Origin of the sequence: Micromonospora sp. NPDC047762 (assembly GCF_043204655.1) — a bacterium.
Classification (GTDB): domain Bacteria; phylum Actinomycetota; class Actinomycetes; order Mycobacteriales; family Micromonosporaceae; genus Micromonospora.
Window position 1 is genome coordinate 454,455 of sequence record NZ_JBIDCQ010000003.1, and the last position, 47,725, is coordinate 502,179.

A 47,725-nucleotide genomic window follows, 5' to 3' on the forward strand; every position below is an offset into this window, starting at 1 on the left:
GACGCGACGATCGCCGCGCTCGGGAAGCTCAGCGAGGCGCTGGAGTGTGTGGAGCGGGCCCGGGGGCATCTCTACTCGATGCACCAGTTGATCGGTCATGCCGACCTGATGCTCGACGACGCCGTGGAACAGTTCCAGGCCGCCGGGCATCCGCGCCTCGCCGACCGGATCGCCACCGAGCTGCGCGGCCGCAACGTCATCGCCGGACGGTGGACGTTTCAGATCGTCGAGGACTTCGACGACGGCTACCACGCGCTGTTCCGGGAGCTGGACAAGCAGGCCCGCGACGAGTTGGTGGGTGGGCGGCGCCATCTCTACGAGGCGGAGATGAAGGAACACCGCCGTAGCCGGGGCCGGCCGGGCCACGAGGCCAGGCCGGACGGCGGAGGCTAGTCGCTTGTCGCGTTTGCCGGGCGACGCCGTGCCGCGTCGTCGGCGATGATCACGGTGGCCACCATCAGCGCGACGCACAGGCTGAACAGCCACGACTCGTCGGCGACGAGCCAGGCGGAAACGGGTGCCTGGAGCGCGGCAAGCAGGAAGCCGAGCCAGGCGAGTTTGCGCTGACGCGTGGAGAGGATTCCGGAGCCTTGATGCATCCCGAAATTCTTACGCGAACCGGCCGGCTTGCCGTCCTCCGATCGGCCGATTCTGGATGAGCTGTCCGTTTTCTCGACCGTACGGACACGACTTCTTTGCGCCGCGAGCGATCGGGTGCCGGCGGCGCTAGGGTGCCCCTGCGGCAGGATGGTTTCTCGTGTCCACCACGCCCGCGCGTCCCCGCGCCGCACTGCTCCTGCTGTCCTACCTCGCGTTCGTCAGTCTCGGCCTGCCCGACGGCCTGCTCGGCGTCGCCTGGCCCTCGATCCGAGGCGACTTCGACGTGCCGACCGAGGCTGTCGGGTGGGTGCTCACCGCCGGCACCGTCGGCTACCTCACCTCCAGCGTGCTGGCCGGCTTCACGCTGGCCCGGGTCGGCGTGGGCGCCCTGCTCGCCGGTAGCACCCTGCTGGCCAGCCTGGCGTTGACCGGCTACTCGGTGAGCCCCGTGCTGGCGGCGCTGGTGGGCTGTGCGCTGCTGCTGGGGCTCGGCTCCGGCGCTGTCGACTCCGGGCTCAACGCGTACGCCGCCGGGGCCTTCGGGCCCCGCCACATGAACTGGTTGCACGCCTTCTTCGGTCTCGGCGTGGCCATCGGCCCACTGATCATGACCGCGGTGCTGAGCGCCGGGCTCGCCTGGCGCTGGGGGTACGGCATCGTGGCCGCCGCCCAGCTCGTCCTCGCCGCCGCGTTCGCGCTCACCGTGCGGGCCTGGCGGCGTGACGCGCCGGCCGGCACCGAGGCGGGTGCCCCGACGGGCACGGCTGCCCAGGGCGTGCCCGCCGCCGAGGATGCCGGGCCGGCGTCCACCGTCCAGGTCCCGGTGAGGGACACGCTGCGGCTGCCGGCGGTCTGGTCGGGGACGCTCGCCTTCGTGCTGTACGTGGCGATCGAGGTGTCCGCGGGGCTGTGGGCGTTCCTGCTGCTGACCGAGGGGCGTGGGCTCAGCGCGGCGGTGGCCGGCGGCTGCGTCTCCGCGTACTGGGGCAGTCTCTTCGTGGGCCGGGTCGTGCAGGGTCTGGTGGCCGAGCGCCTGGGGGCGGGGTTGGTGTTGCGCGCCAGCCTGGCCGGGATGGCCGTCGGCGCGGCGCTGATCGCCGTTCCCGGGCCGGCCGTCCTTGCGGTGCTCGGCCTGGTCGTTGTCGGGTTCGCCGCCGCGCCGGTGTTTCCGCTGCTCACCCTCACCACCGCCGAACGGGTCGGCGCGGCGCACGCGGACCGCGCCATCGGCCTCCAGATCGGCGCGGCTGGCATTGGTGCGGCGCTCGTCCCGGCCGGGCTGGGCGTGCTGATCGGCAGAACCTCGGTGGAGGTGCTGGGATCGACCCTTCTGGTGCTCGCGTTGGCGCTGATCGCGCTCTACGAGTGGGGCGCGCGCCGACCGGCTGCGGGACGTCCCGTGCCGGTGGTGCCCGCCCAGCCCGGAAGCGATCCTCAGACGTCCGGCCCGGTACGGCCGGTCGTGGACGGGCGGTAGGCGCGCTGCGGGTCGGTGGCCTCGCGGCTGTTGCCCTGGGCCTGTCCGTCGCGGTCCGACGCGGCCGGCCCGTGCCCGAACGCGGCCTCCTCGCCGGCGTCGTTTCCCGTCACGTCGTCGGCCTGCCCGTCGAGGCTGGAGCCCGACACGGCGCGCTCCAACTCCTCCAACGGAAGCCGCTCCTCGTCCCGCCACACCCTGATGTTGTCGTCGGTCATACCTTCAGCCGTACCCGGGCACGATGATCGCAAACGGTGCCCGCCGAGCAGGCTCGGACACGGCGATGGCCGCCGGGATACCGGCGGCCATCTCAGGTCACTGCTGCCCGGGGTCACGGCTGCGGACGGTCCACCTGCCCGCGCCACGCGCCGGTCTCCTGACCACGCCGCTCGATGTAGGTCTTGAACCGCTCCAGGTCGCCCTTGGCCCGTCGGTCGACGATGCCGAGCTTGTCGCCGGCCTGCTCGACCACGCCGTGCGGCTCGAACTCGAGCTGCAGGGTGACCCTGGTCTTGTCCTGGTCCAGTCGGTGGAAGGTCACCACGCCGGCCTGCTGCGTGCCGTCGGTCGAGCGCCAGGCGACCCGCTCGTCGGGGAGCTGTTCGGTGATCTCCGCGTCGAACTCGCGCTTCACCCCGGCGATGTCCACAGTCCAGTGGGTCATCGTGTCGGAGAGCTGCCGGACCTCCTGCACACCCTCCATGAACTGGGGGAACTCCTCGAACTGCGTCCATTGGTCGTACGCGGTGCGTACGGGTACGGACACGTCCACATGTTCGGTAACGCCACTCATCGGGGAACCTCCTTCAGTCGCCGGTGGATTGCCGGATCGGGGGCGATCCTGGTCACCAGCGAGTTGTCTCGTTCTTGTTGCCCAGCGCCGCCCACACCTCGGAGACCGTCTGGTAGGTGGTGCCCTCGGGCAGCCGTTCCAGCGCCGCCACGATGTCGTCCGGCGCCTCGTTCTCGCGGGCGCTGGCAATGAGCACCAGACGGTCGCCCGGCAGCGCGCTCATCGAGATGAACCGGCCGAGCCGGCTGCGCTGCTCGACGTCCGTAGAGCTCATGCCCTGCGGCGTGCCGGTGCGCAGGTCGCCGGCCGGGGCGGTGGTCGTCTCCGGCTGGTCCTCGCCAGCCGGTTCCGGCACCCGCGACTCGTCGACTCGAGAGCCACCGGTCCCCGGCCCCTGTACGAGGCCGCTGACCTCCTGACTCATCTGTTCGTCGATCCTCGGTCCGTGCTTGCTGTTGCCACGCTCCATGCCTTCTGCGCTACCCGGCACCCCACCCGATAAACCGGCACCGGGCCACGAACCGGCCCTCGGCCCGACGGCGAAACGGACACCGGGCCGGACGGGGGCTCACTCGTCGGCGGGTTTGCGGGGCGGCAGCACCGGCTCGTCCGGGTCCGGGTCGCCGGCCTGCAACTGCCGCCCGCGCTGCACCTCGGAGTTGATCTGCACGCCCAGCATCAGTGCCGAATTGGACAGGTAGAGCCAGACCAGGAACGCGATGGCCGCCCCGAGGCTGCCGTAGGTGGTGTTGTACGAGCCGAAGTTGGCCACGTAGAGGCCGAAGCCGAAGGACGCCGCCGCCCAGGAGATCAGGGCCACCGCGCCACCCGGGGTGAGCCAGCGGAACCGGGGCTGGCGCACGTTCGGCGCGATCCAGAACAGCAGGGACAGCAGCACCATCATGATCATGGCGAGGGCCGGCCACTTCGCCACGCTCCACGTCGTGCGGGCCAGGCCGCCGGCGTTGACCAGGTCGCCGACCGCATCGGTGACCGGCCCACTGACGATCAGGGCGAGGGCGACCACCGCGAGCAGCACCAACGTGATCGCCGCCAGACCGATCTGCAGCGGCCGGAGCTTCCAGACCGGGCGGCCCTCGGTCACCCCGTAGACGGCATTGGAGGCGCGGGTGAACGCGCCGATGAAGCCGGACGCGGACCAGAGCGCGCCGAGCAGACCGAAGCTGAGCAGGAGCTTCGGGTTGCTCTGCTCCAGCACCACGGAACGGATCACCTTCAGCACGCCGCCCTCGTCGTCGCTGAGCACGGCCCCGGCACCGACCTGGTTGGCCAGGTCGACCACGGTGTCCAGGGTCCGCTCCCCGTCGGAGACCAGGCCGACCAGCGCCACCACCACGATGGCGGACGGGAAGAGCGCCAGGACCCCGTAGTAGGTCAGCGCGGCGGCCCAGTCGGAGCAGTTGTCGTTGACGAAGTTCTGCACGCTGCGGACCAGCACTCCCCGCCAGGTCCGCCAGCTCAGCTGCCGCATCCGTCGGGGCACCCGGGTGTGCGGTGTGCCGTCGAGCGTCGTACCCGGCTCCGTGGTCGTCATGCCCGCTCCCTGCGCCCCGGCCGCCGGATGACCGGTCGTCCGGTCTGGCCTGGCCCGCCGGTACCCGGTTGGTGAAATCGACAAACCCGCCCGGTGTCCGACCGCCGCCGCTATGGTTTGCCGCCCGGTCACCGGGGAACGGTCACAGTGACCCTGTCGACACGGAGGAGGACGAGATGCCCGGGCGCGAAGACCTGCCCAGCACGCTGCGACGCTCCCCGGAGAAGGCGCAGCGCACCTGGGAGAAGACGCACGACTCGGCGGTGGAGACCTACGGCGAGGGGGAGCGGTCGCACCGCACCGCCTTCGCCGCGGTGAAGCATCAGTTCGAGAAGGTGGGCGACCACTGGGAGCCGAAGGGCCGCAAGGGCCCCAGCGACCAGCAGGCCGCCGGTGGCGGGCCGGAACGACGGGCACCCACCGCCGGTGGCGTCGATGCCAACGCCACCAAGGACCACCTGATGTCGGTGGCCCGCAAACTCGACGTGCCCGGGCGGTCCAGCATGACCAAACCGGAGCTGGTCACGGCCATCGAGAAGGCCAACGACCGCGCCACCCGCAAGGCCCGCGGCGACTGATCGCCGCCGCACCCGAGCACAACCGACGCGGTACGGGCGGACGCTCCACCCCTGCGTCCGCCCGTGCTGTTCTCACCAGTGCCCGCCCCCCGGCGCCTCAATGTGCACCGCCTTCGTCGCGGTGAACTCGTCCAGCAGCTCCGGGCCGTACCCGAAGCCCTGCCCGCTGGCCCGGCGCGGATGCGCGGCACCTCCCGGCGCACCCCCGAACACCGCGTTGACCTTGACCGTGCCCACCGGCAGCTCCCGCCACGCCCGCTGCGCGTGACTCATCGACGGGGTCAACACCGTGGCGGCCAGCCCGTACGGGGAGTCCGCGGCGCAGCGCAGCGCCTCGTCGAACGAGTCGACCACCACCACCGGTGCGACCGGCCCGAAGGTCTCCTCCCGGACCAGCGGCATGTCGTGGCGACAGTCGGTGACAACGGTGGCCGGGTAGAACGCCCCCGGTCCGTCCGGCACCTCACCGCCCACCCGCACCCGTGCGCCGTCCGCCAGCGCCGCAGCCACCTGACCGTGCACGTGGTCCCGGTGCCGCCGGTCGACCAGCGGCCCCAGCTCGGTGCCCGGGTCCCGGCCCGGCCCGACCCGCAGCGCTGCGGCGCGTCGGACCAGCGCGGCCACGAAGTCGTCGGCCACCTCCCGGTGCACGTAGAGGCGCTCCACCGCCACGCAGATCTGCCCGGCGTTGGCGAACGCGCCGAGCGCGGCCTGCTCCGCCGCCCACTCCGGGTCGACGCCCGCGTCCACGATCAGCGGGTCGCTGCCGCCGTTCTCCAGGAGCACCTTCGCCCCGGTACGGGCCGCCGCGGCGGCGATCGCCCGCCCGGTCGCTGTGGAACCCACGTGGGCGACCACGTCGACGTCCTGCGCCGCCAGCGCCGCACCCACCTCCGGACCGCCGGTGAGCAGTGACAACACGCCGGCCGGCAGTGCCTCATCCAGTGCTCGGGCCAGCAACCAACCGGTCGCCGGTGTGCGTTCGCTCGGCTTGTAGAGCACCACGTTCCCGGTCACCAGGGCCGCTCCGAGCAGTCCACAGGAGACCGCAACCGGGTCGTTCCAGGGGGTGATCGCCGCGACCACCCCGCGTGGCTGCGGGGTCAGGAAGTCCAGCGCGGCGGTCTCGCCGTTCAGCGTGCGCCCGCCGCGCAGCGGCGCCAGTTCCGCATACTGTCGCAGGGTGCCGATCCCCGCCTCGACGCCGCCGCGGGCGTCCGCCAACGGCTTGCCCATCTCCGCGGTGACCGCCGCCGCCAACTCATCGATGACCGCCTCCACCGCGTCCGCTGCCCGGTGCAGCGCCGCCGCCCGTTCCGCCGGGGCGGTCGCCGCCCACTGGGCCGCCGCGTTGCGGGCCGCCTGGGTCGCCTTGCCCACCTCGTCGGCGGTGGCCACCGGCACCGTGCTCACCGGCGTGTCGTCCGCCGGATCACGCACCACCAGTTCGCCGCCGTCGCCGCCCGCACCCCACACCCCGCCCACCAGCTGCGCAACCGTGTACATGCGGCGCTGGATGCCCCGGCCTCGACGAGGCAAACGCGTTTCGCCCGGTTGCGCGCCGGGTAGGCGGATCCGATGACAACCACCACCGCGCCGAGCGCGGACGCCGTCATCGTCGGGGCCGGGCACAACGGCCTGGTGGCGGCCAACCTGCTGGCCGACGCCGGTTGGGACGTGGTGGTGCTGGAGGCGACAGCGGTGCCCGGCGGCGCGGTCCGCTCGGCCGAGGTCACCGCGCCCGGCTACCTCAGCGACCTCTACAGCTCGTTCTACCCCCTCGGATACGCCTCGCCGGTGCTGGGCGGCCTGGACCTGGGTCGACACGGGCTGTCCTGGCGGCACTCGCCGGACGTGCTGGCGCACCTGCTGCCCGACGGTCGAGCCGCGGTGATCAATCGGGATCCGGATGTCACCGCCGCGTCGCTGGAGCAGTTCGCCCCCGGGGACGGTAAGCGCTGGCTCAACGCGTACACCGACTGGCTCGACGTGGCCGAGCCGATGCTGGAGGCGATCACCTCGCCGTTCCCGCCGGTACGCGGCGGGCTGGGCCTCCTGCGTCGGCTGCGCGTCGCCGGCGCGCTGCGACTTGCGCGCCGGCTCGTCGTACCGGTCCGCAAACTTGGCAGCGAACTCTTCGACGGTCCTGGCGGGCCGGCCCTGCTGGCCGGCTGTGCCCTGCACACCGACCTGTCCCCGGAGGAGGCCGGCTCCGGGGTGTACGGCTGGCTGCTGGCCATGCTCGGCCAGCAGATTGGCTGGCCGGTGCCCGACGGCGGCGCGCAGCAGATCACCAACGCGCTGGTGGATCGGCTACAGGCGCGTGGCGGGGCGATCCTCTACGGCGCTCCGGTCGACCGGGTGCTCACCGCCCGAGGCCGGGCGATGGGGGTCCGCACCGTCGGCGGCGCGCTGTGGCGGGCCCGGCGGGCCGTGCTCGCCGACGTGCCGGCGCCGGCGCTCTACCTCGACCTGGTCGGTGCCGCGGCGCTGCCGTCCCGGCTGGTGGAGGACCTGGCGCACTTCCGGTGGGACGGCTCCACCCTGAAGGTGGACTGGGCGCTCTCCGCGCCGGTGCCCTGGACGAACCGGCAGGTGGCCGGCGCCGGCACCGTTCACCTCGGCGCGGACCTGAACGGGCTCACCCACTACGCCAGCGAGTTGGCCCGTGGCGAGCTGCCCCGCGACCCGTTCCTGCTGGTCGGGCAGATGTCGGTGGCGGACCCGAGCCACTCCCCGCCGGGCACCGAGTCGCTGTGGTCGTACACCCACCTGCCGTTCCGGCGGAACTGGCGGGCCGAGGAGGTCGCCGGGCACGTGCAGCGGATGGAGGACGTGCTGGAGGCGGCGGCCCCGGGTTTCCGCAGCCTGATCGTGGGCCGACACGTGGCCGGGCCGGCCGATCTGGAGAAGGGCAACCCGAGCCTGGTCGGTGGCACGCTCGGCGGCGGGACCGCCGCCGCGTACCAGCAGCTCTTCCTGCGCCCGATCCCTGGCCTGGGCCGGGCGGACACCCCGGTGGACCGGCTCTTCCTGGCCAGCGCGTCGGCGCACCCCGGCGGCGGTGTGCACGGCGCGCCCGGCGCGAACGCCGCCCGGGCGGCCCTGGCCCGCGACCGAGCGCTCACCGGCCGCGCGTACGCCGCAGCCATCACCACCGCCCACCGCGCCATCTACCCCACCTAAACCACCGTCCCCCCGGAACCGCCCGCCGCCGTCGATCATGGAGTTGTGGTGGGTGACAAAGCACCTGCCCGGGTTCTAAACGGGCACCACAACTCCATGATCGACCGGGGCTGGGGGTTGGGGTGGGGCGGGGGTTTTAGCGGGTTATGTTGCGGTGTTTGCTGCGGAGGCGGAAGGGCATCAGGGCGCTCTCCACCTTGGTCGCGGTGGTCATCTTGGAGACGCCGTCGCGCCGCTCCTCGAAGCGGATCGGCACCTCCAGGATGGTGTGCCCCAGCTTGGTGGCGAGGTAGTGCATCTCCACCTGGAAGCTGTAGCCGTTGGACTGCACCCGCTCCAGGTCGATGTCGCGCAGGGCTTCGGCCCGCCAGATCTTGAACCCGGCGGTGAGGTCCCGGATGCGTACCCGCAGCAGGGTGTGCACGTAGAGGTTGGCCCAGCCGCTGAGCGCCCTGCGGTAGAGCGGCCAGTTCTCGTCCAGCTCGCCGCCGGGCACGTAGCGGGAACCGATCACCACGCTGGCCTGGGTGGAGAGCAACGCGCCGAGCATCCCCGGCAGCGCCTCGGGCGGGTGCGAGAGGTCGGCGTCCATCTGCGCCACGTACTCGGCGCCGCCCTCGATCGCGCGGGTCATCCCGTCCACGTACGCCCGGCCGAGGCCCTCCTTGCCGGCGCGGTGCACGACCTCGATCCGGTCGGGGTTCTCGATGGCCAACTTGTCGGCCACCTCCCCGGTGCCGTCGGGGGAGTTGTCGTCGGCGACGAGGATGCGCAGCCCTGGCAGCGGCAGCGCGAGCAGTCGCTCGACCAGCGTCGGAAGGTTGCCCGCCTCGTTGTATGTGGGCACGACGACGGTCAGGCGTGCGTCCCGCCACGGCGACGGCAACTGCACCGGCTTGATCATGTCGGTCATCCTCGGTTTGCGGACAAGGGTCATGGAAAGGGTATCTAGTTCCCGCATTCGGTCGGAGGGAGGCACCCCTTCCGGGTGTTGCGGGCTCTCGCCGCCCAGCGTGCGTGGGCGTCTAACACCTGGTCAGAGGCTTGTGGTGGTCAGCGCCGACGGCGAGCGACAGCGCTGAGTGCGAGCGCCGCGACGGCGAGCGCGACACCGGAGAGCGCCGGTTTGTGCGTGCCGACCCAGAGCGCCGCGGAGCGGTCTCGCGCCTGTTCGCGGAACACGCCCGCCGTGCCCCGGTCCGTGTCCGCATCGCCTGGGTGATCCAGATTGTCCCGCCAGGTCGCCGGATCGATCTTCTCACCGGTCTGCTGGCTGTCGTAGCCGTCGCGGGCCAGCTTCCGGTCCAGCAGGCCGGGGAACAGGGCGTCGGCCACCCGCACCTGCCAGGTCGGGCCACCCACGTTCAGCTCCCTGGTGCCGCGGTCGGCGGCCCAGACGATGGCGCGGGCGGCCAACTCCGGAGTGAAGATCGGCGGCACCGGCTGCGGATGCCGGGGCAGCCGGGTGCGGACCCAGGAGAACTGCGGCGTGTTGACCGCGGGTAGCTGCACCATCGACAACTTCACCCCCGGGCAGTCGTGCAGCAGCTCGGCGCGCAGCGAGTCGTTGAACCCCTGGACGGCGTGCTTGCTGGCGCAGTACGCCGCCTGGAGCGGGATCCCCCGGTAGGCCAACGCCGATCCCACCTGGACGATCGTGCCCCGCCCGTGCGCCCGCATGTGCCGCAGCGCGGCGAGGGTGCCGTGCACGGTGCCCAGGTAGGTGACCTCGGTGACCCGACGGAACTCGCGCGCCGGAATCTCCCAGGCCGGCGCGAACACCGACGCCATCGCGTTGTTGACCCACACGTCGATGCCGCCCCGGTGGTGCACCACGTCGTCGGCGGCCTGCTGCACCGCGCCCGCGTCGGCCACGTCGACCCGGTACACGCGCACGTCTGTCGCGCCGCGCAGTCGGCACTCCCGCTCGGCGGCGACCAGACCCGCCTCGCCCCGAGCCAGCAGCGCCAGCCGGGCGCCGCGTGCCGCGTACGCGTGGGCCACGGCCCGGCCGACGCCGGCGCTCGCGCCGGTCACCACCACGGTCCGTGTCACTGTCACCTCTTCTGTCGGGTGGCGATGTCGGAGAGTCGGGCCAGGGTCTCCCGGTTACGCCGGTGCAGGACGAGATCGTTGATCTTGTTGTGGATCCAGCGGAGCGGTCCGGCCGCGAAATCCTCCCCGAGACGCACCCGGGTGGCGCCGTCGCCGACCGGTTCCAGGGTGAAGGCCACGATCGCCTCGCCCGCCGGCCAGAGACCGGCCTTGAGCACGAGCCGGTGCGGCGGTTCGCAGACCAGCACCGTCGACGCGTCCTGCAACGAGACCGGCCATGGCCCGGCCCGGTGATGCAGTTGGCTGCCCACCCGGGGCCAGGCGTCGTCCACGTCCCGCATGTGTGCGGTGCCCACCACCCAGTCGCTGTACGTCCACCCGTCGGCGAGCACGTCGAACACCTGCTGCGGGGGAGCGTCGATCACTTTCTCCACAATCGCCACTGGGCTTTCATACCCACGCCACGTACGGGCTAACGACCGGCGGGGTTAGCTTCTCCGGGGCGGCGGGTAAGGCCTTCCCGGGGCATCGCCGGCGGCGCTGGCCCACCCCCTTGACGGCGACGTTTACTCCTCGGGGCGCAGGGAACCCGCCGGCTGTGCGACAGGACCAGGATGATCCGTATCAGCGCAGGTCAGCACAGGTGTACGCCGCCGCTGACCGCGCCGGTTCCGGATCTGTCGCAAGCCCCCGAGCGGTGCTCTACGACGCGGTGCTGCTGGACCGCGACGGCACCCTGATCGAGGACGTGCCGTACAACGGCGACCCGGAGAAGGTCCGGCCGGTGCCGGGCGCGCGGGCGGCGCTGGACCGGCTGCGCGCGTCCGGGCTGCGGCTGGCGGTCGTCACGAACCAGTCGGGCCTGGCCCGGGGCTACTTCACCGCCGAGCAGATGCGGGCGGTGCACGCCCGCGTCGAGGAGCTGCTGGGCCGGTTCGACGCGTGGTTGGTCTGCCCACATGACGACGCCGACGGCTGTGACTGCCGCAAGCCGGCGCCGGGCCTGGTGTACGCCGCCGCCCGCGAGCTGGGCACGACGCCGTCCCGCTGCGTACTCGTTGGCGACATCGGTCGGGACATCGGCGCCGCCATGGCCGCCGGAGCCGCTGGGGTGCTGGTGCCGACCCCGGTGACCCGGCCGGAGGAGGTCGCCGCCGCCGGGTGGGTGGCCAACGACCTGCCTGCTGCGGTGGCGGAGATCCTGCGCCGCCAACAGGCCGTGCAGCCCGCGACCCCGCCCAGCGAACCGGTACGGACGGCGCTGGTGGTCCGCTCGGATTCGGCCGGTGACGTGCTGGTCACCGGCCCGGCGATCCGCGCCGTCGCGGCCGGAGCGCAGCGGGTGGTGCTGCTGTGCGGCCCGCGCGGTCGGGCCGCCGCCAACCTTCTGCCCGGCGTCGACGAGATCATCGAACATCCGCTGCCGTGGATCGACCCCACGCCGGGGCGTGTCGACCCGGAGGCCATGCGGAGCCTGACCGCGCGGTTGGGCGCGGTCGGCGCGGACCAGGCGGTGGTGTTCACCTCGTTCCACCAGTCCGCCCTGCCGCTGGCGCTGCTGTTGCGGATGGCGGGGATCAACCGGATCGCGGCGATCAGCGACGACTATCCGGGCTCGCTGCTGGACATCCGGCACCGGGTGCCGGTGGGCGTCCCCGAACCCGAACGTGCCCTTTCCCTGGCCGCCGCCGCCGGCCATCGGCTGCCCGACGGCGACGAACCGGTCCTGCGGCTGCGCCGGGACGCCGTTCCACCACGCCCGGCCGACCTGGGCGATCCGGGGTACGTGGTGCTGCACCCCGGATCGGCCGCGTCGAGCCGGGCCTGCCCGCCCGACGTGGCCACCCGGATCGCCGGGGCGCTGGTCGACGCCGGGCACCGGGTGCTGGTCACCGGCGGCCCGGACGAGCGCGCTGTCACCGCCCAGGTCGCCGCAGCCGGCGGGACCGACCTGGGCGGCCGCACCGACCTGGCCGGCTTGGCCGCGATCGTCGCGGACGCCAGCGCTGTCGTGGTCGGAAACACCGGGCCCGCGCACCTGGCGGCGGCCGCCGGTGTGCCGGTGGTGAGTCTCTTCGCGCCGACCGTCCCGTTCGGTCAGTGGGGGCCCTACCGGGTGCCCACCGTCCGGCTCGGCGACGCCGCCGCGCCCTGCCGGGACACCCGGGCGGCCAGTTGCCCGGTCCCCGGGCACCCCTGCCTCAGCGGTGTCGATCCGGGCGACGTGGTCGACGCGCTCCGGACCCTCACCGCCAGCGGTGGTGGCGGCCGATGAACATCCTGCTCTGGCACGTGCACGGCTCCTGGACCACGTCGTTCGTGCACGGCAGCCACCGCTACCTGATTCCCACCACACCCGACCGTGGCCCGTACGGCCTCGGCCGGGCCCGCACCTACCCGTGGCCGGACAGCGCGGTCGAGGTCAGCCCGGAGGAGCTGCCGAGCGCTGACGTCGACCTGGTCATCCTGCAACGCCCCGAGGAGATCGACCGGGCCGAGCAGTGGCTCCGTCGCCGCCCCGGCCGCGACCTTCCGGCGATCTACGTCGAGCACAACACCCCCAAGGGCGACGTGCCGAACACCCGTCACCCGATGGCCGACCGCGACGACCTGCTCATCGCCCACGTCACCGGGTTCAACCAGATCTTCTGGGACACCGGCGACACCCGCACCACAGTGGTCGACCACGGCATCGTCGCCCCCTCCGCGTCCTACACCGGGGAGCTGGACCGGCTCGCCGTGGTGATCAACGAGCCGGTGCGGCGAGGTCGGGTCACCGGCACCGACCTGCTGCCCCAGTTCGCCGAGATCGCGCCGCTGGACGTGTTCGGCATGGGCGTCGCCGGCCTGGCCGACCACCTCGGGCTGCCCGCGGACCGGCTGACCAGCCACGACGACGTGCCCCAGGAGCGGATGCACACCGAACTGGCCCGGCGGCGGGCGTACCTGCACCTGTGCCGGTGGACCTCCCTCGGGCTCAGCCTCATCGAGGCGATGTCGATCGGCATGCCGGTCGTCGCGCTCGCCACCACCGAGGCGGTGATGGCGGTGCCCCCGGAGGCGGGGGCGCTCGCCACCCGGACCGACACCCTGCTCGACGCCGCCCGCCGGTTCATCGCCGAACCGGACACCGCGCGGCAGGCCGGAGCGGCGGCGCGAACCGCCGCGCGCGACAGATACGGCCTCGACCGTTTCCTCGCTGACTGGGACCGGCTGCTGGAGGAGGAAGTATGCGGATCGCGATGATCTCGGAGCACGCCAGCCCGCTCGCCGTCCTCGGAGGGGAGGATGCCGGCGGCCAGAACACGCACGTCGCGGAGCTGTCCGCCGCGCTCGCCGCCGCCGGGCACGAGGTGCGGGTCTACACCCGCCGCGACGCACCTGACCTGCCGGTGACCGTCCGCAGCCCGGACGGGTACGACGTGGTGCACGTGCCGGCCGGCCCGGCCGAGCCGGTGGCCAAGGACGCGCTGCTGCCGCACATGCGGGAGTTCAGCCGCTGGCTGATCGAGCGGTGGCGCGGCGGCGACTGGGTGCCCGAGGTGATCCACGCGCACTTCTGGATGAGTGGCCTGGCGGCGCTGACCGCCGGCCGGCAGACCGGGGTGCCGGTGGTGCAGACGTACCACGCGTTGGGCACCGTGAAGCGCCGCTACCAGGGAGTGCAGGACACCAGCCCGGCCCGCCGGATCTCCTACGAGCGGGAGCTGGGCCGCTCGGTGGACCGGATCGTCGCGCAGTGCCGTGACGAGGTGGGCGAGCTGGTCCGGATGGGTGTGCCCCGGTCCCGGATGACGGTGGTGCCCTCCGGGGTCAACCTCGCCACCTTCGCCCCACTCGGGCCGGCCGCCGACCGGGAACCGGGACGGGCCCGCATCCTCACCGTGGGTCGGCTGGTCGAGCGCAAGGGCTTCCAGACCGTGGTCCGCGCGATGGAGCTGGTGCCGGACGCCGAGTGCGTGGTCGTCGGCGGCCCACCCGAGGGGCTGTTGGAGACCGACCCGTACGCCCGCCGGCTGCGGGCACTCGCGGAGTCGTGCGGGGTGGCCGACCGGGTGCACCTGGTCGGCGCGGTGCCCCGGGAGGAGATGGGCCGCTGGTACCGCTCGGCGGACCTGCTGGTCGCTGCGCCCTGGTACGAGCCGTTCGGGTTGACCCCGCTGGAGGCGATGGCCTGTGGGGTGCCGGTCGTCGGCACGGCCGTGGGCGGCATCCGGGACACCGTTGTCGACGGGACGACCGGTGACCTCGTGCCGGCCCGGGACCCGCACGCGCTGGCCGCCGCGATACAGGGACTGCTCGACGACCGGATCAGGCGCTTCGCGTACGCGACGGCGGCGCGTGAGCGGGCCCGGGAACGGTACTCGTGGGCGGCCACCGCCGAGCGGCTGGTCGAGGTCTACAGCGAGGTCGCCGCCGTGCGCCGGCCGACCCGGGTGGTGGCCTGATGCCGACGGGCAGCCTGCTCGACACGCATTTGACGAACCTCGCCGCGGCACTGGTGCCGTACCGACGGTGTGAGCGACAGTTGGCGCGCTGGGGCGCGGACCTGGCCCACCGGCTGGTCGCCGGGGGTCGCCTGCTGGTGGCCGGCAACGGCGGCAGTGCCGCCGAAGCCCAGCACCTCACCGCCGAGTTGGTCGGCAAGCTGCACGACGACCGTCAGCCGCTGTCCGCGATCGCGCTGCACGCCGAGACGAGCGCGCTCACCGCCATCGCCAACGACTACGGCTACACCGAGGTGTACGCCCGCCAGGTGCGCGCCCACGGCCGCCCGGGCGACATCCTGCTGTTGCTGAGCACCAGCGGGACCAGCCCCAACCTGGTCGCCGCCGCGCGGGCGGCCCGCGAGGTCGGGGTGACCACCTGGGCGCTCACCGGCACCGCCCCCAATCCGCTCGCCGAGGCCTGCGACGACGTGCTGGCCGTCGCGTCCCCGGACACCCAGGTCGTCCAGGAGCTGCACCTGGTGACCAGTCATCTGCTCTGCGAGTACCTCGAACAGGAGTTGCCCGCCGCGCTGGCGGCAGCCGCCGATCCGGCGGTCGTCCACCCCGTGCCCGGGGAGCCCGCACCGGCCGGTCGGCTGCCTGCCGCGTCGGTACGCACCGGGGTCGAGGTGGTGCTCGACGGCGGGCCCGGACGGCAGGTCGACGCGTGAGCCGGACAGCGGGTCGGCGCGTGAGGATGAGGAGGCAAGCGTGAGGGGACCGGTGGTGGTGCTCGGGGACACCCTGCTCGACCGGGACGTGGAAGGTGTGGTGAACCGGCTCTGCCCGGACTCCCCGGTGCCGGTGCTCGACGAGACGGTGGCCACCGACCGACCGGGGGGCGCCGGGTTGGCGGCGGTGTTCGCCGCCGCGCAGGGCGCCGAGGTGGTGCTGGTGACGGCGCTCGCCGATGACGCCGGCGGGGCCCGACTGAGCGCGTTGCTCGCCGCCGCCGGCGTGCAGGTGTACCCACTGGCCCTTTCCGGCGCGACGCCGGAGAAGATCCGGCTGCGGGCCCGGGGGCGGGTGCTGCTGCGCCACGACCGGGGCGGCATGTCCGGGGAGCCGGGTCAGCCCTCCGACGAGGTGCTCCGGGTGATCGCCGAGGCGTCTGCGGTGCTGGTCAGCGACTACGGCCGGGGGGTGGCGCGGGAGCCCGCGTTGCGCGCCGCGTTGGCCGCCACCCGCGCGCCGGTGGTGTGGGACCCGCATCCGCGCGGCCCGGCGGCCGTGCCCGGCGTACACCTGGCCACGCCGAACGAGTCCGAGGTGCGTGAGCTGGTCCCCGCGCTGCCCGGCGCGTCCCGACTGGCCACCGCGTCGCGGGGTGCGCAGGGACTACGGCGGCGCTGGCGGGCCGGCGCGGTCGCGGTGACGCTGGGCGGCGACGGCGCGCTGCTCTGCCACGCCGGGTCGACGCCGCTGGTGGTGCCGACGCCGGGTAGCGCGGAGGGGGACACCTGCGGTGCCGGCGACCGGTTCGCGGCGGCGGCCAGCGTCGCACTGGCCCAGGGCGCGCTGGTCTCCGAGGCGGTGCAGGTGGCGGTCGCCGAGGCGTCCGCGTACGTGGCCGGTGGGGGAGTGGCCACGGCGCTGCCTCCGTCGACGCCGGCGATGCGGGGCCGGAGCGCGCCGGAGCCGCGCGCACTCCAGCCGGGACCACGGGGTGGTGCGATGGCCGACCGGGTGGGAGTGGCCGCTGTCGCCACGCTCCTGGGTGAGGTACGCGCCGCGGGTGGCACTGTGGTGGCGACCGGCGGTTGCTTCGACCTGCTGCACGCCGGGCACGTGGCCACCCTGGAGGCGGCCCGGCAGCTCGGCGACTGTCTCATCGTCTGCCTGAACTCCGACGCCAGCGTGGCCGGGTTGAAGGGGCCGGACCGGCCGGTGCAGTCCGAAGACGACCGCAGCCGACTGCTGGCCGCGTTGAGCTGCGTCGACGCGGTCCTCATCTTCGACGAGCCGACCCCGCAGGCGGCGCTGTCCTGGGTACGCCCCGACGTCTGGGTCAAGGGCGGCGACTACGCCACCGGCGGTGGGGACGCCAGCGCCGCACTGCCGGAGGCGGAGGTCCTGCGCCGGTGGGGTGGGAACACAGTCGTGGTGCCCTATCTGGACGGTCGTTCCACCACCGACCTGATCGTCCGCACGCTCGCGGAGCGGACCCGATGACCGCCACGCGGTCCGGTGCCGGGCCCACCGTCCTGATCACCGGGGGCTCCAGCGGCCTCGGCGCCGCTGTGGTCGCCGCGGTGGCCGCCTCCGGTGGCCGTCCGGTCGTGCTGGACCGGCAGCCGCCGGCCGACGGGGTGTCCTGGACCGAGTGCGACCTGGCCGACACGCGAGCTGCCGAGGTGGCCACCCGGCACCTCGCCGAGCAGGCAGGCGGCCTGGACGCCGTGGTGACCGCCGCCGGCACGGACGTGCCGGGCCGACTCGCCGACCTGCCGGGGGAGACCTGGGACCGGATCGTCGCCGTCGATCTGCTGGCCACCGCGGCGGTGATCCGGGCCGCGCTGCCGTTCCTGCTGACCTCCCGGGGCCGCATCGTCACCGTCGCCTCGACCCTGGGCGTCAAGGCGGTCAGCGACGCCACCGCGTACTGCGCGGCGAAGTTCGGCGTGGTGGGGTTCACCCGAGCCCTCGCCGCCGAGCTGGCCGGTCAGGTCGGCGTCACCCTGCTCATCCCGGGTGGGATGCGCACCTCGTTCTTCGACGAACGTGACCCGCAGTACAAGCCGGGGCCGGACGCGAACCTCAACGAGCCCGCCGACACCGCCGCCGCGATCATGTTCGCGCTCAATCAGCCGCCCGGTTGCGCGGTGCGCGAGATGGTGGTCTGCGCCGAGCAGGAGACGTCGTACCCGTGATCCTCGTGCTGCGCGCCCTCGGCGTCGGCGACCTGGTGACCGCGGTGCCCGCGCTGCGGGCGCTGCGGGCCGCGTACCCGTCGCGGGAGCTGGCGCTCGCCGCGCCCGGCTGGCTGGCCCCGCTGGTCGACCTGGTCGGTGACGTCGACCGGCTGGTGGACACCGCGGGGCTGGATCGCCCTCTCCGGGCGGGGTCGGCCCCGTGGACGGCTGTCAACCTGCACGGGCGCGGCCCGCAGTCGCACCGGCTGCTCGCGGCCACCCGGCCCGGTCGGCTTCTCGCCTTCGCCAGCCCGGACGCCGGCTTCGCCGACGGCCCGCGCTGGGCCGTCGACGAGCACGAGGTGGACCGGTGGTGCCGGCTGCTGTCCTGGTACGACATCCCGGCCGACCGCGCCGACCTGACCCTGCGTCGGCCCGCTGCGGCGGGGCTGCCCAGCGGTGTCACGGTGCTGCACCCGGGCAGCAAGATCCCGGCCAAGCGGTGGCCCGCCGAGCGGTTCGCCGGTCTGGCCCGGGCACTGACCGACCAGGGGCACCGGGTGCTCGTCACCGGCTCGGCCGACGAACGGGCGCTGGCGGCCCGGGTGGCCGAGGCGGCGGGCCTGAGCTCCGACGCCGTGCTGGCCGGCCGGACCGACCTCGGCGTACTCGCCGCGTTGGTGGCCGACGCCCGGCTGGTGGTCAGCGGGGACACCGGCGTCGCCCACCTGGCCACCGGGTACGGCACCCCGTCGGTCGTCCTCTTCGGGCCGGTGCCACCGGCGCACTGGGGGCCTCCACCGGACCGGCCACGGCACCGGGTGCTCTGGGCCGGCGAGGGGGATTGGCCCAGGTGGGATGGGGTAGGAAGCCACCCGACGATGACGGCTCTGCGCCTCGACGAGGTGCTGGCCGCCGTGGCCGAGGTGGAGAAGGTGGTGCGGGTCTCCGGTGCGGTTGCGGCGTAGCGACCCGGGTCGACCGGGGTACGGACGGCGTCGGCGCGGTCGGGGCTGGCTCTTCGTCGACCCGTCCGGTGCGCCGGTGCGGGATCCGGACGTCCTGGCCCGGCTGCGGGAGTTGGTCATCCCGCCGGCCTGGCAGGACGTGTGGATCGCGCCGCACCCGAACGGGCACATCCAGGCGATCGGGATCGACGCGGCCGGACGCAAGCAGTACGTCTACCACCCGCGGTGGCGGGAGAAGCAGGACGAGGCGAAGTTCGACCGCGTGCTGGAGGTGGCCCGGCGGCTGCCGGCGCTGCGTGAGCGGGTGGGGCGCGACCTGGACGGGCCCGGACTGGGCCGGGACCGGGTTTTGGCCACTGTGGCCCGACTGCTGGACATGGGGATGTTCCGGGTCGGCAGCGACCAGTACGCCGCCGGGGACGACCCGACCTACGGGGTCGCCACCCTGCGCCCCGAGCATGCCCGGTCCCGCGGCGGCTGCGTGGTGCTCGTGTTTCCCGCGAAGGGGGGCATCGAGCAGGTACGCCGGATCGAGGACCCGGAGCTGTGCCAGGTGCTGGCCAATCTGCGCCGTCGTCGACGACGGGCGGAGCGGCTGTTCGGCTACTGGGACGGCAGGGAGTGGCGCGACGTGCGCAGCGACGAGGTCAACGGGTACCTGCGCGACGCCAGCGGTGGGGAGATGACCGCGAAGGACTTCCGCACCTGGCACGCCACGGTGCTCGCGGCCACCGAGTTGGCCACCGCCGGTCCGGCCCGCTCGGTGACCGCCCGGCGCAAGGCGGTGGTCGCTGTGATGCGTGCGGTGGCGGAGCTGCTGGGCAACACGCCGACGGTGGCTCGCGCGTCCTACGTGGATCCTCGGGTGGTCGACCTCTACCACGACGGAGTGGTGGCGTCGGTGGATCCGCAGGCGCCTCGCGAGGAGGCGGAGCAGGTGGTCCTGAAGCTGCTGGAGGGGGCCTGACCGGCCCCGTCGGCGATTCTGGGGGGAAGCGCGACGGAGCCGGAGCCTCGGGCCTGAGCGGGGTGCCACCGGGCGGCCGCCCGCCGCTCGCGCGGCGGGCGCCTCGCCACGGCCCCCGTTGGCGGCCCACCAGGTGATGGCCGGCCGCGTTGGTGTCAGTCTGCCGGCAGCGAGTTGACCGTGGACGCCCGGCGGTTGACGATCCGCGCCAGATCCGAGCGGCTGTCGCGGTGTTCCTGCGGGGTGGTGCCGTACGCGGCCCGGAAAGCCCGGCTGAAGTGGGCCTTGTCGGAAAAGCCCCATCGCGCCGCGACGGTCTGCACCGGCTGGTTGCGCAGCGCCGGGTCGGTCAGGTCGCGCCGGCACCGGGCCAGCCGCAGTTCCCGGATGTACGACGCCACTGTGGTGTCCTCGGCCTCGAACAACCGGTGCAGGGACCGCACCGAGATGTGGTGGGCGTCGGCGACCACCTGCGGGCCGAGGGTCGCGTCGCCGAGGTGGCGGTGGATGTACGACTGCACCTGGGTGAGCAGCGCCCGGCGGCGGACCTCGGTGGGCACGGCGTCCTCGGCGACGAGGTGCCGGCCGAGCATGGTGGTGGCCAGGTCGAGGCCCACCGCGCCGAGCCGGCTGGCGTCGGCGGCATGGTACTGCTCGGGATGCCCGGTGACCTGGAGCAGGAACTGTGCCAGCAACGCCCCGATCCCCTCGCTGCCGGACATCCGGCCGCCGTAGAGGGCTGCCATCCGCTGCGGCGGTAGGGGCAGGGCGGCGTGCGGGATCAGCGTGATGATCGAGGTGGCCTTGGCCCGTTCGGGTTCGGTCGCGTGGTGGCAGACGTCGTGCGGTCGGGACCCGTCGTAGAAGGTGAACTCGCCGGCGAGGATCTCGCTGCGGCGACCGTCCTGGCTGGATGTGCCGATGCCGCCGGTGGTGAGGGCGAGGATGTAAAACTCCGGGTCGGACTGACGGACCAGCTTCCGGGTCCGGGTGGCGTCCAGGGACGGGTATTCGTACTGCACCAGCTGGATCGGGCCGAGCGCGATGAAGTCGGCGCGGGCGGCGAAGTCGTCGCTGTGCGCGGACTGGATGCGCAGCGGCGCCGAGGTGCGCGCCACCAGGTCCAGCCACATGCCGAACCGTTCGCCCGGTGGCAGGACCGTGGTGTCGATGGTGTCTCTCGGCAGCATCGGACTCCCTCAGCCCGCTCGACGCAGGATCAGCGCCTCGACCCCGTCGAGGATCCGGTCCAGGCCGAAGGCGAACTCGTCGTCGGGGTTGTCGTCCTGGTAGAGCACGCCGGCATCGAGCACCCGGTGCAGCGCGGGGAAGCGGGCGGGGTCGATGAGCCGTGCCACCAGCCGACCGTACGCCGGCATCATCTCACTGGCCTCGACGCCGGCCGCCCGGCTGCCCTCGGCAATCTGCGAGATGAGGGTGGCCTCGTTGCGGACGTACCCGGTGATCAGCAGGAGCACCGACATCTTCTCGCCCTCGCCGAGCGTGGTGCCGTCGAGGCAGCGCAGCCCGTCCTCCATCCAGCCGAGCTGCTGCGGCGTGATCGGTGGGCCGCTGATCGGCACGTGCAGCAGCCAGGATCGTTGCCGCAGCACCTCGTGCTCGGCCCAGGCCCACCGGGTGAGGCCGGCGCGCCAGTCGTCCTCCGGCGCGGGTGGGCCGGGGGACGGGCCGTACCCGGTGTCCACCATGAGCATCAGCAGCTCGTCCTTCGAGCCGACGTACCGGTAGAGGGCCATTGTCGCGGCGCCCAGCTCCTTGGCCACCCGGCTCATCGAGACGGCCGCCAGGCCGTCGGCGTCGGCCACGCGTACGGCGGCGTCCACGATGGTGGGCACGCTCATTCCCGGCCGGGGGCCCTTGGGTGGTCGCTCCCGCAGCCCCCACGCGCTCTCGATGGCCGGCGGGAGTACGGGCCCGCCGTCGTCTGTCTTCGCCGCCACATTTCCTCCTTGCCCTGCCATCCTAGTTCTGCGTATGGTCTACGCATAACAGCGTACGTCATACGCAGAAGGAGAACTGATCATGGCGATCACCACCACACCGGCACCGCGGGCGGGCCGACGGGAGTGGATCGGGCTCACCGTGCTGATGCTGCCGCTGCTGCTGGTCTCGATGGACGTGTCGGTGCTCTACTTCGCCGTCCCGTTCATCAGCGCGGAGTTGCGCCCCACCGCCACCGAGCAGCTCTGGATCTTCGACATCTACGGCTTCGTGCTGGCCGGGCTGCTCATCACCATGGGCGCCCTGGGTGACCGGATCGGCCGACGCCGGCTCCTGCTGATCGGCGCCACCGCGTTCGGCGCGGCGTCGCTGCTGGCCGCGTACGCCGACAGCACCGCGACGCTCATCGCCGCGCGTGCCGTGCTCGGCGTCGGTGGGGCCACCCTGATGCCCTCGACGCTCGCGCTGGTGCGCAACATGTTCCACGACGCCAAGCAGCGCGGCACGGCCATCGCCGTCTGGACCGCCACTCTCACCGGCGGCATCGCGATCGGGCCGGTGCTCAGCGGCATCCTGCTGGAGCACTTCTGGTGGGGCTCGATCTTCCTGATCAACATCCCGGCGATGCTGATGTTGCTACTGCTCGTGCCGCTCCTGGTGCCCGAGTTCCGCAACCCGGCGACCGGGCGGTTCGACCTGGTCAGCGCGGCCCTGTCGCTCGGCGCGCTACTGCCGGTGATCTACGGCATCAAGGAGATGGCCCGGGACGGCCTCAGCCCGGCGCGCGTCCTCGCCATCGTCGGCGGTCTGCTGGTGGGGGCGCTCTTCCTGCACCGGCAGCGGACCCAGGCGTACCCGATGGTCGACCTCACGCTGTTCCGCCGCCGCGGCTTCGCCGGATCGCTCGCTGTCAACCTGCTGGCGATGTTCGCCATCGTCGGCTTCGCCATTTTCACCACCCAGCACCTCCAACTGGTGCTCGGCCTGAGCCCGCTGCGGGCGGCACTGTGGAGCCTCGTGCCGTCCCTCGCCGTCGGCGGAGTCGCGCCGGCCGCGGCCGCCCTCGCCCAGCGCGTCGAACGGGCGTACCTGATCGGTACGGGGTTCGGAATCGCCGTGGTCGGTTTCGTGGTGTTGACCCGGGTCACCCCGGAGACGCCGCTGTGGCTGCTGCTCGTCGGCGCCAGTGTCTACGCCGCCGGCCTGGTGATGGTGATGTCTCTCGTCACTGAGCTGGTCATCGGCGCGGCACCGCCCGAGCAGGCAGGTGTCGCCTCGGCGCTGACCGAGTCCAGCAGCGAGCTGGGCGGTGCGCTGGGGATGGCGATCCTGGGCAGCGTGGGCGCGGCGGTCTACCGCCGCGAGATCGTCGACGGCCTGCCGGCCGGGCTGCCCGCCGACACCACCGACGCGGCCCAGGAGACCCTGGGCGGTGCGCTCGCGGTCGCCCAGGGGTTGCCGGCGGAGCTGGCCGACGCGGTGCGGAACGCCGCCGCTGTCGCGTTCACCGACGGGCTGCACCTGGCCGCGTACGCCGCCATGGCGGTGATGCTGCTGGGCGCGCTCACCGCGCTGGTCGCGCTGCGCGGCGTCCGACCGGCCGACTCCACGGCGCTGGCCGCCGAGCCGACCGGTCCGGCCGACACCTCGTTGTCGTCGGTCAGTCGATGAGCACGTGCGCGAGGCGGTCGCGGAAACGCCGCTCGGAGTCGCTGACCGACTCGCCGCCGATGCCCAGCAGCCCGCCGCTGGACGCGGCGCCCACCACCTGCTCGGCGATCTTCACGAGCCAGTGCTTGTACGCGCCGGCCTCGCCCTCGTCGACCCGCGCGGCCAGCAACGCGCCGGCCTCGCCGGCCCGCAACAGCACGTCGTCGATGTACGCCCCCGGGTCGGCGGGCGCGATGACCGGCAGCTCCTCGCCGGCCTCCGGGTCACCGACCCGGGTGACGATCTCGCCGGCCACGGCGACCACCAGCGGGCTGGCCGACTCCCGGCCGGCGGCGATGGTCTCCAGCCCGGCCGCGTTCTCCGCCATGGTCCGGCGGGTGCCGTCGGACTCGGCGGCGCTCGCCGCGGTCAACACCGACTGTGGCAGGCCGACCAGCAGCCCCCACTCCTCGTCGGAGAAACCGAACCCGGTGTACGCCGGCTGCTCGATCACGACAACGCCCCTTCCGCCCTGCTCTTCTTGGTCAATCGGTGCTCTGCTTTGTCGATCCACCGGGGCCGCAACCGGCGCCCGGGTCAGGCTAGTCCAGGGTCAGCAGGCCCTGTTCGGACACCACGCGCACCGACAACGTCTTGTACCCGACCTCCTCGAAGAGGACGGTCATCTTGTCCTCCTCGTACGAGAGCACCATGCCCGGCCCCCACTCCGGGTGACGCACCTGACTGTGCACCGGGAACGGCCCGACCGCACCCTGGTCGGCCACGCTGGTGCCGCTGTGGCAGTTGTCGCAGTGCCCGCAGACGTCGCTCATCTGCTCGCCGAAGTAGGCCAGCAGGGTCTGCCCCCGGCAGGCCCTGGTCTCGGCGAAGGCCCGCATCATGTCGGTCCGGGACCGGGTCACCGTCTGCTGGCGTTCCGCCTCGGCGAGGGCCGCCGCGGCGGCGTCCACCGCGGCGGGGGAGTAGCGCGGGGCGCCGATGCGCTGCCGGGCGCGCGGCTCGGCCGCGCCGACCTGCTCCAGCAGGGACAGGTACTGGCCCAGCTTGCGTGGCCCCAGGCCGGTGGTCTCGCGCAGTTCGGTCTTGGTGGCTGCCTTCTTGCGCAGCAGAGCGGCCAGGTCGCGCAGCTCGTTCTCGTCGGGCAGACCGCCGCTGAAGAACCGCTGCAGGCCCACGTCCTCAGCCCGCCACAGCAGCAGGACCCGGGCCGGTTGCCCGTCGCGCCCGGCCCGGCCGATCTCCTGGAAGTAGCTGTCCGGCGAGTCGGGCAGCGCCATGTGCACCACCCAGGCGATGTTCGGCTTGTCGATGCCCATGCCGAACGCCGAGGTCGCCACCATGATCGGGACCTGGTCGGCGAGGAACGCCTCGTGCAGCTCCACGCGGGCACCCATCGGCATCCCACCGTGGTAGAACTGCGCCGGGAAGTCGGCGTCGGTCAACCGGGTGGCCAGCTCCTCGGCGGCGCGGCGGGTCGGCACGTAGATGATCCCCGGCCGGCCCTCGTCGCGCAGCAGCGTCATCAGCCGTCGCCAGCGGTAGTCCTCGTCCGGGCAGTGGGCCACCTCGAGGAAGAGGTTGGGCCGGTCCAGCCCGGAGACCACCACGTCCGGATCGCGCAGCCGCAGCCGGGCGATGATGTCGTCGCGTACCGGCGGTGAGGCGGTGGCGGTGAGCGCCACCACCGGCGGCCGACCGATGCCCTCGATGAGGTGCCCGAGCGCCAGGTAGTCAGGGCGGAAGTCGTGCCCCCAGGCGGAGATGCAGTGCGCCTCGTCGATCGCCACCAGCGCCGGCTTCAGCGCGGCGACCTCGGCCATCCGGTCCGGGTTGCTGAGCTGCTCCGGGGTGATGAAGAGGAACTCCGCCCGGCCCTCGCGGACGTCGGCGAGCGCCTCGGCCTGCTGGGTGGCGGACTCGTTCGAGCTGATCCGCACCGCCCGCAGCTCCGGGCGTTGCCGCTCGTTGAGGGAGGCGATCTGGTCCTGCTGAAGGGCGAGGAGCGGAGAGATCACCACGGTGGGACCGGGGATCAGACTGGCCGGGATCTGGTAGATCGCCGACTTGCCGGCACCGGTGGGCAGCACCACCAGGGCGTCGCGTCGCTTCATGACCGCGCGCATGGCGGCCAACTGGTTGGGCCGCAGGGCGTTCCAGCCGAACAGGCTGCGGGCGGCGCGGCGCAACGTCATCGAATGCGTGGACAGTTTCATCGAGGGCCGGAGGTACCCGAGCCCAGGACAACCGAAACGCATTCGGAAGATCATGGGCTCGGGTGCCAGTGGCTCAGCGCAGCCCGGGCAGGACCTCGCGCTGGTACAGGTCGAACAGACCCTGGTAGTGCGGGCCGGTGTTGGCCACGTAGACCTCGTCGAAGCCGGCCTTGGCGTACTTGTCGATCATCTCCAGGTGCGCGTCGGCGCTGTTGCCGCAGACGAACGCCTTCTTGAGCATCTCCGGCTCGACCAGCTCGGAGGCCTGCTCGAAGTGCCGTGGCGAGGGGAGCACCTGGGACAGTTCGCCCGGCACCCCCGCGTTGGGCCAGCGCTCGTACGCGATCCGCAACCCCTCGTCCTCGCTGTCCGCGTACGCCGCCTTGAATCCGGCCTGGCACGGCTTGTCGCCGCCGCCGTTCTCGCGGAAGCGGCGGACCATCTCGCCGTCGGGCATGGTGCTCACGTAGCCGTCGCCGATCCGGGCGGCCAGGTCGATGGCCTTCGGTCCGAAGCCGGAGACGTAGATCGGCGGGGGAGTGTCGGGCAGCGTGTAGATCCGGGCGTGCTCCACCGTGTAGTGCTTTCCGTGGTGGTTGACGAAACCGCCCTTCCACAGCTCGCGCAGCACCTCGACGGCCTCCTCCAGCATCTCCAGCCGGACGTCCGCCTGCGGCCACGCGTCGCCGAAGATGTGCTCGTTGAGGGCCTCGCCGGTGCCGACGCCGAGCACGAACCGTCCACCGTGCAGCACCGCGCTGGTCGCCGCCGCCTGCGCGATCACCGCCGGGTGGATCCGCACGGTCGGGCAGGTCACCGCCGTGGTCACCGGCAGCGAGCAGACCTGGCTGAGCGCGCCGATCATCGACCAGACGAATGGGCTCTGACCCTGGGCGTCCACCCACGGGTGGTAGTGATCCGAGATCCACAGAGCCTCGAAGCCGGCCTCTTCGGCACCGCGCGCCTGCGCCAGCAACTCGGCGGGCGTGTACTCCTCACTGGACAGAAAATATCCGATCTTCATGGCTTACCCCTTCGGCACGCGGACCTGCTGATGGGGAGAGCCGTACCCCGGCGGCGCACGGTCACACCGGTTCTCGCCGCGGGCGGGTCAGCGTCGCCCGAACATCGCCCGGATCGCGGCGAGGAGCAGCAGAGCGCCGACCACCAGGCCGAGCAGGCGTACGCCGGGGATGTCGGCCGGGCTCGTCGCGTCGGCCAGCAGGACGGGATCCATCCCCGCACTCTCCCCGGGGAGCGGCCCGCCAGGCAACTGTAAGGTTTATTGACTATTGAATCGCTCAGTGTGACCATGGCAGAACCGCCTGCCGGTGGCGGTGCGCCGAGGGCGCGCGAGAGATGGGGTACGGGGGCCGCATGAGCGAGCGCAACCAGCGGATCGACGGGGGCGCATCGTCGCCGGTGATCGATCTCGATCCCTGCGAGGGAGTGGCGTGACCACGTCCAACGGGCACCTCTCGGCGCTCGCCGCCGCCGTCCTGCAACCCGGCTTCGTCGGCACCACCCCACCGCCCTGGGTGTGCCGCTGGCTCGGCGAGGGTCTCGGCTCGGTGGTGCTCTTCGCCCGCAACGTCGTCGACACCGAGCAGGTGACCGCCCTCACCGCGACGCTGCGCGCCGAACGGCCGGACGTCATCGTGGCGATCGACGAGGAGGCCGGTGACGTCACCCGGCTGGAGTCCGTGCACGGCAGCTCCCGACCCGGCAACTTCGCCCTCGGGGCGGTCGACGACCCGGGGCTGACCGAGGCCGTCGCCCGGGACCTCGGCGCCGAGCTGGCCGCGGCGGGGATCACCCTCAACTACGCCCCGGACGCCGACGTCAACTCCAACCCGGCGAACCCGGTGATCGGCGTCCGTTCCTTTGGCGCCGACCCGGTGCTCGTCGCGCGGCACACCGCCGCCTGGGTCCGCGGGCTCCAGGCCGGCGGCGTCGCGGCCTGCGCCAAACACTTCCCCGGCCACGGCGACACCCGGGTCGACTCACACCACGACCTGCCTCGGATCACCGCCGACCGGGACCGGCTGGACGCCTGCGAACTGGCCCCGTTCCGCGCCGCCGTGGCCGCCGGGGTGCAGGCGGTGATGACCGGTCACCTGCTGGTGCCCGCCCTCGACCCGCACCTGCCGGCGACGTTGAGTCAGCGCATCCTGGGTGGGTTGCTCCGCGACGAACTGGGCTTCTCCGGTGTGGTGGTCACCGACGCGATGGAGATGCGCGCGGTCGCCGACCGGTACGGCTTCGCCGGAGCCACTGTCCGCGCCCTCGCCGCCGGGGCTGACGCCGTCTGCATCGGCGGTGAACGGGCTGACGAGCAGGCCGCCCGCGAGCTGCGCGACGCCATCGTGGCCGCCGTCGTCTCCGGTGAGCTGCCCGAGGAACGTCTCGCCGAGGCCGCCAAGCGCGTCGGTCAACTCGCCGCCTGGACGGTGGCCGCCCGCAACTCCGGCTCGGCCGGAGCGCGCGCCGCCGCCGACGTCGGGCTGGTCGCCGCCCGCCGGGCCGTCCGGGTCACCGCCGCCCCGGGTACGACGGTCGCGCTGCCCCTGACCCGCGCGGCACACGTCGTCGAGTTCGAGCCGCCGCGCAACATCGCCATCGGCGCCGAGACCCCGTGGGGCATCGGCGGACCACTGACCGAGCTGCTGCCCGGCACCAGCACGGTCCGTTACGCCGAACCCGACGTGCCGGCGGACCCGGGCGCCGGGGCAGGCAGCCGCCCCCTGGTCCTGGTCGTCCGTGACCAGCACCGGCACGACTGGATGCGGGCCGCCGTGCACCGCGCGTTGGCTGCCCGGCCGGACGCCGTCGTGGTCGAGTTGGGCGTGCCCGAGCTGGTCACCGGGGCGGTGCACCTGGCCACCCACGGCGCCACCCGGGCCAGTGGACGGGCCGCCGCCGAGGTGCTCACCGGCGCCCGCTGACCGCCCGCGCTACGGGAGGTCGGCGACCAGGTCGGCGTACTCGGGGTGCTTGTCGATGAACGCGGCCATGAAGGGGCACTGCGGCACCACTGTCGTGCCGCGTGCCCGGAGCTGGTCCAGGGTGCCGCGGATCAGCGCGCCGCCCACCCCCTTGCCCTGAAAGCTCCGGTCCACCTCGGTGTGGGTGAAGACCAGCACCTCCCCGCGCGGCAGGTACGCGGTGAAGCCGGCCAGCGCGTCGTCGACAAGGATCTCGAAGCGGTGCTTCGCCGGGTTGTCCTCGACCAGGGTGCTCATCCGGCCATTCTCCCCGCCGGCTCGGCCAGCGCGTCGAGTTCGCCGAGCAAACGGTCCACCTCCTCGGCGGTGTTGTAGTGGTAGATGCTGGCCCGCACCGCGCCGCCGCTGTCGCGCAGACCCATCAGCTGGAAGTACTCGTAGGCGTAGTAGTCGCCGACGGAGAGGCAGAACCCGGCGGCACCCAACGCCTCCTGGGTGGCGGCCGGGGACATCCCGGCGACCCGGAACGAGACCGTCGGGCAGCGCCGCGCCGGCGAGCCGTAGACGGTGATCGCCGGCCGCTGCGCCAGCCCGGCGAGCAGCCGGTCCAGTAGCGCCTCCTCGTGCGCCTGGGCGGCGGCCAGCCCCGCCCGGAGCCGGTCCCGCCGGTCCCCGACCGCGTCCGGGTCCAGCCCCGCCAGGTGATCCACCGCCGCGGCCACGCCGGCCAGCAGCGGGAAGCTCGGCGTGCCGTACTCGAACCGGTCCGGCACCGCGTCGGAGGACGGCACCAGCTTCGCCGGGCGCAACGCCGCCCACCGGGCCGGGTCCGCCACCATCGCCGCCAGGTGCGGGCCGGACCACTTGTACGCGCTGGTGACCAGCACGTCGGCCCCGAGCGACGCCAGGTCGGTCGGCCCGTGCGGCACCGAGTGCACCCCGTCGACGTGGACCAGCGCGCCGACCGCGTGCGCGGTCTTGGCGATCGCCGACACGTCCGGCATGGTGCCGATGGCGTTGCTGCCGGCGGTCACCGCGACCAACCGGGTCCGCTCACCCACCAGGTCCACGTACTGGGCCGCGGGCAGCTCACCGGTGTGCCGGTCGACCTCGGCCCAGCGCACCGTCGCACCGGCCGCCTCGGCGGCCTGCACCCACGGCCGCACGTTCGCGTCGTGGTCGAGCCGGGACACCACCACCTCGTCGCCCGGACGCCAGGTCGCGCCGAGCGTGCGGGCCAGGGTGTACGTCAGCGCGGTCGCGCTCGGGCCGAGCACCACCCCGGCCGGGTCGGCGCCGAGCAGATCGGCCACCGCCGAGCGGGCCTCGGCCACCAGCTCCAACGACCGGCGGCCCGCGACATTGGCGGCGCTGCGGTTGCCGACCGCCGACCGCATGGCATCGGTGACCGCGTCGATCACACCGGCCGCGGTCTGGGTGCCGCCGGCACCGTCGAAGTGGACGAAGCCCTCGGTCAGGGCGGGGTACGCGGCCCGGGTGCGGGCGATGTCGAACGGCATGTCCCGGACCCTAGCCGGTGCTCCCCGTGCCATTACCGGCTGCCAGGTGATCACCGTTCGGCGGCGACCTCGCGGATGTCTCGTACTCTTGGCGAGGTGACGAACAGACCCGCCACCTTGCCCATTCCCCCCGTCCGCCGCGCCGCCGGTCTCTTCGCCGGTCTGGCGCTCGGCCTCGCCGTGCTCGCCGGGTGCAGCTCCCAGGGCGCCTCCACCGACTGCGCGCTGGACGCCTGCACCGTCACCTTCGAGCGGGGTGTCGACGCGAGGACAACCATCCTGGGCGTCGAGGCCAAGCTGGTCGGCGCCGAGGGTGACCAGGTGACCGTCGAGGTCGCCGGTGAGCAGCTCACCCTCACCACCGGCCAGCAGGCCGCAGAGGCCGGCGGCTTCGCGGTCACCCTGGACAGCGTGACCGATCAGCAGGTCAAGATTCGCGTATCGCGCAACCCGGGCAGCTGATCTCGCGGGCGGCGGTGGCCGACGTTTGGGAATCTTCAGAATCGGAGATTGTGACGCCATGTCACTCACCCGTAGCGCCGAAGCCACCGCCTCCCGTACGGCGGACAGCCGGTGGTTGGAACTCCTCGCCCGGGCCGGCTTCATCGGCTACGGCGTCGTCCACCTCCTCTTCGCCTGGTTGGCGTTGCAGATCGCGTTCGGTACGTCGTCCGACGACGGCGACCAGTCCGGCGCGCTGCGTACCCTCTCCGCACAGCCCCTCGGCAAGTTCCTGGTCATCGCCGTCGCGGTCGGCCTGCTCGCGATGGCGATCTGGCAGGCGCTGGAGGCGGCGGTCGGGCACCGCGCCGAGCGCGGCAAGGAGCGGGTCATGGAACGGGTCGCCTCGACCGGCCGGACCATCGTCTACCTCTACTTCGCCTGGACCGCCTTCAAGGTCTTCAAGGACGCGGGGTCCAACAGCGCCGACCAGCAGGAGGCGTTGACCGGCAAGCTGATGACCTCGACCGGTGGCCGCTGGCTGGTCGGCCTGGCTGGGCTGGTGCTCGCCGCCATCGGTGTCGGCCTGGTGATCTACGGCGCGCTCAAGAAGTTCGAGAAGCACCTGAAGACCGGCGAGATGAGCCCGAAGACCCGCCAGCTCGCCCGCCGCCTGGGCATGGCCGGATACATCGCCAAGGGCGTCGCCTACGGCATCGCCGGTCTGCTGGTCATCGTGGCGGCGGTGAACTACGACCCGGAGAAGGCCCGTGGTCTGGACGCCGCGCTGCACACCCTGCAGGAGCAGTCGTACGGCACGTTCCTGCTGACCCTGGTCGCCCTCGGCATCGCCGCCTTCGGCGTCTACTGCTTCCTCCAGTCCCGGTACCGCAAGGTCTGAGCTGGTCGATTCTGAGGATGACGGGCACTCTTGGGCTTTTGCCCGGAGTGCCCGTCGTTTGATCGAAGGGAAGCAACCGAAGCCGTGCAGAACTATTTCGAAACGGCCGTCGCCGCGCTCGTCGCGGCGGCGGTCGCCCTGTTCCTGGTCGAGCTCGTCCACCGGTTGACCCGGCGGTTCGGCCGCGGGTCACTGCTGTTGACCGAGTTGACCGACCACGCGCACCGCCCGTTCCAGGTCGCCGCGACGGTCCTGGCCGTGCAGTTCGCCGTCCGCTTCAGCACCGGGTACGCGGTCGGCGAGAGCTGGCGCCGACTCCTGCTGCACCTGCTCATCCTCGGCGTCATCGCCACAGTGGCCTGGCTGGTCGCCTGCCTGCTGGTCGTCGTGGAGGACACCGCGCTGGCCCGGTTCCGGGTCGACGTACCGGACAACCGGCACGCCCGACGGGTACGGACGCAGGTGGTGATGCTCCGCCGACTGACGATCGCGGTGATCGTCATCCTGGCCGTCGGCGTGATGCTGATGACGTTCCCCAGCGTGCGGGGCATCGGCGCCGGTGTGCTGACCTCGGCCGGTGTGGTCGGTGTGGTGGCCGCGCTCGCCGCACAGAGCCTGCTCGGCAACGTCTTCGCCGGCCTCCAGCTCGCCTTCAGCGATGCCGTCCGGCTCGACGACGTCGTCGTTGTCGAGGGGGAGTGGGGCCGCATCGAGGAGCTGACTCTCAGCTACGTCGTCGTGCAGATCTGGGACGACCGTCGGCTGATCCTGCCCACCTCGTACTTCACCAGCAAGCCGTTCCAGAACTGGACCCGGACGGAGGCGGCGGTGCTCGGCACCGCCGAGTTCGACGTCGACTGGGCGGTGCCCGTGCAGACCATGCGCGAGGAGCTGCGCCGCCTCGTCGAGGGCACCGAACTGTGGGACGGCCGGGTCTGCGTCCTGCAGGTCACCGACGCCACCGGCGGGACGGTCCGGTTGCGCGCGCTGGTCAGCGCCGCCGACGCCGGCAGCCTGTGGGACCTGCGCTGTCTCGTCCGGGAGCACCTGGTCGCCTGGATCCGGGACAACCGCCCGACCGCGATGCCGCGGCTCCGCACCGAGCTGGGCGACGCCAACAGCAACCTGTCCTGGCAGTGGGTGCAGCCGAGGCGGCCGGCCCGCCGCCTGTCCGACACCGAGGCGCCCGACGACGCCCGTGTCTTCGGTGGCAGCGACGACGGCGACGCCCGAAGCGAGGCCTTCGTAGGCCCCGAAGAGACCCGCCCCTGACACCCCACCCGCCCCGCCCTGCCCTGCCCTGCCCTGCCCTGCAAGATCGTGCAACTTCCTGGTTGTAGTGGCCTCCATCCCCGTCGAGGCCACTACAACCAGGATCGAGCGCGACCTTGCGCGACAGACCTCGACGATCATGGAGTTGACGGGTGGGCGCGCCTGGTTTGTCCCCGCCAACCTCATGATCACCGCTGCGGTAGGGGTGGGGTGGGAGCAGGGGGAGGGGAGAGGGGGTGGGTGGTTGGTTTCGGAGGTTTGGTTGGGCTTGGGTGGGGGATGTGCTGCCTGACGTCTCTGGCGTGATCGTGGCGGCTGGCGGCGGATCAGCGGCGCGGCGTCCGGACAAGCGGGACGGTGAGCTGGCTGGCGCGCTTTAGGATTGACGAGCGACGACTTCGGGCATACAGCGCGGTGATGAGGAAAGGAGGACAGCATGGCTGACGTGGCGAAAGCCCGCACATCCCAGAATGGGAGCGAGCCCTCCACCGCCGAGCTGGTGCAGCGGGCCACCGAGCAGATCTCCCGCCTCGTACGGGACGAACTGACGCTGGCCCGAGCGGAGTTGACCCAGAAGGGTAAGCACGCGGGCATCGGGATCGGCCTGTTCGGCGGCGGTGGCGCGCTCGCCTTCTTCGGTCTGGGTGCGCTGGTCGCCACGGCGATCCTGTTGCTCGACCTGGTGTTGCCCGCCTGGGCGGCGGCGCTGATCGTGGCGGTGGCGTGTTTCCTGGTGGCCGGCATCCTGGCCCTGGTGGGCAAGAAGCAGGTCAGCCGTGCTGTCCCGCCGGTGCCGGCGGCCACGGTCCGTAGCCTCCGGGCAGACATGGACACCGTCACCGCCGCGGTGAAGGACAGGGGGCGGCAATGACCGGTAACGGGACCGGCGACACGGAGGCCCTCCGCGAGGAGATCCGTCGCACCCGGGTCGAGTTGGGCGAGACGATGGAGGCGTTGGCCGCCAAGGCCGACGTCAAGGCGCGTCTCAAGGAGTCCGCCGAGCAGGCCAAGGAGCGGATGCGGGAGCAGGCGGCGCAGACCGTCGCTCGGGTCCGCGGACAGGCCGCGCGTGGCGCCGGAATGGCGCGGGCGCAGGCATACGAAAAGGGCGGCTTGGTACGCGCACAGGCGTACGACAAGAGCGAGTTGGTGCGCCGAAACCCGGTGCCGTGGGCGGCCATCGCGGCCGGCGCGGTGGCCACCGTGGTGGTGCTGATGATCGTGCGGGGGAGGCGTCGGTGAGCAAGAAAATCGGCAGGGTCGCGTACCGGCCGGTCGGCGTGTTGTTGGGTATCGCCGCGGGCACGGTGGCCGGGGCGATCTTCCGGCAGGTCTGGAAGGTCACCGCGGGCGACGGTGAGGCGCCCAACGCGACCGACGAGGATCGTGGCTGGGGCGAGATCCTGGCCGCCGCGGCGTTGCAGGGGGCCATCTTCGCTGTCGTCCGGGCCGCCGTGGACCGGGGTGGCGCGGTCGGGGTACGCCGGATGACCGGCAGTTGGCCGGACTGACCAGCAGCGACTTCAGCCCCCTTCCCGCATCGATGGGAAGGGGGCTTTCGCATGGCATCGCACGCCGCCCAGCGCGCCTGAGGCATCCGTCAGGTCACATGTCGGAGAAATTCGTCGGAGAGGTCGTGACAGACTTTTTACCTCCGTGATTTGCTGGTCCCCGCTGTTGCGAGATGGCGTGGGTTGAGAGAAGTCTCCTTCGTGGGGCCGCCTCAGGCACCGCTGCTCAAAAACGGCCAATCGGCCGGACGGCGTGCACGGCCGCCAGTTTTTCGAGGGAGATACACATGGCTCAGGGAACCGTGAAGTGGTTCAACGCTGACAAGGGCTTCGGCTTCATCACCGTCGATGGTGGGGGTGCTGACGTGTTCGTCCACTTCTCGGCCATCCAGACCAGCGGCTACCGCTCGCTGGAGGAGAACCAGCGGGTGGAGTTCGAGATTGCTCAGGGTCAGAAGGGCCCGCAGGCTGAGCAGGTCCGTCCCATCTGAGTAGGACGGCCGGCCCCCGCCGGCCAGTGGGACGACCCGGCTCACGGGTCACGGTAAAGCCCCGCATCCGGTTGGGATGCGGGGCTTTCGCCTGCTCAGGCTCGCCGCTGCGGCGAGCGGTCAGCGTCGACGCGAGCGCAGGCCGAGCCAGAGCACGACCAGCCCGGCCACCGTCACGATCGGGCCGATCACCGCCCAGATCTTCTCGTCGGTCATCACGCTGCCACTGACGTAGCCGAGGCCCTGGACAGTCCACACCGCACCGATCACCACGGCCAGCAGGCCGAGGGTGAGCGGAAGCCAACCTCTCATCGCGTCCCCTCTCCGCCGCCCGGGGCGGCGCGCCGCCGTCCAGCATCGCTGGCCGGATGGCGTGACGCGAGCACCCCGGGCGCGCGGGTCACCACCGGTCGTGCACCTGCGGGCGGATCAGCTCGTCGTAGGTGTCGCGGACGGCTGCCAACTGCTCATCGGTGAGCGGGGACAGGTCCGCCGCGGCGGCGTTGCGTCGGGCCTGGTCGGCGTCGCGGGCACCGGGGATGACCACTGTGACGCCCGGCTGGTCCAACACCCAGCGCAGGGCGAACTGCGCCATCGTGCGGTCCGCGTCGACGAGTGGGGCCAGCCGGCGTACGGCGGCCAGACCTCGATCGAAGTCGACCCCGGAGAACGTCTCGCCGACGTCGAAGGCGGCACCGTGCCGGTTGTAGTTGCGGTGGTCGTCGGCGGGGAACTCGGTGTGCTCGTCGTAGCGGCCGGAGAGCAGGCCACTGGCGAGCGGCACGCGGGCGATGATGCCGACGCCGGCTGCCGCCGCGGCCGGCAGCACCTGCTCCAGGGGCTTGTGGCGGACCGCGTTGAGGATGATCTGGACGCTCGCCACCCCCGGTCGGGCGATCGCGGTGAGGGCCTGGTCGCAGGTCTCGACGCTGACTCCGTACCCGGCGATGGCCTTCTCGGCGACGAGGGTGTCCAGACCGTCGAAGACCTCGTCGGAGGCGAAGACCTCGGTGGGCGGGCAGTGCAACTGGACCAGGTCCAGGGTGTCCATGCCCAGGTTGGCCCGGGAGCGGTCGGTCCACTGCCGGAAGTTGGCCAGGGTGTACGCCTCCGGCCGCTGCTCGACGCGGCGGCCCATCTTGGTGGCGACGGTCAGCCCGGCGTCGGGTCGGGTGCGCAGGAAGCGGCCGATCAGCTGCTCGCTGCGGCCGTCGCCGTACACGTCGGCGGTGTCGAGGAAGGTGACCCCGGCGTCCACGGCGGCGGCGAGCACCGCCATCGCGTCGTCCTCGCTGACGGTGCCCCAGTCGGCGCCGAGTTGCCACGCGCCCAGGCCGACCGCGCCAACGGTCCGGCCGAGCCGGTTGAAGCTGCGCTGTTCCATGCCCCGAGCCTAGTGATCGGGTTGCCACCCTGCCACGCGAGCCGTACTGTCAGCAGTACGTACGTACGGTTTGGGAGGCGACCATGTGGGACCCGACGACCTACCTGCGCTTCGGCAACGAGCGATCCCGGCCGTTTCACGACCTTCTCGCCCGGATCCCGGCCGAGCGCCCCCGGGCGGTGGTCGACCTCGGCTGTGGCTCCGGCCAGCTCACCGCCGTCCTCGCCGAGCGCTGGCCGAGTAGCCGGGTGCGCGGCCTCGACTCCTCAGCCGAGATGATCGAGCGGGCCGAGACCCTCGGCGCGCCGGTCGACTTCGCGGTCGCCGACCTGCGCGACTGGCGTCCGACCGGCGACGACGACGTGGTGGTCAGCAACGCGGCCCTGCAGTGGGTTCCCGGCCACCAGGAGCTGCTGCGCCGCTGGGCCACCGATCTGCCCGCCGGCGCCTGGCTCGCCATGCAGGTCCCCGGCAACTTCGCCGCCGACTCGCACCGCGCCCTGCGGGAGGTCGCCGACCGGCCGACCTGGCGGGCCGAGGTCGCCCCGCTGCTGCGCGCGGACCCGGTCGACGACCCGGCCGACTACGCGGCATTACTGACCGCCGTCGGCTGCGCGGTGGACGCCTGGGAGACTACCTACGTGCACCTGCTGCCGGCTCGACCCGCCGCCGAGCACCCGGTGCTGGCCTGGATGGAGGGCACCGCGCTGCGCCCGGTCCGGGCGGCACTGGACGCAGCCGGCTGGTCCGCCTTCCGGGCCGAGCTGGGAGTACGGCTCACCGCGGCGTACCCGGTGCGGCAGGGTCAGGTGTACTTCCCGTTCCGCCGCGTCTTCGTCGTCGCCCGCACCGGCGACCATGCCCAGGAGAATCCGTGACCGACCTGTCCACCTTCATCGCCGGCCTGCCCAAGGTGGAGCTGCACGTGCACCACGTCGGCTCCGCCCTGCCCCGGACCGTCGCCGAGTTGGCGGCGCGCCACGAGGGGCGCACTCCCGTGCCGGCCGACCCGGACGCGCTCGCCAGCTACTTCGAGTTCCGCGACTTCGCGCACTTCGTCGAGGTCTACCTGAGCGTCGTGGATCTCATCCGCGACCCGGAAGACGTCTGGATCCTCACCCACGAGGTGGCCCGCGAACTGGCCCGCCAACAGGTCCGGTACGCGGAGCTGACCATCACCCCGTACTCGCACGTCCGACGGGGCATTCCCGCGCCGGCGTTCTGCGAGGCCATCGAGGACGCCCGCAGGCGCGCCCTGACCGACTTCGGCATCGAGCTGCGCTGGTGCTTCGACATCCCCGGCGAGGCCGGCCTGCCGGCAGCCGAGCAGACGCTGCGCATCGCGCTGGACGAGCGCCCGGACGGGCTGGTCAGCTTCGGTCTGGGCGGCCCGGAGATCGGCGTACCCCGACCGCAGTTCCGGCCCTACTTCGACCAGGCCCGCGCCGCCGGGCTGCGCTCGGTGCCGCACGCCGGGGAGACCACCGGGCCGCAGACCGTCTGGGACGCGCTGAACGAGTTGGGTGCCGAGCGGATCGGGCACGGCATCTCCGCCGCGCAGGACCCGCAGCTGCTCGCGTACCTGGCCGAGCGGCAGATCGGGATGGAGGTCTGCCCGACGTCCAACGTGCGGACCCGGGCGGTGGCCACCCTCGACGAGCACCCGCTGCGTCAGCTCGTCGACGCCGGGCTGCTGGTCACCATCAACTCCGACGACCCGCCGATGTTCGGCACCACCCTCAACGACGAGTACGCGGTGGCCGCCCGCCTGCTCGGTGTCGGTGCCGAGGGCCTGGCCGGGCTTGCCCGCAACGCGGTGACCGCGTCCTTCCTGGACGCCGCCGGCCAGCAGCGGATCCTCGCCGAGATCGACGCGTACCTCGGCACCGCCGGCTGAGCTGGACGGCCGCTCGGGTGCCGGCCGGGCCGGTTGGTTGAGCAGGGCGCGCGGCGGGAGCGTGGGTGTGGGGGGACCTGTGACTCCCGCCGCGCGCGCGGCTCCACCGGCCGTGGGTGCGTGGTGCGCTCGGCCGGTGGAACTGGTGGGTTCGTGCCCTGAATCCTGTCAGCCCACGACCGATCCAACGCGGTCGTTAACCGCGATCTAAGGAAGACTTGCGCCGGCGCACAGCCCCGGGCCCGGCCGGGTCAGTCGTCGGTGGGGCGCTGGCGGGGCCAGCGACGTGCGGTGGCCTTCGTGTCCCGGGCGTCGCGGGCCATCCGACCGACCAGACCGAAGCGGCTGACCTGCCGGGGCGTCGCCTCCGGGTCGGCGAGCAGCATCACCACACTGGCCCCGCCCAGCCGGGCGCGGTCGATGCTCACCGAGCCGTTGGCCTGCAACGCGACCCGCTTGGCGATGTCCAGCCCGAGCCCGGTCGAGCCCTGGTCACTGGCGCCGCGGCGCAGCGCGCGGTCCGGGTTGGCGATGCCGGGGCCGGCGTCGTCGATCCGGATCGCCACGTAACCGTCGCGCCGGGACACCGCCACCTCGAACGCGGTGCCCTGCGGGGTGTAGCGGAAGACGTTGCCGATGACCGCGTCCAGCGCGGCGGCCAGTTCGGCCCGCGGCACCGGTGCCGGGATGCGCAGCTGGGCGCCGTTGACCCGGTGCGGCCGGTTCTGGTCGCCGGCCAACGCCGCCCAGAACACCATCCGGTCCCGGACCACCTCGCTGACGTCGCACATCGCCGGCCCGGCCTCGAGTGCCACCGTCTTGCGGGTGGTCTTGATCAGGACGTCGATCTCACCCTCCAGGGTGACGATCGCCTGCCGGATCCGCCGGATCCCACGCAGCCGGTCCAACTCCGCCGGGCTGAACGAACCCACGCTGGTGTCGTCGGACTCCAACGCCTCCGCGTCCAACCGCAGCACCGTCAACGGGGTACGCAGACGATGCGACAGGTCGGCCACCAACTCCCGCTCGTCGGTGCGGGCGGCGTCCAGGCGGTCCGCCATCCGGTTGAAGGCGTACCCGGCCTCGGCCAGCTCGCGCGGACCGGTCGGCTCGACGCGTACGCCGAGGTCGCCGTCGCCGATGGAGAGCGCGGCCTTGACCAGACCGCGGGTGGAGTCCACCGCGCGGGCGGCGACCCGGTCGACCACCAGCACCGCCGCGCCGGCCATCGCCGCGCCGACAGCGAACAGCAGCAACCAGGTGCCGCCGGCGCCCTCGCCCAGCGTCGACTCCGGAAGGAACACCTCGACCACTGCCGTCCGGTCACCGAGCACCACCGGGTCGAGCCGGGCCACACCCCCGTCGACGTCGACGACGAGCGACTGGCGTTCGGAGCGGGCCCGGTCCAGGTCGCTGCCGCTGGCCCGACCAGCGGATTCGTCCAACCCCAACCCGTGCACCACGGGCCGGGTGGGTGCGCCCTCGGCGCTGGCCACCATGGCACGCTCGACGACCGCCGGGTCGGTGCTGACCGCCAGCGCGCCGGTCACCAGCGCGCTGCGCCGGGCCGCGTCGGCGATCGCCTCGTCCCGGCTCTGCTCGCGCAGGCTGAGCCCGAGCGGGATCAGGAACGCGAGCGCGACGAGACTGCACATGCCGGCCGTGAGCAGGGCCAGCGCCGTCCTCAGTCCGGTGCCACCAGCCGGAATCCGACCCCCCGCACGGTGCGCAGGTAGCGCGGCTTCGCCGCGGACTCGCCCATCTTTCTGCGGAGCCAGTACAGGTGAACGTCGATTGTCTGATCCTCGCCGACCGATGGCTGCCGCCATACCTCCTCCAAGAGTTCCCGGCGGGACACTACCCGCCCAGGTCGTGCGGCGAGATACGCCAGCAGGTCGAATTCCTTGCGGGTCAGCGCCAGCGGCTCCCCGTCGAGCTGGGCGCTGCGCTCGCCCACGTCCACCCGCAGCCCGCCGACGCTGTGCACGGCGGGCTGCACGGACCGACTGGCCCGGCCGGCCCGGCGCAGCACTGTGGTGATGCGGGCATCCAGGTGTGCGCCGGTGAACGGCTTGACCATGTAGTCGTCGGCGCCGGCGCGCAGCAGCTTGACCACCGACTGCTCGTCGTCGCGGGCGGTGGCGATGATGATCGGAACGTCGGTGATGCCGCGCAACATCCGCAGCGCGTCCGAGCCGTCCAGGTCGGGTAGGCCGAGGTCGAGCACCACCAGGTCGGGTGTCTCCGCGGCCACCCGACGCAGGGCGTCCAACGCCGTACCCACGGCGTGCACGGCATGCCCCCGGTCGGTGAGGGACCGCAGCATCGCGCCGCGTACGACGTGATCGTCTTCGACCAGGAGCACGGAGGCCACGACAAGACCGTACTTGGCCTGGCAAGTTGATCGCGTTGCGGCGTGCCTGGCGACCGGGCAAGCTGGTACGACGATGTCGTTCACCCTGTTCGCCGATGCCCGCCTGGCGCTCGCCCGGGACAGCCTCGCCGGTCTCTCCACCGGTGACGCGCTCGGCGCGCAGTACTTCCTGCCGGTGCCGGCGCCAGTGGATCTCGCCGCCGACGCGCTGCCGCCGGTGCCCTGGGAATGGACCGACGACACCGAGATGGCCTGCTCGGTCTTCGCCCAGTTGGCCGACTCCGCCGGCATCGACCGGGACCGGCTGGCCCTCTCCTTCGCGCAGCGATGCACCGAGCGACGAGGCTACGGCGCGGGCGCGATGCTCATCCTGGGGCTGATCCGCGCCGGCACCCCGTGGCCGCTGGCCGCCGCCTCCGCCTTCGACGGGCAGGGCTCCTGCGGCAATGGCGCGGCGATGCGGGTCGGCCCGCTGGGCGCGTACTTCGCCGACTCGACAGCGCGCGCCGCGGCACAGGCGCGCGCGTCCGCCGAGGTGACGCACGCGCACCCGGAGGGGATCGCCGGGGCGGTCGCTGTCGCCGTCGCCGCCGCGCTGGCCGCCCGGGCCCGCCTCGACGGACACCGGCCGGCCCCGGAGCGGCTCCTCGCCGGGATCGCCGCCGCGCTCGACCCGGGCACCGAGGTGCATCGGGGCGTACACCGGGCGGCCGGGCTGCTCGGCCGGCCGTTGCCCCGGGTGGTGGCGGAGCTCGGCAACGGCTCCCGGGTGACCGCCCAGGACACCGTCGGGTTCACCCTCTGGGTGGCCGCCACCCACCTCGACGACTATCCGGCGGCCATCGAGACGTGCGTACGGGCCGGTGGTGACGTGGACACCACGGCGGCCATCGCCGGAGCGGTGGTGGCGGCGCACACCGGCGTCGGCACCCCCGGCGGAGTGCCCGCGCAGTGGCTGGCCGCCCGCGAACCGTTACCTACCTGGCTGCCCTGAGCACCCGGGGTTGCCCTGGCCAGCCGGGGGTTGCCCCTGCGCGGGCTGCCCTGAGCTGGCGCCGCACTGAGCCTGGGCTGCCCGCGATCAACTCGGTTTCCTGCAAATCGGGCCGTCCGGGCGGCGGGGATGCCACGGTTTCCGGGAACCCGAGTGGATCAACGCGATGCCGCGGAGACAGCGGGCTGCGGGTCGGCGGGCTGCGGGTCGGCGGGCTGCGGGTCGGTCGGCGTCCGGTCGGCGGACTCCGCGGTCTCGTCCGCGTGGCCAGTTGTCTCGGTGAGCGTCGTGGCGTCGCCCGCGCGGCCACCCGCCGTGGAGGGCTTTGTGGTCTTGTCCGCGCGGCCGGTTATCTCGGCCAGGGTCGCGGCCGCATCGGGCGTCGCGGCCTCGTCCGGGTCGCCGGTCACCTCGGCGAGCGCGGTGGCCTCTCCCGGGTCGCGTCGGCGCCACCGGCTGAGCAACCAGCCGATCGCCGCGCCGCCGCCCAGGCCGGCGAGCAGGCCGGCGGCCAGCAACCCGTCGGCACTGCCCTCGTCCGCGCCGCCCGATCGGGCCGGCGGTGCCGCGTCCGCATTGTTGTCCGGAGCCTCGGGCACGCCGGCCGCCGGGCCGCCGTGACCGCCGCCGTGCGCGGCCGGACCCGCCGCGCCGGGCGCCGCCGGCAGCAGGGTCAGCGCCGGGGCCCGGTGCGGACCGGTGGCGTCCGCCCACCGGACCACAGTGCCATCGGCGTACGTCTGGACGACCTCGAAGGTGAGCCGCTCGGCCTGCGGCATCGGCCCCATGGAGAGCGCCAACCGAGCCGGCCCCGGGTCGCTCGCACCGACCCGGACCCAGGTCACCGCGGTCGTCACAGTGCTCACCCCGGAGGAGTGGATGCCGGGCAGCGGCTTGTCCAGGGTGCGGGAGCTGAGCCGGGGCGCCCAGCCGTCCACCGACATGGGGTAGACCTCGGCGATCGGCGCGTCGGCCGGCAGCCGTACCTCGATCTGCTTGGTCCTCGTGCCGGCCCGCTCCTCCGGAACGCTGAACTCCAGCCGTACCGCCTCGCCCTGCCGGGCCTCGGTCGGGGTGGTCGTCACGTCTGCCGCGTACGCCGTGCCAGGCCAGAGCAGCAGCCCAGCGGCGGTCACCGCGGTCGCCGCCACGATCCGCCGCCGACGGCCACCGCCGTACGTGCTCGCCATGTCGTGCCCCCATCCGTGTCGGCGTGGCCGGTTCCGGTTTCCGGCCACACCTTCTAGTTCGGCTGCGAGGCGCGAAAGGTTCAACGTCGGCGGTAAGGAGGTGCCCTTCCCGGTCGGGGGCGGGGCGACCGATAGCATCGGCAGGAGCCGAGGATCGGCACCGTTTCGTACCACTTGGAGGAGTCACCGTGTCCGCACCCCGTACCCCCGCCGTGGCCGACCCCGTCGTCGTCGCCGCCGGGACCACGGCGGCCGACGCGGTGGCCGCAGCCGGACTGCCCGCGAACGGTCCCAAGGCGATCGTCGTGGTCCGCGACCCGCAGGGCCAGCTGCGCGACCTGGACTGGGCGCCGGCCGAGGAGACCGTCGTCGAGCCGGTCACCCTGGATTCGCCCGACGGGCTCAACGTGCTGCGCCACTCCACCGCGCACGTCCTCGCCCAGGCCGTGCAGGACATCTTCCCCGAGGCCAAGCTGGGCATCGGCCCGCCCATCGAGAACGGCTTCTACTACGACTTCGACGTCGACAAGCCGTTCCAGCCCGATGACCTCAGCAAGCTCGAGAAGCGCATGCAGGAGATCATCAAGTCCGGGCAGCGGTTCCGTCGCCGCCGCTTCGGCAGCCTGGACGAGGCGCGCTCCGAGCTGGCCGACGAGCCGTTCAAGCTGGAGTTGATCGAGGTCAAGGGCGAGGGCCTGGACACCGACGAGGTGATGGAGGTGGGCGGCGGCGAGCTGACCATCTACGACAACCTCGACGCCAAGGAGGACAAGGTCTGCTGGTCGGACCTGTGCCGGGGCCCGCACCTGCCGACCACCCGACTGATCGGCGCGTTCAAGCTGATGCGCTCCGCCGCCGCGTACTGGCGGGGGTCGGAGAAGAACCCCCAACTGCAGCGGGTGTACGGCACCGCGTGGCCGACCCGCGACGAGCTCAAGGCGTACCTGAAGCTGTTGGAGGAGGCCGCCCGGCGCGACCACCGCAAGCTCGGCGCGGACCTCGACCTGTTCAGCTTCCCCGACGAGATCGGCTCCGGCCTGGCGGTCTTCCACCCCAAGGGCGGCATCATCCGCCGCGAGATGGAGCACTACTCGCGGCGGCGGCACGAGGAGGCGGGGTACGAGTTCGTCAACACCCCGCACATCACCAAGGCGCAGCTGTTCCAGACCTCCGGTCACCTGCCGTACTACGCGGACACCATGTTCCCGCCCATGCAGCTGGAGGGCGCGGACTACTACCTCAAGGCGATGAACTGCCCGATGCACAACCTGATCTTCAGGTCGCGCGGGCGGTCGTACCGGGAGCTGCCGCTGCGGATGTTCGAGTTCGGCACCGTCTACCGGTACGAGAAGTCCGGTGTCGTGCACGGCCTCACCCGGGTCCGCGGCCTGACCCAGGACGACTCGCACATCTACTGCACCCGTGAGCAGATGGCCGGCGAGCTGTCCACGCTGCTCAGCTTCGTGCTCGACCTGCTGCGCGACTACGGCCTGGACGACTTCTACCTGGAGCTGTCGACCCGGGACGACTCGCCCAAGTTCATCGGGGCCGACGAGGACTGGGCCGAGGCCACCGAGGCGCTGCGGACCGCCGCCGCGACCTCCGGCCTGGACCTGGTTCCCGACCCGGGCGGCGCGGCGTTCTACGGGCCGAAGATCTCCGTGCAGGCCCGTGACGCCATCGGCCGGACCTGGCAGATGTCCACCATCCAGGTCGACTTCAACCAGCCGGAGCGGTTCGCGTTGGAGTACCAGGCCGCCGACGGTAGCCGGCAGCGGCCCGTGATGATCCACCGTGCGCTGTTCGGGTCGATCGAGCGGTTCTTCGGGGTGCTCACCGAGCACTACGCGGGCGCGTTCCCGGCCTGGCTCGCGCCGGTGCAGGTGGTGGGCATCCCGATCCGCGAGGACCACACCGACTACCTGCACGGCTTTGTCGCGGCGCTGCGTGCCGAGGGCATCCGGGCCCAGGTGGACGCGGGTGACGACCGGATGCAGAAGAAGATCCGGACGGCGCAGCAGCAGAAGATCCCGTTCATGGTGATCGCCGGTGACGACGACGTGGCCGCCGGCACGGTGTCCTTCCGCTACCGCGACGGCTCGCAGCGCAACGGGGTGCCGGTCGCCGAGGCGGTGACCCACGTGCTGGACGTGGTCAGCTCACGGACCAACATCGGCCCGTCCGCCGCGGCGGAGTAACGGGACCACGGCGCGGCGCGGTCCGTCCGCACGGTGCGGTCCGCGTGGTCTGCGTGGCGCGGCCGTCCGCGCGGTCTGCGTGGCGCGGCCGTCCGCGCGGTCTGCGTGGCGCGGCCGTCCGCGCGGTCTGCGTGGCGCGGCCCGCCCGCCCGCCGCATGATCGTGCTCGATCCAGGAAGTAGTGGCCTCCCCGGTGCGGGAGGCCACTACTTCCATGTTCGGGCGCGATCTTCGCCGGGAAGCCGGCGCGGGAGGGACCGGCGCGGGAGGTCGGCGTGGGGTGTCAGATGCCGCAGTTCGGCGCTGACCAGCCTCCGACCGCCGCCACGTGGGTGTGGTCGTTGTGATCGGGATAGCCGGGGCCGAGGATCTGCCCGAAGCCGTGGTTGCGGGCCTGCTGCGCCAATCGGCAGAACGACGGGGAGCCGACCAGGTCCACCCCGTCGCCGTACAGGTGTCGGCTGTTCGACGCTCCGCCGACGGCGCTGTTGCAGGCGTAGCTGCGGAAGCTGCTGCTGATCGCGATGGCCACGTCGCCGAGGGCGTGCCGCATGGCCTGGAGTTTCCACATCGAGACGAGCGCGTTGAACCGGGCGGTGCTCGCCGAGACCGCACCGCCGGACCAGTCGCTGTTGCACTTGTTCAGCTCGGGGTAGCTGAAGTTGGCCGGGGTGCAGTCGTCGTCCTGGAGGGCGTAGAGCCGGTTGAACGTCTGGGGGCCGGCGATGCCGTCGGCGGGCAGCCCGTACGCCTGCTGGAAGCGGATCACCGCCGATCGGGTGGCCGGGCCGTACGCGCCGTCGAGGGTGAGCACCGCGCCGTAGCCGGGGTAGCCGGCGACCCGGATCTGGAGTTGCCGGACATCCTCGCCGGACGCCCCCTGGGACAGGGTGCGTCCCCAGGTGTAGCAGCCGTCCGCCTGGGCCGCGCCGGCAGTGAGGGTGACGCCGGCCACTGTGGTGGCGGCGGTCATCGCCAGTGCCGCGAGGAATCTGCCGAGCCGTCGGTACATGTAGCCCTCCATTAATTCATGGAAGTACGTGGATGGATGGAAGTTTCATGCCTTCGCCTTGATCCGTCAAGAACTTGCAATGCCGGGTTTCCCTACGGCGGGTGTCGCGGCATGCCTGCGGGGCTCCGTAGGATCGGCTCGTGACAGGGGTGGAACGGCACACGGACAGTGACGGCATGGCGGACGGTCTGGAGCGGCTCTGGACGCCGCACCGCATGACCTACATCTCCGGCGAGGACCGCCCGGCCGAGGGCTACGAGAAGCCCACCGGCTGTCCCTTCTGCCGGGGGCCGAAGCTGCCGCCGGGGGAGAGCCTGGTGGTGGCCCGGGGTGAGCACGTGTTCGTGGTGCTCAACCTCTACCCGTACAACCCGGGGCACCTGCTGGTCTGCCCCTACCGTCACGTCGCCGACTACACGGACCTGGACGTGCCGGAGACCACCGAGCTGGCGTCGTACACCCAGACCGCGATGCGGGTGATCCGCAAGGTCAGCAACGCCCACGGCTTCAACCTGGGCATGAACCAGGGCGGGGTGGCCGGCGCCGGCATCGCCGCTCACCTGCACCAGCACGTGGTGCCGCGCTGGGGCGGCGACGCGAACTTCATGCCGGTGATCGGCCGCACCAAGGTCCTGCCGCAGCTGCTCGGCGACACCCGGGACCTGTTCGCCCGCGCCTGGCCGTCCTGACCGTCGCCGCCGGCCGCGCCGCGGATGATCACTGCGCCGATGTCGACCCCGAGCCGTCGTACACGTTGATCATGCCGCACCGTGACCGTCCCCGTGCGCCCGCGTGTCCGCCCGCCGATCTGCTACGCCCCGGTCCGCCGAAGGTGGCACGATCGGCCGATGGCAGTCACGACACGGGTGTTGGGGCGCAGCGGCATCGAGGTCAGCGCCCTCGGCATGGGGTGCTGGGCGATCGGCGGGCCCTGGGCGGAGGGCGCCCAGCCACTGGGCTGGGGCGCTGTCGACGACGACGAGTCGGTGCGGGCGGTACGCCGGGCACTCGAACTGGGCATCACCCTCTTCGACACCGCCGACACGTACGGGGCCGGGCACGGTGAGCGGGTGCTCGGCCGCGCGCTCGCCGGTCGCCGCGACGACGCCGTGATCGCCACCAAGTGGGGTTACACCTTCGACGAGGCCGCTCGGCAGGCCACCGGCGAGGACGCGTCGCCCGGGTACCTGCGCAGTGCCGTGACCGCCTCACTGCGCCGGCTGGGCACCGACCGGATCGACCTCTATCAGCTGCACCTGGCCGATCTGTCGGTGCCGAGGGCGCAGGCGCTGATTGGGACCTGCGAGGACCTGGTGGCCGAGGGCCTGATCCGCGCGTACGGGTGGAGCACCGACCGCACCGACCGGGCTGCCGCGTTCGGGCACGCCGCCGCCGGTGCCACCGCGGTGCAACACGCCCTGTCGGTGCTACGCGACGCACCCGAGCTGCTCGCCGTCTGCGACAAGTACGACCTGGCCAGCGTCAACCGGGGCCCGCTCGGGATGGGGCTGCTCACCGGCAAGTACACGGCCGCGTCGACGCTGCCCCGCGACGACGTACGCGGACTGGCTCCGGGCTGGTTGGAGTGGTTCCGGGGTGGCCGGCCGGCACCGGAGTGGCTGCGGCGGGTCGGCGCGGTCCGAGCCGCGCTCACCGCCGACGGGCGCACCCTCGCCCAGGGCGCGTTGGGCTGGATCTGGGCGCGCAGCGGCCGCACCATCCCGATCCCGGGCTGCCGTACGGTCGCCCAGGTCGAGGAGAACGCCGCCGCGCTGCACCGGGGCCCACTGCCGGCGGACCAGTTCGTCGAGGTGGAACGTCAGCTCGCCGCCGTCCGCACCGCAGCCCTGCGCGACGCCGACCGCCCCCACTGGCCCCGCCCCATCCACCCCACAGTCCACCCGTAACAGCCCACCCACGCCCGCACCCACGGCGCAGCGCGTGCTGCGCCGTGCTGCCTCGTGCTGCGCCGTGCCGCCCGGCCCTGCGCCGCCTAGCGCTGCCCTGTGCCGCCCCCTTCCGCTCAGTTCCGCCCTGCGCCGCTCCGCCCGCGTCGATCAAGGGGTTGTGGTGCCTCACAAACCGGGCACCAAGCAACCTTTCGCCCACCACAACTGCATGATCGACCCGTTGACCGCTTCAACTTCCGCCGATCTTGCACTTACTGCGGGTACTTATGCCGCAGTAGCGACATATCGGCAACCGGAAGTGCAAGATCGCTGGGGCAG

At 72.6% G+C, this 47,725-nt stretch carries 50 protein-coding genes (1 of these 50 running past the window's edge); 27 read left to right on the forward strand and 23 right to left on the reverse strand.

Going from position 1 to position 47,725, the window contains the following annotated elements:
* Positions 1 to 393, forward strand: the 3' portion of a protein-coding gene (locus tag ACGF3C_RS12865; protein WP_357224670.1) for a hypothetical protein. Its footprint begins 57 nt before the window's first position; 393 of the gene's 450 nt are visible here — the last part of the coding sequence; its start codon lies beyond the left edge, outside the window; its stop codon occupies positions 391 to 393.
* Here ACGF3C_RS12865 and ACGF3C_RS12870 read toward each other — a convergent pair.
* On the reverse strand, positions 390 to 599 hold the full coding sequence (locus ACGF3C_RS12870; RefSeq protein WP_357204398.1) for a hypothetical protein: 210 nt from the start codon (positions 597 to 599) through the stop codon (positions 390 to 392). The two genes, ACGF3C_RS12865 and ACGF3C_RS12870, sit on opposite strands and share 4 nt — an antisense overlap.
* Before the next feature lie 158 nt (positions 600 to 757).
* Between ACGF3C_RS12870 and ACGF3C_RS12875 the strand changes: the two genes are divergently transcribed.
* Positions 758 to 2,077, forward strand: a complete 1,320-nt coding sequence (locus ACGF3C_RS12875) for an MFS transporter (protein ID WP_393221562.1) — start codon at positions 758 to 760, stop codon at positions 2,075 to 2,077.
* Here ACGF3C_RS12875 and ACGF3C_RS12880 read toward each other — a convergent pair.
* From ACGF3C_RS12880 to ACGF3C_RS12895, 4 genes are all read right to left on the reverse strand, one after another.
* The gene (locus ACGF3C_RS12880) at positions 2,035 to 2,295 is read right to left on the reverse strand and encodes a hypothetical protein (RefSeq protein ID WP_357224662.1); all 261 of its coding nucleotides are present in this window, start codon (positions 2,293 to 2,295) and stop codon (positions 2,035 to 2,037) included. The genes ACGF3C_RS12875 and ACGF3C_RS12880 overlap by 43 nt on opposite strands.
* A gap of 113 nt (positions 2,296 to 2,408) precedes the next feature.
* Positions 2,409 to 2,870, reverse strand: coding sequence for an SRPBCC family protein (locus tag ACGF3C_RS12885; RefSeq protein ID WP_091401658.1), 462 nt, complete (start codon positions 2,868 to 2,870; stop codon positions 2,409 to 2,411).
* A gap of 52 nt (positions 2,871 to 2,922) precedes the next feature.
* Positions 2,923 to 3,339, reverse strand: a complete 417-nt coding sequence (locus ACGF3C_RS12890; protein ID WP_357204393.1) for a DUF2795 domain-containing protein — start codon at positions 3,337 to 3,339, stop codon at positions 2,923 to 2,925.
* A gap of 99 nt (positions 3,340 to 3,438) precedes the next feature.
* Entirely contained in the window at positions 3,439 to 4,425 is a 987-nt protein-coding gene (locus ACGF3C_RS12895) for a YihY/virulence factor BrkB family protein (protein WP_357224658.1), read from the reverse strand.
* Positions 4,426 to 4,601: 176 nt separating this feature from the next.
* Between ACGF3C_RS12895 and ACGF3C_RS12900 the strand changes: the two genes are divergently transcribed.
* A complete protein-coding gene (locus ACGF3C_RS12900; RefSeq protein WP_210785235.1) occupies positions 4,602 to 5,003 on the forward strand; it encodes a ChaB family protein in 402 nt (133 codons plus the stop codon).
* A 72-nt stretch (positions 5,004 to 5,075) separates the two neighbouring features.
* Here the strand turns inward: ACGF3C_RS12900 and ACGF3C_RS12905 are convergent, their stop codons facing one another.
* Positions 5,076 to 6,509, reverse strand: coding sequence for an aldehyde dehydrogenase family protein (locus ACGF3C_RS12905; protein ID WP_357224654.1), 1,434 nt, complete (start codon positions 6,507 to 6,509; stop codon positions 5,076 to 5,078).
* 72 nt (positions 6,510 to 6,581) lie between these two features.
* On the opposite strand from ACGF3C_RS12905, the gene ACGF3C_RS12910 reads away from it, so the two are divergent.
* Positions 6,582 to 8,189, forward strand: a complete 1,608-nt coding sequence (locus tag ACGF3C_RS12910) for a phytoene desaturase family protein (protein ID WP_393221568.1) — start codon at positions 6,582 to 6,584, stop codon at positions 8,187 to 8,189.
* Positions 8,190 to 8,325: 136 nt separating this feature from the next.
* Here ACGF3C_RS12910 and ACGF3C_RS12915 read toward each other — a convergent pair whose 3' ends face one another.
* The 3 genes from ACGF3C_RS12915 to ACGF3C_RS12925 form a co-directional block, all read right to left on the reverse strand.
* Positions 8,326 to 9,093, reverse strand: coding sequence for a polyprenol monophosphomannose synthase (locus ACGF3C_RS12915; RefSeq protein WP_355007225.1), 768 nt, complete (start codon positions 9,091 to 9,093; stop codon positions 8,326 to 8,328).
* A 149-nt stretch (positions 9,094 to 9,242) separates the two neighbouring features.
* Complete coding sequence (locus ACGF3C_RS12920) at positions 9,243 to 10,244, reverse strand: SDR family oxidoreductase (RefSeq protein ID WP_393221571.1); 1,002 nt, start codon at positions 10,242 to 10,244, stop codon at positions 9,243 to 9,245.
* 2 nt (positions 10,245 to 10,246) lie between these two features.
* Positions 10,247 to 10,687, reverse strand: a complete 441-nt coding sequence (locus tag ACGF3C_RS12925) for an SRPBCC family protein (protein ID WP_393221574.1) — start codon at positions 10,685 to 10,687, stop codon at positions 10,247 to 10,249.
* Positions 10,688 to 10,842: 155 nt separating this feature from the next.
* Here ACGF3C_RS12925 and ACGF3C_RS12930 point away from each other — a divergent pair, with 155 nt between their 5' ends.
* Genes ACGF3C_RS12930 through ACGF3C_RS12965 form a run of 8 tightly spaced genes read left to right on the forward strand, consistent with a single transcriptional unit; the run spans position 10,843 to position 19,521 of the window.
* Positions 10,843 to 12,519, forward strand: a complete 1,677-nt coding sequence (locus ACGF3C_RS12930) for an HAD-IIIA family hydrolase (RefSeq protein WP_393221577.1) — start codon at positions 10,843 to 10,845, stop codon at positions 12,517 to 12,519.
* Positions 12,516 to 13,490, forward strand: coding sequence for a glycosyltransferase (locus ACGF3C_RS12935; RefSeq protein ID WP_357225330.1), 975 nt, complete (start codon positions 12,516 to 12,518; stop codon positions 13,488 to 13,490). Before ACGF3C_RS12930 ends, ACGF3C_RS12935 begins: the two co-directional genes overlap by 4 nt.
* Complete coding sequence (locus ACGF3C_RS12940) at positions 13,475 to 14,692, forward strand: glycosyltransferase (protein ID WP_355007230.1); 1,218 nt, start codon at positions 13,475 to 13,477, stop codon at positions 14,690 to 14,692. Before ACGF3C_RS12935 ends, ACGF3C_RS12940 begins: the two co-directional genes overlap by 16 nt.
* Positions 14,689 to 15,405, forward strand: coding sequence for an SIS domain-containing protein (locus ACGF3C_RS12945; RefSeq protein WP_393221930.1), 717 nt, complete (start codon positions 14,689 to 14,691; stop codon positions 15,403 to 15,405). Before ACGF3C_RS12940 ends, ACGF3C_RS12945 begins: the two co-directional genes overlap by 4 nt.
* Before the next feature lie 40 nt (positions 15,406 to 15,445).
* Positions 15,446 to 16,906: a PfkB family carbohydrate kinase gene (locus ACGF3C_RS12950; RefSeq protein ID WP_393221580.1), complete on the forward strand. Its 1,461-nt coding sequence runs from the start codon at positions 15,446 to 15,448 to the stop codon at positions 16,904 to 16,906.
* On the forward strand, positions 16,903 to 17,604 hold the full coding sequence (locus ACGF3C_RS12955) for an SDR family oxidoreductase (protein WP_357225320.1): 702 nt from the start codon (positions 16,903 to 16,905) through the stop codon (positions 17,602 to 17,604). Before ACGF3C_RS12950 ends, ACGF3C_RS12955 begins: the two co-directional genes overlap by 4 nt.
* The gene (locus ACGF3C_RS12960) at positions 17,601 to 18,554 is read left to right on the forward strand and encodes a glycosyltransferase family 9 protein (RefSeq protein ID WP_393221584.1); all 954 of its coding nucleotides are present in this window, start codon (positions 17,601 to 17,603) and stop codon (positions 18,552 to 18,554) included. The genes ACGF3C_RS12955 and ACGF3C_RS12960 overlap by 4 nt, the downstream gene beginning before the upstream one ends.
* A complete protein-coding gene (locus ACGF3C_RS12965; RefSeq protein ID WP_357225311.1) occupies positions 18,538 to 19,521 on the forward strand; it encodes a DNA topoisomerase IB in 984 nt (327 codons plus the stop codon). Before ACGF3C_RS12960 ends, ACGF3C_RS12965 begins: the two co-directional genes overlap by 17 nt.
* Before the next feature lie 155 nt (positions 19,522 to 19,676).
* Here ACGF3C_RS12965 and ACGF3C_RS12970 read toward each other — a convergent pair whose 3' ends face one another.
* Complete coding sequence (locus ACGF3C_RS12970) at positions 19,677 to 20,711, reverse strand: helix-turn-helix domain-containing protein (RefSeq protein WP_393221588.1); 1,035 nt, start codon at positions 20,709 to 20,711, stop codon at positions 19,677 to 19,679.
* A gap of 9 nt (positions 20,712 to 20,720) precedes the next feature.
* Positions 20,721 to 21,482: a TetR/AcrR family transcriptional regulator gene (locus ACGF3C_RS12975; RefSeq protein WP_393221591.1), complete on the reverse strand. Its 762-nt coding sequence runs from the start codon at positions 21,480 to 21,482 to the stop codon at positions 20,721 to 20,723.
* Positions 21,483 to 21,564: 82 nt separating this feature from the next.
* Between ACGF3C_RS12975 and ACGF3C_RS12980 the strand changes: the two genes are divergently transcribed.
* Positions 21,565 to 23,154, forward strand: coding sequence for an MFS transporter (locus ACGF3C_RS12980; RefSeq protein ID WP_393221594.1), 1,590 nt, complete (start codon positions 21,565 to 21,567; stop codon positions 23,152 to 23,154).
* On the opposite strand, the gene ACGF3C_RS12985 is transcribed toward ACGF3C_RS12980, so the two are convergent.
* From ACGF3C_RS12985 to ACGF3C_RS13000, 4 genes are all read right to left on the reverse strand, one after another.
* On the reverse strand, positions 23,144 to 23,647 hold the full coding sequence (locus ACGF3C_RS12985) for a hypothetical protein (RefSeq protein WP_357233248.1): 504 nt from the start codon (positions 23,645 to 23,647) through the stop codon (positions 23,144 to 23,146). The two genes, ACGF3C_RS12980 and ACGF3C_RS12985, sit on opposite strands and share 11 nt — an antisense overlap.
* Before the next feature lie 88 nt (positions 23,648 to 23,735).
* Entirely contained in the window at positions 23,736 to 25,367 is a 1,632-nt protein-coding gene (locus ACGF3C_RS12990; RefSeq protein ID WP_357233246.1) for a RecQ family ATP-dependent DNA helicase, read from the reverse strand.
* 73 nt (positions 25,368 to 25,440) lie between these two features.
* Positions 25,441 to 26,391: a TIGR03557 family F420-dependent LLM class oxidoreductase gene (locus ACGF3C_RS12995; RefSeq protein ID WP_357202629.1), complete on the reverse strand. Its 951-nt coding sequence runs from the start codon at positions 26,389 to 26,391 to the stop codon at positions 25,441 to 25,443.
* Between the two features lie 87 nt (positions 26,392 to 26,478).
* Positions 26,479 to 26,604, reverse strand: a complete 126-nt coding sequence (locus ACGF3C_RS13000; RefSeq protein ID WP_255750123.1) for a hypothetical protein — start codon at positions 26,602 to 26,604, stop codon at positions 26,479 to 26,481.
* A gap of 217 nt (positions 26,605 to 26,821) precedes the next feature.
* On the opposite strand from ACGF3C_RS13000, the gene ACGF3C_RS13005 reads away from it, so the two are divergent.
* Positions 26,822 to 28,312 (forward strand): glycoside hydrolase family 3 protein, encoded by a 1,491-nt coding sequence (locus tag ACGF3C_RS13005; protein ID WP_393221600.1) that lies wholly within the window; start codon positions 26,822 to 26,824, stop codon positions 28,310 to 28,312.
* 9 nt (positions 28,313 to 28,321) lie between these two features.
* On the opposite strand, the gene ACGF3C_RS13010 is transcribed toward ACGF3C_RS13005, so the two are convergent.
* Together ACGF3C_RS13010 and ACGF3C_RS13015 are read right to left on the reverse strand one after the other, a co-directional pair.
* A complete protein-coding gene (locus tag ACGF3C_RS13010; RefSeq protein ID WP_357232717.1) occupies positions 28,322 to 28,609 on the reverse strand; it encodes a GNAT family N-acetyltransferase in 288 nt (95 codons plus the stop codon).
* Positions 28,606 to 29,832, reverse strand: a complete 1,227-nt coding sequence (locus ACGF3C_RS13015; protein ID WP_393221603.1) for a cysteine desulfurase-like protein — start codon at positions 29,830 to 29,832, stop codon at positions 28,606 to 28,608. Before ACGF3C_RS13015 ends, ACGF3C_RS13010 begins: the two co-directional genes overlap by 4 nt.
* A gap of 96 nt (positions 29,833 to 29,928) precedes the next feature.
* On the opposite strand from ACGF3C_RS13015, the gene ACGF3C_RS13020 reads away from it, so the two are divergent.
* The 7 genes from ACGF3C_RS13020 (at position 29,929) to ACGF3C_RS13050 (ending at position 34,448) form a co-directional block, all read left to right on the forward strand.
* On the forward strand, positions 29,929 to 30,294 hold the full coding sequence (locus tag ACGF3C_RS13020; protein WP_357202615.1) for a hypothetical protein: 366 nt from the start codon (positions 29,929 to 29,931) through the stop codon (positions 30,292 to 30,294).
* Positions 30,295 to 30,352: 58 nt separating this feature from the next.
* Positions 30,353 to 31,174 carry a DUF1206 domain-containing protein gene (locus tag ACGF3C_RS13025; protein ID WP_357232713.1) on the forward strand — a complete coding sequence of 274 codons (822 nt, stop codon included), beginning with the start codon at positions 30,353 to 30,355 and terminating at the stop codon, positions 31,172 to 31,174.
* An 84-nt stretch (positions 31,175 to 31,258) separates the two neighbouring features.
* Positions 31,259 to 32,446, forward strand: coding sequence for a mechanosensitive ion channel family protein (locus ACGF3C_RS13030; protein ID WP_393221608.1), 1,188 nt, complete (start codon positions 31,259 to 31,261; stop codon positions 32,444 to 32,446).
* Between the two features lie 436 nt (positions 32,447 to 32,882).
* Complete coding sequence (locus ACGF3C_RS13035) at positions 32,883 to 33,317, forward strand: phage holin family protein (RefSeq protein ID WP_030338239.1); 435 nt, start codon at positions 32,883 to 32,885, stop codon at positions 33,315 to 33,317.
* Positions 33,314 to 33,688 carry a DUF3618 domain-containing protein gene (locus ACGF3C_RS13040; RefSeq protein ID WP_357232709.1) on the forward strand — a complete coding sequence of 125 codons (375 nt, stop codon included), beginning with the start codon at positions 33,314 to 33,316 and terminating at the stop codon, positions 33,686 to 33,688. Before ACGF3C_RS13035 ends, ACGF3C_RS13040 begins: the two co-directional genes overlap by 4 nt.
* On the forward strand, positions 33,685 to 33,957 hold the full coding sequence (locus ACGF3C_RS13045; protein WP_357202603.1) for a DUF4235 domain-containing protein: 273 nt from the start codon (positions 33,685 to 33,687) through the stop codon (positions 33,955 to 33,957). The genes ACGF3C_RS13040 and ACGF3C_RS13045 overlap by 4 nt, the downstream gene beginning before the upstream one ends.
* Before the next feature lie 287 nt (positions 33,958 to 34,244).
* A complete protein-coding gene (locus ACGF3C_RS13050) occupies positions 34,245 to 34,448 on the forward strand; it encodes a cold-shock protein (protein ID WP_030338233.1) in 204 nt (67 codons plus the stop codon).
* 120 nt (positions 34,449 to 34,568) lie between these two features.
* Here the strand turns inward: ACGF3C_RS13050 and ACGF3C_RS13055 are convergent, their stop codons facing one another.
* Together ACGF3C_RS13055 and ACGF3C_RS13060 are read right to left on the reverse strand one after the other, a co-directional pair.
* The gene (locus tag ACGF3C_RS13055; protein ID WP_357235836.1) at positions 34,569 to 34,760 is read right to left on the reverse strand and encodes a hypothetical protein; all 192 of its coding nucleotides are present in this window, start codon (positions 34,758 to 34,760) and stop codon (positions 34,569 to 34,571) included.
* Positions 34,761 to 34,848: 88 nt separating this feature from the next.
* Positions 34,849 to 35,832, reverse strand: a complete 984-nt coding sequence (locus ACGF3C_RS13060; protein WP_393221613.1) for an aldo/keto reductase — start codon at positions 35,830 to 35,832, stop codon at positions 34,849 to 34,851.
* 83 nt (positions 35,833 to 35,915) lie between these two features.
* Here ACGF3C_RS13060 and ACGF3C_RS13065 point away from each other — a divergent pair, with 83 nt between their 5' ends.
* Both ACGF3C_RS13065 and ACGF3C_RS13070 read left to right on the forward strand, forming a co-directional pair.
* The gene (locus tag ACGF3C_RS13065) at positions 35,916 to 36,710 is read left to right on the forward strand and encodes a trans-aconitate 2-methyltransferase (protein WP_357233418.1); all 795 of its coding nucleotides are present in this window, start codon (positions 35,916 to 35,918) and stop codon (positions 36,708 to 36,710) included.
* Positions 36,707 to 37,729 carry an adenosine deaminase gene (locus ACGF3C_RS13070; RefSeq protein WP_357233420.1) on the forward strand — a complete coding sequence of 341 codons (1,023 nt, stop codon included), beginning with the start codon at positions 36,707 to 36,709 and terminating at the stop codon, positions 37,727 to 37,729. The genes ACGF3C_RS13065 and ACGF3C_RS13070 overlap by 4 nt, the downstream gene beginning before the upstream one ends.
* Positions 37,730 to 37,980: 251 nt before the next feature.
* On the opposite strand, the gene ACGF3C_RS13075 is transcribed toward ACGF3C_RS13070, so the two are convergent.
* A complete protein-coding gene (locus ACGF3C_RS13075; RefSeq protein WP_355007253.1) occupies positions 37,981 to 39,384 on the reverse strand; it encodes a HAMP domain-containing sensor histidine kinase in 1,404 nt (467 codons plus the stop codon).
* A gap of 29 nt (positions 39,385 to 39,413) precedes the next feature.
* On the reverse strand, positions 39,414 to 40,103 hold the full coding sequence (locus ACGF3C_RS13080) for a response regulator transcription factor (protein ID WP_091401712.1): 690 nt from the start codon (positions 40,101 to 40,103) through the stop codon (positions 39,414 to 39,416).
* A 73-nt stretch (positions 40,104 to 40,176) separates the two neighbouring features.
* Here ACGF3C_RS13080 and ACGF3C_RS13085 point away from each other — a divergent pair, with 73 nt between their 5' ends.
* Positions 40,177 to 41,097, forward strand: a complete 921-nt coding sequence (locus ACGF3C_RS13085) for an ADP-ribosylglycohydrolase family protein (RefSeq protein WP_393221618.1) — start codon at positions 40,177 to 40,179, stop codon at positions 41,095 to 41,097.
* Between the two features lie 158 nt (positions 41,098 to 41,255).
* Here ACGF3C_RS13085 and ACGF3C_RS13090 read toward each other — a convergent pair whose 3' ends face one another.
* The gene (locus ACGF3C_RS13090; protein ID WP_393221621.1) at positions 41,256 to 42,287 is read right to left on the reverse strand and encodes a DUF1775 domain-containing protein; all 1,032 of its coding nucleotides are present in this window, start codon (positions 42,285 to 42,287) and stop codon (positions 41,256 to 41,258) included.
* 188 nt (positions 42,288 to 42,475) lie between these two features.
* Between ACGF3C_RS13090 and thrS the strand changes: the two genes are divergently transcribed.
* A complete protein-coding gene (thrS, locus tag ACGF3C_RS13095) occupies positions 42,476 to 44,485 on the forward strand; it encodes a threonine--tRNA ligase (RefSeq protein ID WP_355007256.1) in 2,010 nt (669 codons plus the stop codon).
* Between the two features lie 283 nt (positions 44,486 to 44,768).
* Here the strand turns inward: thrS and ACGF3C_RS13100 are convergent, their stop codons facing one another.
* A complete protein-coding gene (locus ACGF3C_RS13100; protein WP_393221624.1) occupies positions 44,769 to 45,509 on the reverse strand; it encodes a D-Ala-D-Ala carboxypeptidase family metallohydrolase in 741 nt (246 codons plus the stop codon).
* Positions 45,510 to 45,673: 164 nt separating this feature from the next.
* Between ACGF3C_RS13100 and ACGF3C_RS13105 the strand changes: the two genes are divergently transcribed.
* Together ACGF3C_RS13105 and ACGF3C_RS13110 are read left to right on the forward strand one after the other, a co-directional pair.
* Positions 45,674 to 46,186, forward strand: coding sequence for an HIT domain-containing protein (locus ACGF3C_RS13105; protein ID WP_357235289.1), 513 nt, complete (start codon positions 45,674 to 45,676; stop codon positions 46,184 to 46,186).
* Between the two features lie 159 nt (positions 46,187 to 46,345).
* Positions 46,346 to 47,404 carry an aldo/keto reductase gene (locus ACGF3C_RS13110; protein ID WP_393221627.1) on the forward strand — a complete coding sequence of 353 codons (1,059 nt, stop codon included), beginning with the start codon at positions 46,346 to 46,348 and terminating at the stop codon, positions 47,402 to 47,404.
* Positions 47,405 to 47,725 lie beyond the last annotated feature (321 nt).

Bases quoted from the DNA above. Each gene is read 5' to 3' on its own strand.
- ACGF3C_RS12870 (WP_357204398.1), bottom strand. From the start codon at position 599: ATGCATCAAGGCTCCGGAATCCTCTCCACGCGTCAGCGCAAACTCGCC.
- ACGF3C_RS12880 (WP_357224662.1), bottom strand. From the start codon at position 2,295: ATGACCGACGACAACATCAGGGTGTGGCGGGACGAGGAGCGGCTTCCG.
- ACGF3C_RS12885 (WP_091401658.1), bottom strand. From the start codon at position 2,870: ATGAGTGGCGTTACCGAACATGTGGACGTGTCCGTACCCGTACGCACC.
- ACGF3C_RS12890 (WP_357204393.1), bottom strand. From the start codon at position 3,339: ATGGAGCGTGGCAACAGCAAGCACGGACCGAGGATCGACGAACAGATG.
- ACGF3C_RS12895 (WP_357224658.1), bottom strand. From the start codon at position 4,425: ATGACGACCACGGAGCCGGGTACGACGCTCGACGGCACACCGCACACC.
- ACGF3C_RS12900 (WP_210785235.1), top strand. From the start codon at position 4,602: ATGCCCGGGCGCGAAGACCTGCCCAGCACGCTGCGACGCTCCCCGGAG.
- ACGF3C_RS12905 (WP_357224654.1), bottom strand. From the start codon at position 6,509: ATGTACACGGTTGCGCAGCTGGTGGGCGGGGTGTGGGGTGCGGGCGGC.
- ACGF3C_RS12910 (WP_393221568.1), top strand. From the start codon at position 6,582: ATGACAACCACCACCGCGCCGAGCGCGGACGCCGTCATCGTCGGGGCC.
- ACGF3C_RS12915 (WP_355007225.1), bottom strand. From the start codon at position 9,093: ATGATCAAGCCGGTGCAGTTGCCGTCGCCGTGGCGGGACGCACGCCTG.
- ACGF3C_RS12935 (WP_357225330.1), top strand. From the start codon at position 12,516: ATGAACATCCTGCTCTGGCACGTGCACGGCTCCTGGACCACGTCGTTC.
- ACGF3C_RS12940 (WP_355007230.1), top strand. From the start codon at position 13,475: ATGCGGATCGCGATGATCTCGGAGCACGCCAGCCCGCTCGCCGTCCTC.
- ACGF3C_RS12955 (WP_357225320.1), top strand. From the start codon at position 16,903: ATGACCGCCACGCGGTCCGGTGCCGGGCCCACCGTCCTGATCACCGGG.
- ACGF3C_RS12970 (WP_393221588.1), bottom strand. From the start codon at position 20,711: ATGCTGCCGAGAGACACCATCGACACCACGGTCCTGCCACCGGGCGAA.
- ACGF3C_RS12980 (WP_393221594.1), top strand. From the start codon at position 21,565: ATGGCGATCACCACCACACCGGCACCGCGGGCGGGCCGACGGGAGTGG.
- ACGF3C_RS12990 (WP_357233246.1), bottom strand. From the start codon at position 25,367: ATGAAACTGTCCACGCATTCGATGACGTTGCGCCGCGCCGCCCGCAGC.
- ACGF3C_RS12995 (WP_357202629.1), bottom strand. From the start codon at position 26,391: ATGAAGATCGGATATTTTCTGTCCAGTGAGGAGTACACGCCCGCCGAG.
- ACGF3C_RS13000 (WP_255750123.1), bottom strand. From the start codon at position 26,604: ATGGATCCCGTCCTGCTGGCCGACGCGACGAGCCCGGCCGACATCCCC.
- ACGF3C_RS13010 (WP_357232717.1), bottom strand. From the start codon at position 28,609: ATGAGCACCCTGGTCGAGGACAACCCGGCGAAGCACCGCTTCGAGATC.
- ACGF3C_RS13015 (WP_393221603.1), bottom strand. From the start codon at position 29,832: ATGCCGTTCGACATCGCCCGCACCCGGGCCGCGTACCCCGCCCTGACC.
- ACGF3C_RS13025 (WP_357232713.1), top strand. From the start codon at position 30,353: ATGTCACTCACCCGTAGCGCCGAAGCCACCGCCTCCCGTACGGCGGAC.
- ACGF3C_RS13035 (WP_030338239.1), top strand. From the start codon at position 32,883: ATGGCTGACGTGGCGAAAGCCCGCACATCCCAGAATGGGAGCGAGCCC.
- ACGF3C_RS13040 (WP_357232709.1), top strand. From the start codon at position 33,314: ATGACCGGTAACGGGACCGGCGACACGGAGGCCCTCCGCGAGGAGATC.
- ACGF3C_RS13050 (WP_030338233.1), top strand. From the start codon at position 34,245: ATGGCTCAGGGAACCGTGAAGTGGTTCAACGCTGACAAGGGCTTCGGC.
- ACGF3C_RS13055 (WP_357235836.1), bottom strand. From the start codon at position 34,760: ATGAGAGGTTGGCTTCCGCTCACCCTCGGCCTGCTGGCCGTGGTGATC.
- ACGF3C_RS13060 (WP_393221613.1), bottom strand. From the start codon at position 35,832: ATGGAACAGCGCAGCTTCAACCGGCTCGGCCGGACCGTTGGCGCGGTC.
- ACGF3C_RS13065 (WP_357233418.1), top strand. From the start codon at position 35,916: ATGTGGGACCCGACGACCTACCTGCGCTTCGGCAACGAGCGATCCCGG.
- ACGF3C_RS13075 (WP_355007253.1), bottom strand. From the start codon at position 39,384: ATGTGCAGTCTCGTCGCGCTCGCGTTCCTGATCCCGCTCGGGCTCAGC.
- ACGF3C_RS13085 (WP_393221618.1), top strand. From the start codon at position 40,177: ATGTCGTTCACCCTGTTCGCCGATGCCCGCCTGGCGCTCGCCCGGGAC.
- ACGF3C_RS13090 (WP_393221621.1), bottom strand. From the start codon at position 42,287: ATGGCGAGCACGTACGGCGGTGGCCGTCGGCGGCGGATCGTGGCGGCG.
- ACGF3C_RS13100 (WP_393221624.1), bottom strand. From the start codon at position 45,509: ATGGAGGGCTACATGTACCGACGGCTCGGCAGATTCCTCGCGGCACTG.
- ACGF3C_RS13105 (WP_357235289.1), top strand. From the start codon at position 45,674: ATGGCGGACGGTCTGGAGCGGCTCTGGACGCCGCACCGCATGACCTAC.
- ACGF3C_RS13110 (WP_393221627.1), top strand. From the start codon at position 46,346: ATGGCAGTCACGACACGGGTGTTGGGGCGCAGCGGCATCGAGGTCAGC.